Raw genomic sequence first — 57,671 nt, 5'->3', positions numbered from 1 at the left:
CGCTCATAAGTTCTTTCTATGCTAGCTCTGGCTTCGGAAGGCACTGGTTTATTTTGTGACTTTAGATAATGTTTGGAGCAGCCGATTGCGGCTTCAACAATCACTTGTAAGCTACGCTCTGACGCACTGCGTTCGTTAAAGGTAAGTGGTCTCTGTGCAACAAGATCGCTTAGTTCGTCTAAACCTGCTAGATGCTGTTCAACTTGCTCTGTTAGAGCCAGTATATAAGGTTCATAGTTACTTTCGGTTTCTTTCATGTTCATTTCGAAAAGCTTCCCATAAAGACCAAATCCGATGTTGTTCTGAATGTAAACGTAGAGGATATCGACAATAAATCACTTTACCATCAGTAATGGCGCTGTATGCCAGTGGAATGGGTACATTGTTTATGTCGATCATGGAAATTTTTTCTGTGGTTGCTTTTGACCATTGATATGACAATTCGTCACAATAAAATGCACGCTTAGCGATCAACTTCTGATCATAGGCAATGGCAAGATCGTAGTCGCTGTTAGCAGCAGCGTTACCTTTTGCTTGTGAGCCATACAACCAAACCACTTCGATAGCACTATTTGCTGCAGCCAACTCTTGTAAAGTAGCGATTGTTTTTTGTTGGTTCAAGGATAACCTTTTTAGTTGGGTGTTTGCTGTTGAAATATACGTTTTATATTGAGGGTGTCAATGGTGACTATTCTGTAGGACGTTATGAATAAAGTGTAATGTGCCAGTTAATGACGTTGGTTATGAATGTCAGATTACGCCTCGTGCCTCGTCTCATCTGACCTTGTATCCTCCCCCTTCAAAAACGCAAGGGGGAAGGGGCCGTGACAAAAGTCAATGGAAGATATCTTCTATTTTATCTGCGAAGAGGAGTCGTTCAGACCATTTCAGTAGAGTTTCAGCATCGGCTTTTTCAACCTGCTCACGGTAAGTGGCAGCTACGTCAACACCGTATTTGCTTGCCATCAGTAGCAGTATTATAGTCGCTTCACCCTGCTGCATTCCTTTCTCAATTCCAAAACGCTCTGCACTGGTTACGTAAGGCATTTTTTTAGACTCCTCTAGTTGATATACCGACTCTAAGAACTGACGCTCCAAAGCGTCTGGTAAACGTATCATCCAATCAATAACTCGGAACAATTCCAGTATAACATCACGCTCATAGCCACGCTCGTACATTAATTGCACAAGCTGAAACTTCCATGCTTGACGTTCTTCGGCTCTTTTACTGCTTTTGGCACGAAGTTGCGCCATCACCACCAAGGCAAACACATTGCCACTGCTTTCTAACTGTGCCCAGTGATCTTGCCAATCCAACAATTTTACACAGGGAAAACGAAAGTTTAACTCACAGCCCCAGCGTTTCCAATGATAGCTATTGGGCCGAAAGTTTCGATTTGTATCGGCGAGCACACCTAAACTGACCACATCCATCTGATATCGATCAAACAGTCTGTAGTGATACACGTACATACGTTCAGCAAAATCCCGCTCTGCACCTTTACATAAACCAACACCGTAGGCCGGATGAATCGAGGAACGAAGATGTAATCCGGCACAAACCCACATAACACAAACCCAACGCCGGATAACGCCTCGTACCTCGTCTCATCCGGCCTACAGACCTATCCAAAAACTCCCGCCCTTGATGCCAATCCACCTGCTCGTAAACATCAGGAAACAGCAAGGCTAAAAACTCTGGAAAACGATGCTCCAATGCCTCTTTCCATGGGCTATCATGATCATCCATTGATCTTGTATTCATTTAAAATTCCTTTTTTATTTACGCAAGCTCATCCTGAGATCGCTTTGTATTACCGCTTTAATACTACATAGATGACACAAAAACACCAATACTGCTTTGGTTTTCAAGTTTGAAAATTGTTTGTAAGGTGGGCATTTTTGAGCATAAGGATATGTTGGTTATGATCATTCGTCAGATCACGCCTCGTGCCTCGGCCCATCTTACCTACAAGTGAGCGGGGGAAGGAGCCGTTAGGTTGATGCCAGTGTGGATTGTGGTTTACCCTTGTTGCTTCTTAAAGACGATACATAAGGATTTGTATGTTAAATATTAAGCATCACGGTGCTGTGCAGGGTGTTACCGGGTCTTGTCATGAGTTGTTTGTTGATTCTGATCAATCTGTGTTGGTGGATATTGGATTGTTTCAGGGGGCGGAGACGTCTGGGTCTGGGGCAGATTCAAATAGTTTAGAAATAGATTTTGATATTTCTGCTGTTCAGGCCTTGGTGATTACTCACGTTCATATAGACCATGTTGGGCGTTTGCCTTATTTGTTGGCCGCTGGATTTACTGGGCCGATTTATTGCTCTAAACCCAGCGCCGCTCTGTTACCTCTGGTTATTGAAGATGCGTTAAAAGTCGGTGTGACTCGTAACGCCAATATTATTAAGGCCTGCCTAGACAGGCTGGCTTCTCAGTTAGTTCCGCTGGATTATAAAACCTGGACTGACGTTCCTTTAACTTCAAACAATACCACCAAAGTACAAGTGCGATTGTGTCGTGCGGGTCATATTTTGGGGTCGGCTTATGTGATTTTTCGGGTTGAAGGGGGTGACCTTTGTCGGCCTAAAGGCACGACCTACAAAAAATATTGGGATGTGGTGTTTTCTGGGGATTTGGGCGCGCCCTATTCACCTTTATTGCCTGCACCACAATCACCTTATCGAGCAGATCAGTTGGTTATCGAAAGCACTTACGGTGATCGTAACCATGAGAATCGATCTACTCGGCGTCAACATTTACAGCACAGTTTAGAACACGCATTAAGTGATTCTGGCACGGTGCTCATTCCTGCTTTTAGCATTGGCCGCACCCAGGAGCTTTTGTATGAGTTGGAACATATTATTCATCAAAATAAACACAAAGCCGTGAGTCAAACTCGTTCTGGTGTTTCGTTAAATTGGAAAGATATCGATATTATTATCGATTCACCTTTGGCGAGCCGTTTTACTAAGGTGTATCGTTCTTTGGCAAGCTATTGGGATGATGAAGCAAAACGCCGCGTAAGTTCGGGCCGTCATCCATTGGATTTTGAGCAAGTTACGACAATTGATGATCACGCCACCCATTTACAAACCGTCGCCTACCTACAACGCCAAACTCGCCCCGCTATTGTTATCGCCGCCTCCGGCATGTGTGCTGGCGGCCGCATTGTGAATTATTTAAAGGCATTATTAGGTGACGAACGTAACGATGTGCTGTTTGTGGGCTATCAGGCAGCAGGTACGCCAGGACGGGATATTTTGCGTTACCACGACAAGCCAAATGGCTATGTTGTATTCGACGGGGAGCGTTACGCCATTAATGCCAAGGTACAGCAAATCAGCGGATATTCCGCCCATGCGGGGCAACGGGATTTGTTAAATTTCATTAAGCGTATGCGCGTAAGGCCGAAGAAGGTGCATTTGGTGCACGGGGACGATAACGCCAAACGGACGTTAAAGGGGTTGATTGAAATGGCCCATCCAGAGTGTGAGGTTGTGGTGCCGTAAGGCACATGAACAGAGCGTGATGTGTCGTTGAGTGGTGTTGGTGATTTCGTGACGGTTTTCGTAGGTCGGATGAGGGAGGCACGACCGTGATCCGACGCTTGATGATTGATGTGGTTGGTAATTTCGTGACGGTTTTCGTAGGCCGGATGAGGGAGGCACAACCGTTATCCGGCGTTTGATGATTGGTGTTGAATGACTTATGGTGTTTTCGTGACGGTTTTCGTAGGCCGGATGAGGGAGGCACGACCGTGATTCGGCGAGGGAGGGGCTAGATGGTTACGAACGCCACTTTTTTCAAGTAAGCATCTTCGTTCCTCGATTCATCCGGCCTACGGGTTGGGTTATAGATTGGCTTACGAGTTATTCCCAATTTTTCGTCCATATTGCGCTATGTGCGTCAGCATTTCTTCAGATTTTATGGCATGTAAATCTAGGATATCAAAGAAATAAGGGAAAGTAGTTTCTTCATTAAGCTGATTAGATAATCGGGTAACCACTGAGTGGTCTACTTTCTTTCCAGAGATGACGATGTCTACATCAGACCCAGATTTGAAGGTGCCTTTGGCTCTTGAGCCAAAAATCATAGCCGATTCAATCTCTTGAAAACTTTGAATAATGCTATCTAGCTCTTCAAGCTCTGCTGAAGTTAAACCAAAGTCAGCTTCTATCATTTAATCAGCCGCTCTTTAAAACTTTGATGAAAATCATTCAAAATCGGGTAATAAGTCGACTTTATTTTTAGCTCGACGAGTTGCGCTGTTTCCTCTTGGTATGTGTGTACTGTTAAGTTTCTATCACCAAGTGCTTCCAGCCATTCTTTTCCGTTATTAATCAGCTGATATTGAAATGCCGTTTTTATTGCATCACGTGGGCTGCTTATCGAAAAACCCTCTTCTTCTTGAAAGTCTTTCAGCACTTTCCAAGCGAGTTCAAAGGATATTTCGAAAAATTGAATCATTCCAGCACGTTCAATAACCGATAATTTTTCCAGCTCAACAGTGGTTTTGAGTAACATAAAACTTCTGGAAAAGTTTTGAAATCGCTGTTTCCAGCGCGCTTCTTGGTAATTCATATGTTTATCCTAAATACTCTACCGCAGCCAAAGCAATACTAACAAAATACAACGATGTTAACCATGATCAGTTCGTAGGCAGGATGAGGGAGGTACGACCGTTATCCGGCGTTTGATGATTGGTATTGTGTGATGTGGTTGGTGAGTTCGCGACGGATTTTCGTAGGCCGGATGAGGGTGGTACGTCCGTTATCCGGCGATTGATGATTGGTATGGTGTGATGTGGTTGGTGATGTCGCGACGGATTTTCGTAAGCCGGATGAGGGAGGTACGACCGTTATCCGACGTTTGATGATTGGTATAGTGTGATGTGGTTGGTGATTTCGCGACGGATTATCGTAAGCCGGATGAGGGAGGCACGACCGTTATCCGACGTTTGATGATAGGTATTGTGTGATGTGGTTGGTGATTTCGCGACGGATTTTCGTAAGCCGGATGAGGGAGGCACGACCGTTATCCGACGTTTGATGATTGGTATTGTGTGATGTGGTTGGTGATTTCGCGACGGATTTTCGTAAGCCGGATGAGGGAGGCACGACCGTTATCCGACGTTTGATGATTGGTATTGTGTGATGTGGTTGGTGATTTCGCGACGGATTTTCGTAGGCCGGATGAGGGAGGTACGACCGTTATCCGGCGGAGGATGGTTATGAGCGCCGGATAACGCCTCGTACCTCGGCTCATCCGGCCTACGGGTGGGTTAGTCTTTTTTAGTGAAGGCGAAGCGGATAAGTACGATACCCATGCCGAGCATGCCGCCGAGTAGTACAGCGAGTACGCAGATTAAGGCACGTTTGGGCCCGGCTTTTTCTTCTGGTACGACGGCTGGGTCGATGGTCTTAAAGGCGAATTCGTCTTGTACTTGTGCCAACATGAGGTTTTTGGTTTGCTCTTCTATCAGTTGATAAAAGACGGATTGCATGTCTGATATGCTGGTTTTTTGGATTTGTTCTTCTAGGTAGCCGATGTTACGGCGTGTTTCATCCAGTGATTCTTTTTTCACCCAAGCATTTAGATCTGTCACCAGCCAATCTACCCATTGTTTGGCGATGGTGGGTGATAAATGTGTAATAGACAGGGTCACTAGGCCGTTGTCTTTGCTTTCAGATACGGCGATCAGTTTTTTGAACTCTTTGTAAGCTTCCCAATCTGTCGGTATTGGTGATTTCCCTGGTTCAACTTCACGCACCCATGTTTTGCTTTGTGCATCATATAGCTCAGGATTCAACTGCAAGGTATCTGTAGATTCACTCCATTTCTCCCCTGCCATTAAGGGAGCCATTAGGTCGTATTTATTGATGAAGGCATTAATAAATTGACGAGACTGAAGTACTGCTAGCGCCATGGCTTTGCTGTCTGTACCACCGCCACCTAGGTTGATACCAGCCAAAGACGCCAAGCCACCAAATTGTGCGGCCATGCCAGCCAAACCGCCGGATTTATTATCATTGGCCGAAGCCAACACCGCTTCAGCTTTGTAGGTGTTGGGTTGAGATAGTGCGTACAACACGCCGCCTACGGCAAACACGAAGGTGGTAAATATGATGATCCATTTACCCCTCCAAAGCGCCATAAACAACTCTTTTAGGTCTATTTCATCATCGTGGTTCGGATATGGTTGGGAAGGAAAGTTGTACTTATCGTTCATTGTCATTCTTCGCTTTATAGTGTGCACTGCATATAAAATGGGCTGGTTTATAGGGTATAAAGTTATGCCAGTCAGTTAATAATATGCTTAGCTGACTGGCATTTGGACGACGCCCTTTTTTATCCCTTATGATGGTGTATCAGATCAATCTTTGATCGCACTCCACGCTACACCAATCTGGTACAGTATCTGAGTCGCTGTAGATAAGGTACTTAAACCGTCTAGGTAGTCGGTATTGATCGGCACTATGATGGTATCGCCAGGCTCTAGCGGATCATAGTCACGACTAAACCAGAAGGAGTTATTCGGCAGCTCTACAGAGCCATTCGCTTTCACTATGTAAATACGATCGGTATCTGCTTGGCGTTTAGTGCCACCAGCAGACGCTATATAGTCTTCTACAGTCAAGTTGGGGTTAAAAGTGTGGTTCGATGAAAATTGCACTTCACCAACAACGCTTATGACAGGGTTCAATGCTGGCACAAAAAGCTTGTCGCCTTTTTCTAACATTAAGTTAGCCAGCTTATCGCCTTTCACAGCATAACTGAGATCCACCACCAAACGGCCTACTGGCTCAGCATTATCAAGTTGATCCACTATCGCGATAGCCTGAGCAGGGTCGGCAACCGATGATGACCCTTGACGGCGCAAAGACATCGCACTGATTTCTTGTTTTAGCTGTGCGTTTAGGAATTTTAGTCTTTCTGCTTCCTGACGCTTTAAGCGCTCACGGCTAAATACAGCACCAGAAGGATAAGCAAATTCGGTAAAACCACCAGCACGCTCAATCACGTCTTTTAAGGTTTCACCGCGTTTAAAGGTATAAGTTCCAGGAAAAACAAATTCCCCTTGCAGCTCAACCACCATACCTTCTTCCCAACCTGGTTGCGTTTTAACAATCAGGTGATCTTGTGCACTCAATGCGACAGGGTACTTGCCACTAATCGCGTCTTTTAGTGAAAAATTCATCCGGTCGAATGTTGAACGATTCTCTTTTATCACTCGACGCGACAATTCTGCTGACCCTAAATAAGCGTCTTGTGTCAAACCTCCAGCTGCAGCCAGCAAGGAAGCCACATTGGCATTTTTAGCTTGAGGATAAAGCCCTGGAAACTTTACCGCACCAGATACTTCGATTACTTTTGCAGGGCTTCCATAGCTAGCCTGTTCTTTTAAGCGTTCCATTATAGGTTTAAGCAATGCTTCTCGGCTGGCTTTGCGAAGTTCTGCCGCATCAGACACTTCCTCAGTACCAGCAATATTTAATGTTGTGTCTTCTTCTTTTGTAACCACAGCACCCGTTTCAACATCTAACGCTTCGCGTGCTTTACCTGACCCACTGGCCGATTTTACTTTGCTGTTTGCATATGAGCCAAACCAGTAGTCTTGCGCCAGACCATTATCAAATACAAAGATTTGGTCTTTTTCTTGCAGCGTTAGGTTTGCTGCAGAGTCTTGATAAGTCAACGCATCCAATAAGCTAAATTGATAAACTTCGATGTCTTGGTTGGCGTTAACTTCTCGCACTAATAGAGCGTAATTCAAATCGGCCGTTTGCTTTAAGCCGTCATCGATAGAACCTATAGCATCACTTACTTTCATACCTGGTTTAAAATTAAGGGCGCCTTGTCTAACCACTTCGCCACGTACGGCTACTGCGTTTTTAAGCGACATAGAAACAGCGGATAGGTTTATTTTATCGCCATTTCTTAATTTGAAACCTCGCCCCATTGGAGAAGAAAGGTCTAATGTAAATTGCTGTAAGCCGTTTGAGCTGGTTCGACGCACACTCACTCTGGAAAGATAAGCTTGTGGTTTTGCTCCGCCTGCCAGCGACAAAAGCTGATCAACCGTTGTGTCATCTTTGGTTTCATAAACCGCAGGGCGTGCTACTTGGCCCTCTATAGCAATGCGATTTTTACGTACTGGAATAAATAACGTGTCACCAGAAGACAAACGAACATCTTTCGAAGTATCACCTTTGATTAACAAATCATAAAGATCAAAATCAGACACCACTTTGCCTTTACGCATTAACTGAATATGGCGCAAGCTCCCAGATTTCTTTACACCACCGCTAGCGATCAATGCTTGGGTAATGGTGGTTAAGCCATTTACATTGTAGGCGCCGGGCTGCATGGCCTCCCCGACGATATAGACCTGCATGGTACGCATGGCGCCCATAGTGACAGATACATCTACGCCGATGGTTTTGTTTTTAATTACGTCATTGAGCTGTTTACGCAGCTGCGCGAATGTTTGCCCTGCTACGGCGATAGGCCCAATATCAGGTAAATTAATAGAGCCATCTCTATCTATAGTTAAGGATAAGTTTTGATTAGTTTTACCAAAGGTTTGCACACTAATTACGTCACCTGGGCCCATTTGATAATCGAGCGGCACAGGCAAATTATCCACTATGGTTAAACCTAGACTATTATTACCAAATACATCGTAGCCAAACTGAGTCAAGCTACCATCGCTGTCTGCTGCCGCTTGAACGGTAGGTGCCGGTTTTGCTTCGCTCACGACAGGTTCCAATACTGGTGTCTGTTGCACAGGGGCCGACTCGGTATTGGCCGCACCTCCGGTCAAAGCCCCAAGATCCACACCATATTGACGGGCTAGCGCCTCCTGTTGTGCTTTAGGCAAACTTTGAAACTGGCTAATTTGCGCAGCTGTCGGAGTGAAAGCCAACAAACTCCCTGCTAGAGTCATCATCAACACTGATAAAAGTAGTTTTTTAAGTCGCATACTATGTGGTCTATTTAGGTTCTATAAAAATTTTAGATTAGCTATTTTTAATATTAGCTATTCAAGTGCTGGATTTATGAGTTTTACTTAAAAACGAAATTCATAGCCTGCCCATATATTCGTTTGACTATCACTATTCTGTACTTGCTGGCGACTCGCCCCTACACGCACCATTCCCGCTAAAGCGGGTAAATTATACGTTAATTGACTGGTCTTAATTTTTTCATCATCAAGTGTTGAGTTCTGATAACTTATACCGATTTGATGATCGTTTTTAAGCTGTAAATACAAGGCAACTGAAACACTGTCGTCCAGCATATAAGTTGTATTAGCTACACCATCGGTTACAGAAGGATAATTTCCTGATTCCCATTGGGTTGTATCATGAGCATCGGTAGATTGTTGAGATTCCAATACAATTCGAGCAATGTTTTCCCCTAGCGGAAAACTCCCTGTCCAACCCATCAACCAAGCGCCCAACTCGGTTTGGTTAGAAGTAGAAGCCGCTTCCGCATAAACACTGTGATACAAACTTGCAATACTAGGTAACGTTAGTTTTGCATCAAGTGCTAATTGTTTGTCGTTTTGAATGGAATCCTCACCTGCAAACCATGTTTGATAAGTAACACCGTACTCAAAAAGGGAAAAAGGTTTTGATACTAAGCGCGTTGCGCTGTGGTAGTCGTAATCGGAACGAGCGGGTTGAGCCAATATACTTTCAACACTCCAAACGCCCAAAATATTGTTCTCGCCAATATAGCTAACACTTACATCTGGCGCCGCTTTAGCGTACGAGCCTAAAATTAGATTGTGCTGCCAACCTTGCCCCCACCAGCGATCAACATTCCCAATAGACCAAAGCCAAGCACCAGAACTATAAGCAAGGTAGCTATTGTCTAGGTTTAAAGTGGTATCGTCTTGGTATTCGCTGTAACCAGCCGTTAAACGGTAAGAAAATGAATTTCCTAAATGCTCAACACTGGTATAAACGCCCTTTTCATCTTCGTTAAACTGACCAAAGCCCGAAGGTACTGCTGGATTAGAACCATTTAGCACCTTGAACAATCTATTACCGCGATTCAATTTGGCTGAGTTCAACGTATAAAGCAGTTCTTGATTAGCTAATAATACAGTATCAATTTCTCGGTCTGTGTAGGTTAAATCGTCACCAAATAAAGACCAACGCATGGGGTAATGATTAACAGGTGAAGAAATCTGACCAGAATCAGACAATAGCAATAAGGACGAGCGCAAAAATGGATCATTGGCTTCCAGCCAAGGCGACGCGGCTACAATAGCAGAAGTGCAACCTAGAAACGGCACCAATAAAACGTTATGAACCAGTTTATTAGAGCAACAGCAACTAAGAAAACTGAGTTTTGGAAAATATAGAATCGGTTTTTTTTTTACGTTAGAAGAGAACATTAATAGGTCACAGTTCCTTGTATTGATAGAGATAACGCTTTCATGAGCATGCTTCCTATCTGACTATTATTAAGATTCCGCACATAATGTCCCAAAACACAGCAAAAATAAAGGCTGCTTACTCAATGCTTTCACAAAGCGCGGCATTTTTTAAACATTGTTCATTATTGGTATTTGTCCGCTTAGCGTACATTTCGCCAGCACTTAAAGTCGGACTTAATGGTAAAAAGGTTAGAATTGATCAAAAAATTAACGAATAGCCTGCTCATAGCGCTTACATTGTCATAAATCTTGATCTAAAATCATCTGTGAAGTGTATTCTTCAAACATCGATGTTTAATGATAAGGAAATATTATGAAACTTGTTACTTTGGCTACAATCGTAGCACTTGGCCTAGCTAGCCAAGCATATGGCGAAGCGGCTGGTAGTGCTGGTGCGACTGGTGCTGGTGCTGGTGGTGCGGGCGCAGGAGCTGGTGCGGCAGGTGCAGGCGCTGGTGCGGCTGGTGCAGGTGCAGCCGCTGCTGGTGCAGGCGTTGCAGCTAGTGCTGCAGTTGGTGGCTTAGCTGCTGCTTCTATTGCGGCTGCAGCTGTTGCTGTTGGCGTTGCTGTTGGTGTTGCTGCAAGCGACAACAACTCTTCAGTTAGTGTTAGCACAACTACAGTCACTCAGTAATCAATAAAACTGAAATCGCCTGATTGAATCTCTCATCAGGCGATTTTTTTACATTCTACTATTATTTGGTCAGCTAATGCTTCGCGCTTTTTCATTTTCTATTCTACTCTGTGTCTTTTTTTTATCTGGCTGCTCCGGACATTTCAAAAGCATCATGGACTCTGCACAAATCTATATGGATGCTAAAAAAGGGAACGAAATTACTGCAGAATATATAACCGCTCTCCCGTACGCTAGTTCACTAGTCACCATAAATGATGCAAAACCACTCCTGCTGATCTTAGCGTTAGCAGAAAAAAACACCATAAATGGTAGTTATCGGCTCACATGGGTCACGGAAGATAAAGGGGCTATCGTTACTGAAAATGGTCGTATTATTCATACAGTAGGCTTCCTCACTAACAATCTAGAAGAGTTACTTGCCGTTAACAACAATTTGCCTTATCCAGGTAAGACAAATTCTTGGCAAGCTATTTATGATTGGTCTCCAGACTATAGATATAACTTTAGCGCTAACGTTGAGAGCTTATCTTTTGGTACTGAAACCATATCAACTCAGCGGTGGGAGCAAGAGACAGAGCACATTCAAGAGAAAGTCAGTTTTACATCGTTAAATAGCGAGTTAATAAACGATTTCTGGATGGCTCCAGCAACCAGTACGACAAAACCATTTGTCGTCAAAAGCATTCAATATTTAGGGCCCAAAATGGATAGAGTTGAAATGCTGATGGTGAAACCTTTTATCGAGCCTCTTCCAAATAGCAGCCTATCTTCAAACACTAAGGATTCGGAGTCATGACACGGTTGTTACAAACAATTATTATCAGCTGTTACGTTTTAATCAGTTTCATATCATCTAATGCGATGGCCGAAGCCACTAACATTGTTCTTTTACAAAAACAGAAAATGCTATCGTATCCGCAACCTGTAACACTATCATACCCTCAAGAAATACGCTTATCGCAGGTATTAACAGACGCCTATGCACAATTAGACTATCAACCTTATTCTCTTGGCATTGCATTAATAGATCCAAACAAGCAGCGACAAATAGATGAAAAAAAACACGCGATACTAAAACAACTGCGGGATATTAATACACCAGCATCTAATTATGTTGCTAAGCAATTAAGTTCATTACATTTTGTATATCGGGAAAAGATAGAAACAGACCTTACCAAGGTTCAAGTAACCCCCAAGTACAACCCCATGGTGAAGGGTACTTATCAGCTACTTTTACCCAAGCGTCCACGACATGTGTTCCTGATTAATGCAGATGATCAAAACTTTCTAACACTTCAGCTAACAGCAAATAGTAATCTGAAAGATTACTTAGCCGAGCAGTTCGAAGCTTATCGCTATACTTATGATAATGCTTGGATCATTCAGGCCAATCAGGATGTATATCAAGCTACCGATATTCAATGGAAAGGGAAACTCTACTTCCTAAGCCCTGGCTCTATGGTGTTTATCGGTTTAACCGGCCTTTCTGAAAAATATCGCGATTTAAATGCAGATATCGCCCACCTACTTGCCTTACGTTTGGAGCCATAATGCCGTTTAAACGCTCTTCTTTTTCATCTCTAATTGTTTGCTCAAACCTCATATTGATCGCACCTACCTACGCAGAAGAAGCTGGTTACTTTGCGGCACCATTTCAAGGCCCTCAATTCAAACCGTCTCAAGGTGACCTTGGTGGTGTTGGTCTAATGCAAATGCCTTCTGGCCGCATGGCGGAAGACGGTGCATTTAGTTTTGGTTACAGTCAGAGTAGTGAATACAATTTCTACACTGTATCATTACAACTAATGCCTTGGTTAGAAACCACCATTCGCTACACCCAAGTAGAAGACCTGCTATATAGCAATGATGAAAACTTTAGTGGTGATACAAAACTAGCCGACAAAGGCGTAGATGCCAAACTAAGGTTACTAGAAGAAAGCCATTGGCTGCCTGAAGTTTCCGTTGGTCTAAGAGATCTTGGTGGTACAGGACTGTTTGATGGTGAGTTTATTGCGGCAACAAAACGCCTTTCAACCGATGGTTATGGTCAATTTGATTTCACCTTAGGTTTAGGCTGGGGTTATTTCGGAACACGAGGCAATATTAGCAATCCTCTTTGTAGTGCCGCTAATCGTTTCTGTGACCGTATTTCAGACACCCAAGGTAACGGCGGCTCTGTCGATTATCAACGATGGTTTACAGGCCCATCCTCAATATTTGGTGGTATTGAATATCAAACACCTTATGAGCCATTACGCTTAAAAATTGAATACGATGGCAATAACTATAGCCAAGATCGCCCTGTTACCAGCGGGAGTGTAGACATGACACCTAAAACACCGTGGAACGTGGGTGCCGTTTATGCCATAAACGATGGTTTCGATATCCGCTTAAGTTACGAACGTGGCACGACTGCGGTTCTTGGTTTTACTTTTACCACCAACTTTGACACTATCAAAACACCTTGGATTGACGACCCTATTCCAGCACTAGGAACAAATCAAGCTTTAAGCCTTGATAAAGTTGATTGGAAACAACTAGATACAGAACTAAACGACGTTGCTGGGTATCAATCTGAAATGATATATCAGCAAGGTGATACAATTGCTATTGTTTCAAAACAAAACAGTAAATATCGTGATCGCGATGTTGCCGCAGAACGAGCAGCTGCCGTATTAGTAAACCATCTACCAACCGACGTCCAGTCTTACAAAATCATCGAAGAGTCAAAAAACCTTCCGGTTAAATCGACAGAAATTTCCGCTCAAGGCTATAGAGACATAGCAAACGTCGAATATTTAAACCCTTCCATTAAAGATGCTCTTATCGATCTACCTCCAGAGAAAATTGCTGGCGATCCTTTGTATGAAAATTTTGAGCCTTTAGATTATGGTTTTAATCCGCACCTAACTCAATCTTTTGGTGGCCCTGAAAACTTTTACATATACAGCTTAAGTGTAGATGGTGGTGCCTCTTATTGGCTTACTGACAATCTGCAATTATCAGGTGCCGTTTCAATGAACTTAGTCGATAACTACGACAAGTTGAATTTCGATGTCGCTTCTGATGACACTTCTAACTATCGTGTACGAACACTAGTTCGTGCCTATGTTAGTAACAATGATGCAAATATGAGCAACCTGCAACTGACTTGGTTCCAGAAATATGGCCAAAACTGGTACCAGCAAATTTATGGTGGTTACCTTGAAACCATGTTTGCAGGTTTTGGTACTGAAGTACTGTATCGCCAACCGAACTCGAACTGGGCAATTGGTGCGGATGTAAATGCCATTGCACAACGCGACCCGGACTCTGTATTTGGCATATTCCAGAATGATAACGACTATGGTAGCGATGCAAAGGTACTTGCCAGAGGAACTACGGGGCATGTATCACTTTACTACCAACCACAATGGTCTTTTTTAGAAGACACTATGTTCCGTGTAGACATGGGTAAGTTCTTGGCTGCGGATGTTGGCGCAAGATTGGATTTTTCAAAACAATATAAGAGCGGCATAATTGTGGGCGCTTACGCCAGCCGAACCAACATGTCAGCAGAAGAGTTTGGTGAAGGTAGTTTTACCAAAGGATTTTATTTGTCTATCCCGTTTGACGCATTATCTTATAAACCTACCACTAGCCGAGGTAACTTCAATTGGCAGCCTATTACTAGGGATGGCGGTCAAATGCTAGGAAAGCGGAACAGTTTATATGACATTACGGATATGGTGTCGCCTTGGTATCAACGCCCTAACCAGAATTGATAATTTATATGTTTTGTAGGTCGTGATTCACGATTTGTGTAGGTCGTGCTTTAGCGCGTCAAGGAAGTTTTGTAAAGGCTGGATGCTTTTTGAAGGCCTAAAGGCCGACCTACGGGTGAGTTAGTGTTATTGTTTTTTGTAGGTCGTGCTTTAGCGCGTCAAGGAAGTTTTGTAAAGGCTGGATGCTTTTTGACGGCCTAAAGGCCGACCTACGGGTGATTTAGTGTTATTGTTTTTTGTAGGTCGTGCTTTAGCGCGTCAAGGAAGTTTTGTAAGGGCAGGATGCTTTTTGACGGCCTAAAGGCCGACCTACGGGTGATTTAGTGTTATTGTTTTTTGTAGTTCGTGCTGTAGCGCGTCAAGGAAGTTTTGTAAGGGCAGGATGCTGTTTGACGGCCTAAAGGCCGACCTACAGAGGATTGGTTTTTTGTAGGTCGTGCTTTAGCGCGTCAAGGAAGTTTTGTAAGGGCAGGATGCTTTTTGACGGCCTAAAGGCCGACCTACAGAGGATTGGTTTTTTGTAGGTCGTGCTTTAGCGCGTCAAGGAAGTTTTGTAAAGGCTGGATGCTTTTTGACGGCCTAAAGGCCGACCTACAGAGGATTGGTTTTTTGTAGGTCGTGCTTTAGCGCGTCAAGGAAGTTTTGTAAAGGCTGGATGCTTTTTGACGGCCTAAAGGCCGACCTACAGAGGATTGGTTTTTTGTAGGTCGTGCTTTAGCGCGTCAAGGAAGTTTTGTAAAGGCTGGATGCTTTTTGACGGCCTAAAGGCCGACCTACAGAGGATTGGTTTTTTGTAGGTCGTGCTTTAGCGCGTCAAGGAAGTTTTGTAAAGGCTGGATGCTTTTTGACGGCCTAAAGGCCGACCTACAGAGGATTGGTTTTTTGTAGGTCGTGCTTTAGCGCGTCAAGGAAGTTTTGTAAAGGCTGGATGCTTTTTGACGGCCTAAAGGCCGACCTACAGAGGATTGGTTTTTTGTAGGTCGTGCTTTAGCGCGTCAAGGAAGTTTTGTAAAGGCTGGATGCTTTTTGACGGCCTAAAGGCCGACCTACAGAGGATTGGTTTTTTGTAGGTCGTGCTTTAGCGCGTCAAGGAAGTTTTGTAAAGGCTGGATGCTTTTTGACGGCCTAAAGGCCGACCTACAGAGGATTGGTTTTTTGTAGGTCGTGCTTTAGCGCGTCAAGGAAGTTTTGTAAAGGCTGGATGCTTTTTGACGGCCTAAAGGCCGACCTACATTTGGGTGGGCTTGGGGTGATTCGTTTTTTGACGGCCTAAAGGCCGACCTACAGGTGATTTGGTTTGGTGTGATCGGGCTTTTGACGACCTAGGTTTTGGTTCGCTCCGGGGCCATGGTTATTCCATTCTACAAATCTCGCGTCTTTATCTGGTTCAAAACTGCGTTTTGAACCATCTGGCGCTAGGCCTTGCATGCTGTCCCAGCCGTAGATATGGTCATCAAGGTAGCATTCGATAAAAACGGCTTTGCCGATGGCATTTGGATCGGCGTAACGTCCGTCGGGAAACTGTGTGGTTGGGTGCCAAGGACGACCTAGAGCGTAGCTGTGTTTTGGCACTTGGTCGTTTTCTCGGATTACGCGACAACGCAGAAATGTAAGCCCATCATCTTGATCAATCGAGGTGCTGGGCGCCGCGATATAGCCCCACACTGGTGTTTGGCTCGGCCAAGCGCGACAGACAATATCGCAATCCTCTAGTAAAGCATTCCCACAACCAAATACAAAATCGACATTGCCCATGATTTTGCAGTGTTTTAGGTGACTTCGACCACCTTGGGTGCAAAAGGTATCTTGGTAACTTTCTAAGTGCACATGTTCTAATCGAACATTGTCGCTATTGCTATTAAGCAGTAGAGCTACCGCTTGTTTATGCTGAAGTCTTGTGGGGTCGTCAGTTGGTTTGTTGGCGTTTTTTATATAATCCCATTGGTTGATGATAGATAAGTGCTTTAGTGTCACATTGGTAGCATCTACTTCAACCACTCGACTGTTTAGGGTACTAATTAGTTGCCCGCTATTTTCCAACATGCTCGCACATACTTCTGCACAAATAAGGGTGTTTTCTGCTCCATCACCAAAAATTTCGATATTTGCACGTTGGATACAAATGCGTTCTTGATAACATCCTTGATCAATATAAATTCGATAGGTCGAGCTGTCCGCAGGCGCGGCATCAATAGCGGCTTGAATGCTTTCGAAGTCAGCAAAAGGGTTATTCAATGAAACTATGGCGTGATATTGATCGTAGTTTTGCATAGGAAATTATCGCGACTCAGCGGAAATGAAAAAGGAGAATGCCATCACGACATTCTCCTTTTAAATAGTAACTAGGTTACATTCAAGTAAACAACAGACAGAAAACTACAGCAAAGAACGCACGTACGCTTCGATCTCTGGATTCTGGCAATTATCAAAGAAGCATTGTTGGAAGCGCTCACCAGTTACGGCAGTTTTAACCAGCTCTTGGTCCATGGCTTTTAAACCATCCAAGTAGTTGTCTTTCATAGTGGCCGCTTTTACTAGGTTCAAGATGCCAGCGTTTTTAACTTGCGGCTCTTTACGCTCAACTGGATAGCCTTCGCCGCGTGGGCCAGTGAAAGCTTTTTCAAAAATGTAACGTGCATTTAGCTCTGCTGCCCAACCAAAGCCTTTGGCAAACGCCATAGCAATAGCATTACCGTTATTGATTTGGTTGAACAAAAAAGCATCCGAAGGCTCTAAGCAGTAACCACAAACCACTCCTGGATGAGCGTTTAAAGACATCATTGCGCCCTGGCCGGTACCACAACCAGAAACCACAAAGTCTACCGCTTTGGAGTTCAGCAAAAGGCTCGCCATAATACCTAGGTGGATATAAGTCAAGTGATGATCTTTTTCATCACTCATGCCGACGTTAAACACATCGTGATTTAATGGGCCAGCAACCGCATTTAGTTGTTCTAAAATTACGGCGTTTTTACCTGCTTGGCTGTTTTCCATCATCAATGCAATTTTCATAACTTTCTCCTGAATTCGTTTAAATCGTTCGATGTCGCAAGACGTTATTTATAAGAAGTCTTTTCGTACTGGTGTGAAATTATCTAGCAAGACGCCAGGCTCTAAACAGCGGCAGCCATGCATCACATTTGGCTCTTTATAAAGTGTATCGCCAGGGCCAACAATTTTGGTTTCATTCCCTATGGTGAACTCAAACTTACCAGACAGTACGTAGGTTAATTGTTCATGGGGATGATTATGCAGTGGGCCGATGGCATCTTTTTCAAAATGCACTTCTACTGCCATAATGTTATCTGAATAGGCCATGATTTTGCGTGAAACACCCGCACCAAGATCTTCCAGAGGGACTTCGTTATTGTAAACAAACATAGGACAACTCTTTGTATTCTTGTTTTAGACATGTCTACTATAGCAGCGATAAAACATTATTCAATCTTTTGTGAAAAGCTGTTTCATTTATTTTTATGCCTGATGAAGCAATAAGGTGTAAGGTGGTCTATTCGAGTGAACTAAGGCTGGGTTTGTGGAGAAAGAATAACGGCAGGACTTGTCGATAGGAAATAAAAAAGACAAAACCGGAACGATTGCGCTCCGGCTTTTGATATTTCAGATGGCTAATCTAATAATGACTACTTAGCGTAACCTAATTTTTCAGATACCTTCGCTGCCGCTTCTTGCAGTAAACCAACGTATTTTTCAAATTTTTCAGGCGTGTAACGTAGTGTTGGAAAAGACAAACTCAATCCAGCAATAACGTTACCTAATCGGTCATAAATAGGCGCTGCGATACAGCGCAAGCCTTCTTCCTGCTCTTCGTTATCAATACCGTAGCCCAAGTCTTTCACTTCTTTTAGTTCCACTAAAAGAGAGTCTATGGAACGATGGGTTTTCGCTGTAGAAGGCAAGAATTCGGTATCTTTCAGAATATCACGCACATAGCTCTCTGGACGCTCTGCAAGCAGTACTTTACCGATTGCGGTAGAGTAAAGTGGATTACGGCGGCCAATACGAGATTGCATGCGTAAGTTGTATTGCGCATCAACTTTGTATATATAAATAATACCGTCGCCATCACGAATACCAAGGTGAAGTGCTTCTTTAGTCTGCTCACCAATACGAGACATGTAAGGTTCAGTCAGTTCGACCAAATCAACATGTTCCAAGGCTCTTGCACTGACTTCAAAGAGTTTCAAGGTAAGTGAGTAACGGTCATCATCGCCTTCTTGCGATACAAAGCCTAACATCTTCATGGTTTGCAAAAAGCGATATACGGTACTTTTTGATGTCATGACGATTTGAGAAAGCTCTGTAACACCTAAAGATTTGTGCTCTGCTAACGCATTTAGAATAGCAAACACCTTCATCACCGAGGATACGGGCTCGATTTGCTGGTTATTTTCTTCGTTTGTCATATAAGTTTCATTTTTTTTGAAATGTGTTTTTGCGATTGTAGAGTAATTCTGCATATAGATACATCCCAACGTTACAAAATGAAACCTAATTTGCAATCAAAAGACTAGATCGGCCACTAAAAGTGCTATTACAGCAAGGTGCGGAAGCATTGTTTCCAGAAAAATACTTCGCACGCACCTGTGCAGCTCGTCGCTTCTTTTGATTAAAGAGAAAAACAAAAAAGAACTAACGAGCCAACCAACCACCATCTACCGCAATGGTGTAACCATTTACGTATCTAGATGCTTCTGATGCCAAGAATACAATCGGCCCAGCCATGTCACCAGGCGTTCCCCAACGGCCAGCTGGAATGCGGCTTAAAATTTCACTGGAACGATCTTCATCGGCACGCAACGCTGCCGTGTTATCTGTCGCCATATAACCCGGAGCAATCGCATTCACGTTAATACCATGCTTCGCCCATTCGTTAGCCAATAGACGAGTTACGCCCATCACACCACTTTTTGATGCTGTGTAAGAAGGCACGCGAATACCGCCTTGGTAAGACAGCATAGAAGCAATGTTAATAATATTGCCCGGTGTTCCTTGGACGATAACTTGCTTTGCAAAGCCTTGAGACATAAAAAAGACCGCTTTAATATTCAGGTCCATTACATCGTCCCAATCTTTTTCGGTAAAATCTATCGCGTCATTGCGACGAATAATACCTGCGTTATTCACTAGAATATCGATTTTACCAAAAGCAGATACCGCTTCTTTCACTACGCGGTCAACACTGTCCATTTTGCTCATGTCAGCAATAACACTATGAAATTGACGACCTGTTTTTGCCATCAATTCAATCGTTTCTGTTGGGTCATCTCTATTTACGCCAACAACATCTGCACCAGCGTTTGCTAGAGCTAAAGCCATTCCCTGACCAAGACCCGTATTACATCCCGTCACAATAGCCACTTTACCCGTCAGATCGAACATATTTTATTCCCCTTGTTTATAATAATTGGACAAACAACCTTTCATTTTGCTGTCCGCTCTCGCTGCGCGGGGCATTGAGAATTTCAACGTTATTTGTGTCATATAAACCCTCCTTTCCTGAAGGCTACTACCGAGGTAGAAGTTAAGGCGCGCTTGGCGCGCCTTATACAATACCTAGCTCAAAAGCCATTTAGACACTCATTTAAGGCGTTTTATTTAATGGCTCTACGCAGTATACGATTACCCTGAGACATGAAGTCGTTCGCGGCTTCCTCAACAGTAATATCGCCTTGGTCCATTTTTTCAATCATCTCGTCAAAAAGCCCTAACAGCTTAGGGTTTTCAAAATGCGCAGATGTGATGATTTTCTTAGGCAAATCATCTATTTGCGCCAAACCAGCTACCGACAAGTCCGAGTCTTTGATGGTGCCATCTAAAGATAGCGCTCGACGGGCAGCCAAACTTAGTGGAACACCACGCGCTAGACCCATTGCGTTGTAACCAGCAGGTTCATTCAATAGGAAGTTAATTAGCTTAGCCGCGTCTTTTGGATTTTTGCTGTTTTTACCAATAGAAAGCATTAGCGCTGGTTTATAGAACAAGCCCGCATCATCCGAGCCCTTTTCCATAGGATAGAAACCTAGCTCTAAAGACATTGGTGGCTTCAAGTTGTCGTTATATTTATTAACTGCTGAGTTCCACATATAAAGACCAGCCCATTCACCATTGATCCAAGGCTTATGTTCATATAGGTTGGCCTTACCAAACCCTGCAATATATTTGCTACTTGGCGTAACATGATTTTTCACCATGTCTTCATACATTTTGAAGAACTCAAGCATCTGTGCATCGGAGTAAGCGAACTTTTTCCCAGCTTCGTCTATCATTGGAATGCCATATTTTTGAACCATAAATGAGCGGTTCATCGCAATAATGTCACGTCCTTCAAGCACTAATGGGAAATACTCGTCACCCAATTTTTCTTTAAAAACTGGCCCAGCTTTCATAAAGTCATCCCAAGTGACTGGGTATGCTAAACCGGCTTTTGCCCACGTATCTTTGTTGTAATAGAAAATACGAGCTGCCATGGAAACTGGGATACCATTTAGCTTTCCGTTATTTGTTCCGGCATCAAGGGCTGATTTATCAAACTGGGTAAGATCCAACACATCACTGTATTCACGAAGATCTTTAAAACCGTCACCACGGGCAGAGAAAATCGGCATCCAATTCCAGTTGGTTTGCATGACATCTGGTTCGGTATTACCCGCGATTTGAGTGGTCAAACGTTCTAAATGACCGCCCCAACCAGTATATTCTGATTTAACTGAAATCCCTGGGTGCGTTTTTTCAAATTCTTTTACAGCTTCAATCGTTGCTGAATGTCGAGAGTTTCCTCCCCACCATGACATACGCAAATCTTCTGCGCTTGCATTCACACTCACCATTGAACCAGCAGACGCCAATCCGACTAACAGAGCTATTGTTTTTATTTTCATGTCCTTTTTCCTCGTTAGTGACTACTCAATTTTTTGCACGACTATCACCCTTGCCTTATGTGGCTTAGCTGTCGTGCAAAAGCCTTACAAAGAGATATTTATCTCAGTTTTCTTATCAAAAATATGTGCGTTGCTCATTTCAAAATGGAACAACTGCTCTTTGCCGATTGAATCCGACAATTTAGCCTCCACCACGTCAGAAGGAACTCGCGTACAAAGTTCTCTGTCTTCTACAGTAAAGTGGACGTAAAACTCTGCTCCCATGTTTTCCATGCGAACAATCGTCCCCTTGATAATTTCATCCTGCGGCGAATTTTCATCCGCTAATTTGATGAACTCAGGTCGAATACCAAACACCACGTCTTCGGTGAAGTTGGTTAAGACTTTCTGCAGTTTTTCATCTGGCAAACCCAACATCTGAGACGACAAGGCCAAATGACATTTGCCTTCACCCGTGCGATCTAAACGCGTCTCAACCATGTTCATTTCTGGCGCACCGATAAACCCTGCGACAAAAAGATTTTTTGGATATTTATAAAGGTTGGCTGGCGTATCTACTTGCATGATGTGTCCGTCTTTCATCACACAAATACGGTCCCCCATGGTCATGGCTTCGGTCTGATCGTGGGTAACGTAAACACTGGTTGCCGAACGATTGGTCTTTTTCAGTGTTTTGTGCAAATCCGAAATACGCACGCGCATAGATGCTCGTAACTTGGCATCCAAGTTAGACAAGGGCTCATCAAACAAGAACACTTGAGGACGTTTAACAATGGCTCGACCAACTGCAACACGTTGCGCCTGACCGCCAGAAAGCTGACGTGGCAAACGATCTAGCAAAGGCGTAAGCTCAAGAAGTTCAGCCGCTTCATTAACTTGTTTCTCAATATCCGCCTTACTGACTTTTGCTAATTTCAGGCCAAAGCCCAAGTTTTCACGCACACTCATGTGGGGATAAAGCGCATAGTTTTGGAACACCATGGCAATGCCGCGATCTTTAGGTGGCAGGCCGTTTACGACCTTGCCACCGATACTAATAGAGCCACCAGTAACCGATTCCAAACCTGCCAACATACGCAAAGTTGTCGATTTCGCACAGCCAGAGGGCCCGATCACTACTAAGAACTCGCCGTCTTCAATTTCTAGGTTAATACCATGAACTGCTTTGAAGCCGTTCGAATACACTTTGGTCAAATTTTCAAATACAACTTTAGACATACTATTCACCTATCCCTTAACGCCACCGGACGAAATTCCTTCTACGAAGTAATTCTGTGCGATTAGGAAAACAACAATTGACGGAACAATGGCAATGGATGCCATCGCCAGAATTTCATTCCACTGAGTACCTTCGGTGACATCAATGGACAATTTAAGAGCCAATGCGATTGGGTATTTTTCTACGCTGGAAATATAAATAAGCGGACCCAAGAAATCGTTCACTGACCACATAAACTGGAACAGCGCGACAGAAATAATGGCAGGCTTCAACATGGGTACAACGATGTACCAAAGCAGCTGATAGGAGTTACAACCATCAATTTGTGCTGCTTCTTCCATATCCGTTGGCAGGCCACGTAAGAACTGAATCAACATGAAGACAAAGAAACCTTGGGTCGCAAATGCCATTGGCAAATACAAAGGCAAATAGCTGTCTAGCATGCCCATTTCGCGGAACATCAAGTATTGAGGAATCAACAACACAGACGTTGGCAGCAAAATAGTGGCTACTAAAGTAACGAACCAAAACTTCTTAAATGGAATCTCAAAGCGAGCAAAACCATAAGCCACGATGACCGACGAAATCACCGTCAAAATCACTTTTGGCACCACGTAATACAAGGTGTTTATAAAGAACCTTCCGAAGGTATATTCCGTGCCGGTATTCCAGCCATTGATAAAACCATCTAGCGAAAAATTCTTAGGCCAAAGACTCAAAGAGCTGAAAATCTCATGGTTTGGTTTAAAGGCTGCTGAGAACATCCAAAATAGCGGATATAGCATTACCAATCCAAAAAACAGCAGAATAATGTAACGAATAGAAGCGCCCACTCGTTGCTTACGAATTTCAGCTCTTAGCATTGGATTGTTTTTTAAGTCAGCAGACAAGGCTGCTTTATTTGGGAATACTTTATTCATAATTACTTACCACCCTTATCACCTGAGTAGAACACCCAGTACTTCGATGATTTGAATGAAATCGCTGTAAAAATCGCCACAGCAACAAACAACACCCAAGCAAGCGCACTGCCATAGCCAAGATCGAAATACTTGAATGCCGTCTCATAGATATAAAGCGAGAACAAATACGTCGATTTAGCAGGACCACCACCAGTAATAACATACGGCGCGGTAAACTCTTGGAACGCCTGAGTCGTCTGCATGATGAAGTTGAAGAAGATAACGGGGGTAATAAGAGGCACAGTAATCTTGGTAAACATCTGCCATTTAGACGCACCATCAATCATTGCTGCTTCGTACTGAGATTGCGGCACGCTTTGCAGTGCAGCCAAGAAGATCACCATAGCCGAACCAAATTGCCAAACACGCAACAAGGTGACAGAGAACATGGCAAAAACAGGTTCACCCAACCAAGAAATCGCTTCGACCCCAAAGATCCCCAAAAAGCTATTTAGCAAGCCATCAAGAGAGAATATCGCGCGCCACAATACAGCTATCGCCACACTACTTCCGAGAATGGAAGGAATGTAATAAGCGGTGCGGAAGAACTTAATACCGCGAAGCTTGAAGTTCAGCACGAAGGCAATAAAGAGTGCGAAGGCAAGTTTTAGCGGAATGGTCAGAAACACATACGCAAACGTAACCCCCATAGATTGGTAGAAAGTATCGTCATCCATCATATAACGATAATTATCTAAGCCAATGTACTCTGGCGGATTGATCAAATCATAGTCAGTAAAGCTAATGATCAAGGATGAGAGGAAGGGAAACGCTGTAAATACAAGAAGCCCTATTATGTAAGGACTAATGTACAGCAACCCTAAACGCTTATTTTCATACATAGTTTTTAACTCTGAATGTTATTTTTATTTGACGTTGTGAAAACATACTAGAAGAACAATAAAAAAATAACAATACATAATTAATTTTTTTAAAACACTTTTTCATTTTTATTGGTGAATAAATATAAAATAGGTGTTAACCTGCTCTCATTAAGTGTTTAGACAAGTAAAAATCTGGCAAGCAAACGCTCGTCTTACTCAGAAATCTAAAGACAGGAAAAGAGCACAAGCTCAGCAGAAACGAGAAAAAACAAGAATAAGAGAGGAAATCATGTCACTTGGTACCACTACATCTTTGGCATTTAAACGTACAACTGATGAAAAGACAGGGTCTATCGTTACTCAGCTAACGCCTGATAGCGGAGTATGTCATCGAAATTATTTCTATCAAAAATGCTTCACAGAAGATGGGAATAAACTGCTTATCTCTGCCAATTTCGATTCAAACAGAAACTACCATCTTTTAGATTTACAAAATGAAACGGCCATACAGCTGACTGAAGGCAAAGGCGATAATGTGTTTGGTGGCTTTCTTACTACACAAGATGACGCGCTGATTTTTGTAAAAAACAACAAACAGCTCATTCGTGTTGATATAAAAAACCAAGAACACAGTGTTTTATATGAAGTGGCTAAAGGCTGGGTGGGCTATGGCACTTGGGTGCCAAATTCAGATTGTACAAAAGTGGTTGCGATAGAAATCAAAGATACGGATTACATGGACTTAGATAGCTGGGAAAAATTTGCTCAGTTCTATCATCAAAAACCACGTTGTCGCTTAATCTCAATCGATCTTAAAACAGGTCAGCGCACCACCATCTTTGAAGAAAATATCTGGCTTGGCCATCCTCTGTATCGCCCAAATGACGATAACACCATCGCTTTTTGTCACGAAGGCCCACACGATTTAGTCGAAACACGTATGTGGATGATTGATGAAAACGGCGACAACATGCGCAAGGTCTACGAGCAAAGCGAAGAAGAATCTTGTACCCACGAATTTTTCGTTCCTGATGGTTCAAAAATGATGTTTGTGTCTTATCGACCCAATACAGACAAGCGCCAGCTTTGCTCTGTAGATGCAACAAGCCTGGCATTTAAAGTAGAAGCAGAAATGCCTGCGTGCAGTCATTTGATGAGCAACTACGACGGTACTTTAGTGGTGGGCGATGGTTCAGGTACACCGGTTGACGTGTCAAATCATGATGGGCATAAGATAGAAAACGATCCTAACTTATATTTGATCGATCTGTCTGATGCCAGCATTCGACCTATTACAGAACACAATACAAGCTGGGAAGTTTTAAACGGTGATCGCCAGATCAACCACCCTCACCCATCTTTCACACCAGACAATAAGTCAGTGCTTTACAGCTCGGACGTAAATGGCACACCAGCTATTTACCTAGCCACCCTGTAATGTAAGCACTGACTTTTTAAAAGCGTTACTCTCAGCACTGTTTTGCCTAGCTATGTTTCGTTCATGTTCCATAGCTAGGCTTTTTTATTTCTAATTATTCCACAGTAACGGATTTTGCTAAGTTACGAGGTTGATCAACATCGGTGCCTTTTACAACAGCAACATGGTAAGACAGCAACTGCAGAGGGATTGTGTGAACAATCGGTTCTAGGATGCTGTCTACTTTTGGCACTTCGGTGAAAATGATATTGTCTTCGTTATGAAGATCTGTGTCTTTATCTGCAAAAACGTACAATTCACCACCCCGAGCCGCCACTTCTTGTAGATTAGACTTTAGCTTGTCTAACATATCGTTATGTGGAACCAGTGCGATAATTGGCATATTTTCATCAACCAAGGCCAATGGGCCGTGCTTTAGTTCACCCGCTGGATAAGCTTCCGCATGAATATAGGAAATTTCTTTTAGCTTCAGCGAACCTTCTAGCGCAATTGGAAACATGGTGCCACGCCCCAAAAATAGCGCATTGGTTTTATTAGCAAACCGATCAGCAACCGTCTTAATGTGAGCATCTTCTAAAAGCGCAACATTAACATAAGCAGGTAAAGAACGCATAGCTTGTACAAGCTCCTTTTCTCTTTCTGCTGACAGGCCGTTTTCTACTGCAATCGCCACACTGGTAATCAATAATGCAGTTAGCTGAGTAGTGAAAGCTTTGGTAGATGCCACACCAATTTCTGGGCCCGCGTTCGTTAACAAAGTAAGTGCTGACTCACGTACCAGCGTGCTAGATGGCACGTTACAGATAGCTAGGGTGGTTAAATAACCCAGCTCTTTTGCCATACGTAATGCCGCTAATGTATCAGCTGTTTCACCAGATTGTGACAAGGTCAAAAACAAGGTTTTCTTCGGCACAGCCACTTTGCGATAACGATATTCACTGGCTACTTCAACACTACATGGCAAACCAGCTAAGTCTTCAATCCAGTATTTTGCTACCATGCCAGCATGGTAGCTGGTGCCACAAGCAACGATGTGGACATTTTCAACTTCTTTTAGGAAATCAGAATCTGCACCAAAGCAGCTAGTTAATACTTTATTTTCACTGATACGACCTTCTAGACAAGCGCTAATCACTTTAGGCTGCTCGTAGATTTCTTTCATCATGTAATGGCGAAATTCACCTTTATCAGTGGCATCTACGTTGTGGTTAAACACGCTAATTGGGCGATCCTGTAGTTCACCTTTAGCATCGTAAATTGACACTTGATCACGACTTACTTCAACAACATCACCTTCTTCTAAGAAGATAAATTGATCAGTAACATGCAATAACGCAAGCTGGTCGGACGCAACAAAGTTTTCTTCAATACCAACGCCAACCACAAGCGGACTGCCTTTTCGAGCGGCAATAAAACGATCATTATCGTCTTTTTGAACAACACCAATAGCGAACGCGCCATGCAACTTTGCTAACGTCGCTTGTACGGCTTTCAATAAATCTGGCTGTGTTTTCAGGGCATCATGAATAAGGTGAACAATTACTTCGGTATCCGTTTCAGATTTGAATTCATAGCCTTTGGCTTTTAATTCACGACGTAATGGTTCGTGGTTTTCAATAATACCGTTATGCACCAAAGCAAGATCATCACCTGAAAAGTGTGGATGGGCATTGGCTTCTGTTGGTTTGCCATGGGTCGCCCAACGAGTGTGAGCAATGCCCATTTTGCCATCTAATGGCTCTGCCTCGAATTTGTCTTTTAATGCTTGAACTTTGCCAACGGCACGGTGTGAAAACACACCTTCTTCGTTGTTAATTGCAATACCGGAAGAATCATAACCACGGTATTCAAGACGGCTTAGGCCTTCAATTAAAATCTTTGATACGTTACGACGAGCAATGGCGCCAACTATTCCGCACATGTGAGAATCCTTTTTTGAGTCTACTAAAGGGGTCAGATCCCTTAAAAAATAAAGCTTCATTCAGCTCGAAAAAATTCGTTAAAGGGATCTGACCCCTTTGCAGTAACGGCGACCCGTTACTTTTTGGTTGGTCGAGGCCAGTTGTCTTTGTTAGTTTGTCGCGCTCTAGCGAAAGCTAATTGCTTCTCGCCCACTTGTTTGGTGATGGTCGAGCCCGCCGCGATAGTGGCGCCTTCCGCTACTTGCACAGGTGCGACTAACGAGGTGTTAGAACCGATAAAAACATTATCGGCCACTTGCGTTAGATGTTTATTCACGCCATCGTAATTACAAGTAATAGTGCCCGCACCAACGTTCACGTTCGCCCCCATTTCTGTATCACCGATATAGCTCAAATGATTAACCTTGCTGCCTTCACCGATGCGGGCTTTTTTGGTTTCGACAAAGTTACCGATTTTCGCTTTATTGGCAAGCTGGGTGCCAGGGCGCAAACGAGCAAATGGCCCGATATCGCAGTCTTCACCAACTTCGCTCTCTTCGATTAGCGTGTTGCTTTTAATAATAGTATTGTCACCAACGGTGCAATTTTTAAGATGGCAATTTGCTCCAACTTCAACGCCAGTCCCCAGCACTACCTTACCTTCAAATATGCAATTAACGTCGATAATGACATCTTGGCCGGTAATCAATTCACCGCGAATATCAATGCGAGAAGGATCTAACAAGGTTGCCCCATTTTGCATAAGGCTGATGGCCTGCTGACTTTGTAACTCGCGCTCTAACGCTGCAAGTTGGACACGATCATTAACACCAGCCACTTCAGCTTCGTTTTCTGGATTCACTGTGACAATATCCACACCATCACGAGCCGCCATGGCGATTATATCAGTCAAATAATATTCGCCTTGGGCGTTATTATTCGTTAAGGCAGCAAGCCAACCTTGTAGATGATTATTCGGTGCCAACAGAATCCCCGTGTTCACTTCCTTAATTGCAAGCTGGCTTTCTGAGGCATCTTTTTGCTCGACGATCGCTATCACTTTTCCTTGTTCGTTACGAACAATCCGACCATATCCAGTTGGGTTATCAAGGGATATCGTCAATAAAACTAAGGTATTAGAAGTCGACAGAGACGTCATTTTTTCTAATGTGCTGGCACGAATAAGCGGAACATCGCCATAAAGAGTTAATGTCGCACCATCAGCTTGAAGAAAAGGCGCGACGCGACGCAATGCATCACCGGTTCCTTGAGGGTCATTTTGCCAAACAATATTGGCTGAAAAATCCTGACAATTTGCCTCGACCTGTTCGCCTTGGTGACCAACAACAAGGTGCAATTTAGAATCTGCTAAAGTATTTGCCGTCGCCAGTACTCGCCTAACCATAGCGACGCCACCAACTTTGTGTAATACCTTAGAGAGAGCGGATTTCATTCGGCTACCTTTTCCAGCAGCGAGAATTACGATGTCCTGAGTCATGAGGCTTCCTTGTGTCGATGTCTATAAATAATGAATAAATTAAGGATGGCAGCTATTAGACCTTTTTGCTAAAAACACCACAACCCAAATTGTCACAAAAAAAATGACAATTTTTATAAAAAATTATAAATCGATGATTTTAAAAGCTTCTAGGCAAGGTAAAAGCAAAGATTGTCAGGAAACAATCAATATGATGTTGGCGCGTTACATTACAACATTAGCAGTATAAAATACCCGCCTAATATTAATAACAAGCATTCTCAGATGATTTTCACATCACAAGAAATCAAGGATTAACATGGGCCAAATCTGCCAACCGAAGCAACTTGATGAGCTTTATAACGAGGCTCATCCTTTAGCATTGAAAAAAGAAATTGATGAACTAGAAAAACACTCAATCGCCTTCATAGAGCACTGCCCTTTTATTATCATGTCGACAAAGGATAAAAATGGCTTTGCAGACGTGTCACCTCGTGGGGGAGATGCTGGATTTGTTAAAGTGCTGGACTCGAAGACCATAGCATTTGCAGACACAGCGGGTAACAATCGCTTAGATAGTTTGAGAAATATTGTAGAAAGACCTGAAGCAGGCCTGCTTTTTATGATTCCAGGTATCGGCGAGGTTGTGCGCATAAAAGGCAGAGCAAGCCTACATACTGACAACGACACATTAAATTTGTTTGCTGAAAATAATAAACCACCAAAACTGGTGATTAAAATAAGTGTGCACAAATTACTTTTTCATTGCCCCAAAGCCATTGCTGTTGCAAAACTATGGAGCGATGAAAATAAGGTAGAACGTGCATTCCTACCATCACTTTTGAGCATCATTCAAGATCAAACCAAAGAGTAAAATTAGGATTGATCTAGGACTGGGAAGGAATAGATGAACGTCTTGGGCAAGCATTACATTCAGCCTGAAGGAGTTCCACTAGAAGTCTCGTAGCAGGGCCGGTTCGCTCACCTTTGCCAAAGATGGCATACATATGAAAATTGCGCTCACTACCAGAGATCAATTTCAGCTTTTTGAGCTTACCGCTTTGCAAGGCGTATTCTAAATCGGCCTTTGGTAGCCACGCGAAGCCTATGCCGCTAGTCACAATTTCTAAAGCGGATTGCACACTCGATACCGTCCAACGTCGATCAGTACCAAGCCAACCAGCATCAATAGAGGTTTCAGATGCCGAGTCTCGAATAACAATTTGTAATTCTCGGCTCAAGCGCTCGTTATTAATAGGGTCTGCTTCTTGATGCAAAGGGTGACTCGTCGCCGCTACCGCGATCATTTCCACTTCAACAATAGGGTCCGCCAAATAACCTTTTGGGACGATAGAACTTAGCACCAAATCTGGACTACCTTTTCGCAGTGCCTCTTCACCGCCACTTAATACCGCTTCTTTAAGCTGAACTTGCGTTCCTTGGCTTTGTGGCTCGAAAGCTTGTAAGGCGCGAAGCAAGGCCGGTGTTGGAAAGGCTTGATCGACCACTAGCTCCAATTCAGGCTCCCAACCTTGTCCCAGTGTGTGAGCCAGCTCTTCAAGATCAACGGCTTCTTTTAACAAATGCCTTGAGCGACGTAACAAAACTTCGCCGCGCTCTGTTAGCTTGGCTTTTCGCCCTTCAATAATTAGCAACGGATAACCTAGCTGCTCTTGAAGCTTCGCTACTGTGTAGCTGACAGAAGATTGGCTTTTATGAAGCGCTTCTGCGGCTTGGGCAAAACCACCTTTATCGACAACAGATTGCAGTACTCGCCATTGCTCTAGGGTTACTCTCGGGGCTTTCAAGAAAATTCTCTTATATAAAGTATATGAAAGATAAATATATCGTATTTTTCGATCAATATCTCCAAAAAATGTCACTTTTTAATCGAATAATTTGGTTATAAGATGGCTTTATTATCAAGTGACGAGCCATCTTGGCTCACTTAAGATTACCGAGGAGAAATTATTACAATGGCTACTTTATTACGTATCGACTCTAGCGCTTCTGGCGAAAACTCTAAATCACGTCAACTAGCAAACGAATTTGTTGCAAAATGGTTAGCGAAAAATCCTGAAGGCAAAGTCGTTGCTCGTGATGTGACAGCAAATCCACTACCGCATTTCACTGGCGAGACATTAGGCGCTTTGTTTACTCCTGAAGCTGATCGCTCTGCTGAACAACAAGCGATTGCTGCGATTGGTGATGAACTAATTACTGAGCTAGAAGCTGCTGATGTGGTTATCGTTTCAGCTCCTATGTACAACTTCGGCATTCCTTCTACATTGAAGTCTTACTTTGACTATATTGCTCGTGCAGGCCGTACATTTAAATACACTGAAACAGGTCCTGTTGGTCTGGTAAACAAAGATGCTTATATTTTTGCAGCAAGCGGCAGCCTACTAGCTGGCACTCCAGTTGACCACCAAGTACCACATATTCAAACATTCCTAGGCTTCATAGGCCTAAATGTAAAAGAAACTTTCATTGCTGGCGGTCAAGCACTTGGCGAACCAGGCGAAGAATCTTTCAACCAAGCAAAAGCGCAAATCGCCGTTGCTGTTTAAGGTTAACTTTTATCCCTTTTAAGTTAGTTTTACTGGTTACACTCCAAAACCGATTAGAATTTTCTAATCGGTTTTTTTAGGTCCTTTCAATTAAAGCCCATTGGCTTTCAGAGCAATACGCTTGCGCTGCACGTCCACTTCTAACACGGTGACATTGACCACTTGACCCACTCGTACTAAATCCCTTGGGTCTTTAACAAACCGATTTGCCAATTGCGAAATATGAATCAATCCATCTTGATGCACACCCAAATCAACAAAGGCACCAAATGCCGCCACATTAGTCACAACACCTTCTAACGTCATGCCTTCCTGCACATCTTCAAGTTTTTGTACGCTATGATCAAAAGACGCATAGCGGAACTCTGGCCGTGGGTCTCGCCCTGGCTTCACAAGCTCATTGAGAATATCCGTATAAGTAAAGTCTCCGGCTTGAGCAAAGCTTGGTGCCATTTGCTTGAGCTGCTGCAAGGCAGCGCTATTGTTAAGTAAGTCTTTCGCTTTTAGTTTCAAATGCGCAGCCATTTGCTGCACTAAAGGGTAGGATTCAGGATGTACACCGGACTGATCCAAGGCTTCTTTTCCATTTAATATTCTTAAAAAACCAGCACACTGCTCAAAGCATTTTTCACCGATGCCTTTTATCTTTAACAGCTCGCTTCTAGACTCGATTCGCCCTTTCTGCTGACGATAATCCACAATATTTTGGGCCAGCCGATTGGTTAAACCAGAAACGTAAGACAATAAAGAAACCGAGGCGAGGTTAATATCTACGCCAACACGGTTCACACAATCTTCAACCACATTGGCAAGGGATTTAGATAACTGAGATACTTTCACGTCATGTTGATATTGACCAACCCCTATTGCTTGCGGATCAATTTTTACCAATTCAGCAAGTGGATCTTGAAAACGACGGGCAATGGAAACCGCGCCTCGTATTGTGACATCCAAATCTGGAAATTCCTGTATTGCTATTGGCGAAGCAGAATACACAGAGGCGCCTGCTTCACTGACAACCACCGCGCGACAATCTAGATTCGATTCAGTAATAAGAGCTTTAACTAACGCCTCGGTCTCTCGTGAAGCGGTACCATTACCTATCGCCACCCAACCGATACGATGCTGATGAATTAACTTAGATAATATTGCATTCGCTTCTTGTGTACGATTCTGAGGTCCATGGGGATAAATAACACCGTGATCTAACAATGAGCCTTGCTCATCGATCACAGCCAGTTTCACACCATTACGAAAGCCTGGATCGACACCTAATACTCGATAAGCGCCTGCTGGGGCAGCCATTAATAAATCTTGAAGATTATCAGCAAAAACCTGAATAGCCCCCTCTTCCGCTCGGTCTTTCAATTGTGCAAGAACATCTGTTTCTAATTTGGGTAAAAGCTTATTTTCCCAAGCCGTATTTAAATACTTACGCTGTACAGGCGTCACTCTATGAGACGCCGATTCGTTAGTATCAAGCAATTGATTAAAATGAGGAAATATTAATATGCTAGGAAAGTTTTCTTCATTTTTTAAGGAGACACTCAACTTTAGTATGGACTCTTTTTTCCCTCTAAAGAGAGCAAGCAAACGATGAGGAGGCACCTTATTAATTGCTTCTTGATAATCAAAATAATCTCTAAATTTCTCACCTTGTTCTTTTTTGCCTCGTAAAACCCGACTGGTTAAAAGACCGTCTTTAAGTAATACTTCGCGGCCTTTTTTTAGAACATCACTGTCATTTGCAATGGTTTCATTCAATATTTCAGTTACACCCTCTAATGCTGACGCCGCTGATAGCACAATGTTATTTTGCTTACACCATGCCTCAACTGCAGATATGGTGTCTGAACGCTGACCAGTCCATATCTGTGCTGCAAAAGGCTCTAGCCCATGCTCTTTTGCTTCATCCGCTTTGGTCTTACGGGTTTTCTTAAACGGCGAGTACAGATCCTCTAGCTCATTTTTAGAAATGGCATTTTGTATTTTTCTTCTTATGGAATCCGATACATTCTGGTCTTCTGCTAATAACGAAAGAATACTTTCTTTACGTTTTTTTAATTCTACTAAATACTGCCACCTATCAAAAAAAGAGCGTAAATCCATATCGCTCATACCACCCGTATTTTCTTTTCTGTACCGAGCAATGAATGGCACAGTTGCGCCATCTTCAAATAATTGAATAATATTATCGCTGTACTTTTTTAATATAGAAAACTCTAAGCTTAAGTTATCTGATATGGAATTCATTTATTACCCTATTATTTACACTTTTCTAACAGTTTAAACACGTTATTTGATTAGCATCTTAAGTTATTTTTTATTAAAATCCACACTCAAACTTGAAATAGTATAAAATTACATCACAATGTACTGACAGCAATTCAATGTTTTTTACAGGCATGAATTAATATTGAGTTTGCAATACAAGATAAACATTCATTTTCTTCTTTGGTTTAGATTCGCAGTCTGACTGAAAAGAGATTTTCTCTATCTTAGAAGACTTTAGATTTATTGATTTTAACACGCTACTGGGTGTAAAAGACGGATCTATTTTTCAGTACAGGACCAACCAGTTATATAAGAGACAACCAGTTCTTAACAGATAAATAGGGGACACCAATGAGTTTATTACTAGAATTAGCAGGCAACAAAGCGAAAGCACGTGCTGCTGCTAAAGAGTTGACCGTTGCTCAACTTGAAAACCTAATTGCAGGCTTCAACAATGCGCTTGAAAAAGCAAAAGAAGAAGAAGCTGCTCGTGATGCAGAACAAGCTCTTAAATCTGCTCGTGCAGAAGAAATTGCTAGCCTAATCGCTAAAAGCGGTCTAACTATGGAAGAAGTTGCATTGCTAACTACTCCAAAAGCTGGCGCAACAAAAGGCAAAACAGTTGAACCTAAATACCGTCTAAAAGTAGATGGCGAAACTCACGAGTGGACTGGCCGTGGCCGCACACCAAAAGTATTCCAAGAATACTTTGATGCAGGCAACAGCCGTGAAAGTGTAGAAATTAAATAATTTCAGCTTTCTCTGAATAATAAAAAAGCGACTCATTGAGTCGCTTTTTTATTGGCTAAACACTAGGTCGCTTAGCTGCTTTGTTTCGTATAAATCAAATCCCAAACACCGTGACCCAAACGCTCACCGCGCTGTTCAAATTTAGTCAGAGGACGCCATTCTGGTCGAGGATGGTATAACCCCTTACCCGCTGCGTTCTGATAGCCTTCTTGGACTTCCATTACTTCCATCATATGTTCAGCATAAGGCTGCCAATCTGTTGCCATATGAAAATGTCCGCCATCTTTTAATACATTCGCTACTTGCTGAGCAAATAAAGGCTGAACAATACGACGCTTGTTGTGCTTCTTCTTATGCCAAGGATCAGGGAAGAACAACTGAAATGCACTGGCGGTTTTCTGCGGCAGACAATTCGCCATTACTTCAATCGCATCATCACAGTACACGCGTAAATTAGTGATACCTTCTTCTTTTGCTAGCATCATCAATTTAGCAACACCCGGTGGATGCACCTCAATACCGATAAAGTCTTTCTCTGGCGCATTCTTCGCCATTTCAACAAGGGAGGCGCCCATGCCAAAGCCCACTTCAAGCACCACGTCTGAGTCACGACCAAACACGGCTGTATAGTCAATTCGACCATCAGCAAGATCCAAACCATATACGGCCCAGTTCGCATCGTAGTTCTTTTGCTGACCTTCGGTCATGCGACCACCGCGTACTACAAAACTACGAATGGTGCGTTTTTTGATAGGTTCTTGATTGTCTGTATTGTGCTCTTGCATGGAGTAATATCGCTTAAGTGTGTTCTATTTTAATTAACCTGAACAAAACTCAATCCGCTCGGCTGAGGTCAATCATTAATTTGTGATGGTTGTTCGGTAAGACTAGCGGGGCGCTATCCTACCGAAAAAAACAGGTGATGTCCTGTTTTTGTTTGCCAGTTTATGAAGGTACGTCGTGCTATTAGATCACACTCTCATAGCTTGATCGCCATAGACGTAATACCAAAAGCCCCCAAGCAATTAAGTAACACAAACCACCCAGCGGAGTGATCGCACCTAATATGGTATAACCCGTTAAGGCCATAATATATAAGCTGCCGGCAAATAACACATTGCCAACAAGAAGAAGTATCAGAATACTTTTACTTGAGGATAAATAAGCTGACAAGGCAACCACCACCAAACCAGCTAAAGCATGATACATAAGGTATTGGCTAGCAGTATGCCACCAACCTAACGCTTTCGGATCTAACATGTCCGTTAATGCATGGGCTCCAAACGCGCCAGCGGCAACAGATATAAAGGCTTGGGCAGCGAAAAAAGCACCCCACTTAAAAAGCAGTCGTATTGATTCTTTTTTTACCTGTTCTTTTTTTATCTGCTCTTGCTTGGAAAGAGATGAAGCTGGTTCAACATCGTGATAAGACATGAATTATTCCAATACATTTAAATAACCATTACTACCAATGGCGTAGTAACGATTACCCGAACCAAAAGCCAACGCTAATACACTCGCGCCACTAGGTCGACTCTTAGGCGTAAAAATTTCCCATTCTTTTTGGACAACCCCGGTACTAACTTGAACCAAAGATACTCGACTACTCACCTCACCAATAAGGATGGATCTGTCATCTTTTGAAAAAACCGCTTGGCTAATAGTAACGTTGCGGTACTTCAGAGCGCCGGTATCAATTTTAGTGAGTTCTTTACCTGTGCTAGTGGACCAAATTTTTGCATTACCCAGCTGGGCAGCACCAAACGCATATTTGCCATCAGCGGACAAAGCCACACTGCCAATAACATTACTTAAAGGCCACTGAAATTTTTTCTCGCCAGTTTGCATATTCCACAAGATGACATTAGAAGAATCATCTCCGGTAATACCCAGCATGCCATCTGGTGTTATATCCACAGCACGAACGGTTGAACCTGTTCGCAAGGTTTGCTTAATACCACCACGTTTAATATCAAAAAACCGCGCAGTCTGATCATTTAAGCCGACTAATGCATAATCGCCGTTTTGAGTCAGTTTCAAAGATTGAATATCACCAGGAGTGGTCCAGAAGCCATCAGACTTACCGGTTGATGTATTCCAAAGAACTAAGGATCGCGCACCACCTGTTGCTGCGAATTGGCCGCTTGGATCAATATCAACACCAAGAAACGACGAATATTCGCCTTGTGCATGATTCCAACTGAAACGACGCTCATTAACAGCATTCACCCAGTAACTGCCGCCATGTTGAATAGAACCAATCAAAGCAGTGGTACCATCATCACTCAGCACAGCAGAATACAATCCCTGCACAGCATATTGAGCAGTTCGCACTGGCGCTTCTGCAGAGCAAGACAATAAAGCTACTGAACAGAAAGCAATTAAGCCAAGCTCAAGCGCTTTTTTCGCTGTGCGCTTCATGTAATTCCTTAATCAACTGATCTTCGTATTGAAACCGTTCAGCGATTACAACTGCCAAAGCCTGCAATGAAAAAGGCAACGCCTCAAGCTGAGCATTACAATGTTCTTTAGTATCATATTTGTCGTTAAATTCGATAGCGACTTCTGTCGAACTATCAATCAGAGGCAACAATTTACGCAACAAAACAACAGCACCATCGTCATGAAATTCTTTCGCTTCAAGAGCTAACTGTTCATAGACAGTGAAATGACCTGCAGAAACATAATCCACCAGCAATTCACAAAATGATTGAATTTTAGGTGTATCGGTCGGCGTAAATTCACCGCGCTCACGTAAATACACGCCCATTTCAACCAATTGTCGGCGCTGCTCTAACCAGCGATCGATAATTATGTGCACTCCGCCCCATCGCTCTTGGGCTGTTTTACAACCTTCTAACATATGCAGACTCCATCAGGCGTTAATTATTATTAAAAATCTTTGTCTCAAGCATATTCCGATACGTTACCCCCTGCAAGGCGATATCCAGGGGGATTTGTAACCTTTTTATAGACCTTTATAGGATTATTGTGCCTGACCACATTGGGTTAAATGCAAACTCAAATAAACACTTTTAGGCAACTATTTTTTTGTTCGCACGCAATGCAATAACAATGTTTACGATAGCCATGCCAACAAAAGCAACTAATGTCCAACCAGGAATACTTAGGCCAAATAGTGTCCAAACGACATCACCACATTCACCAGTCCCCATCACCATAGCTTGCATAATTTCTTGCCATGGAAAAACTTCAAACATATAGCTCAATCCTGGCAAACAAGCTGGAAGCTCGTCCATTGGCAGGCTTTGTAAGTACAAATGACGAATGGCTAACGCCGCCCCAGCAAAAGACAAAACAACCACGACCCAAGAAAATACTTTTCTCGCTTTTTCACTCGCGGTTAAGGCTGATACCAAAGACACCACACCAACACAGAAAAAAACAATGCGCTGCAACATACATAATGGACAAGGCTCTAAGCCCATTTGATATTCCATATAAAAAGCTACGGCTAAAAGAGCAAAAGCCGCAAACGCAACCAAACCATGAAAACGACGGGCAGACAAAAACGAGAACATAGATAAAGATTCCTAAACTTACTAAATGGATATTTTTAATGAATAACAAACCTTACGACAGCGGTAAATCAGTAAAGTGCGAAATTACTACTGACAGAAAGCTTTAATGACAGTTAGTATACTGTCTATTGGAACGAATACGAGAACCTAACATGTCATTGATGATGTCCTTATACCGTAAATCACGTCTATTTACTTTACTCTTACTTTGTAGCCTCACGGGGATGGCTGCGAACGCTGCAGAGGATGGTGCGCCAGCGGCGGCTTATATCGAATTACAACCTACTTTTGTCGTCAATCACCTTGGCAACGATGCTCGACTCAAATATATAAAAACCAGCATTAGCATTCGCACTGACGAGACTAAGAAAGACTTAATCGAAGCCAATATGCCTTTAGTCAGGGATGCATTAGTCATGTTTCTTAGCTCTCGCACGACAGAACAAGTCACCGGCGCGATAGCACGGGAGAAAACACGTGAAGAAGCAGCCATTGCAGTAAACGGCGCATTAAAAGAAGAAACAGGACTTGAGCCGGTGAAAGACATCTTATTCGCTAGCTTTGTCACTCAGTAAACAGTAAACGAAGCTTTGCTCGTTTAGCGCCCAATCTAAAAATCTAAGCTACAAAAATGCCCCTTGCTAAATAATTGGCAAGGGGCATTTTTGTAGCAAGCTTACTTAAAAAGATCTTTTTACAATGTCACAAGCAAATGTAAAAAAATCAATTAAAGTTCTTTAATATCATCTGGATCAACATATCCTGCAAGCTTATCTGTCGCTTCATTATTGAAAAACTTATCCATCTGCTCCATCACATATTTACGCGATTCAGGCTGCATCAAGTTCAACTGCTTTTCATTAATCATCATTGTTTGTAGCTGCTGCCATTCCTGCCAAGCTTGCTTAGAAACATTTTGCAATATCTCTTGGCCTTTTGCCCCAGGCAATGGCGCACGATCCAACGCCTCCATTTCTTTTTGGAACTTTTTACAAAAAACTGTATTCGACATAAGGGCCTCTCGCCGTCATCAATGTATAAAATGAATAATGGCGTTAACACGACAGAATTCAAGGTGCCGATTATTTATCGCCCTTTTAAATGCTGCAGTATTAATAACTCCGAACAAGTCCAACAACAATAAACACCATAATCAGGACAAAAATCGATGGGCGCTTATAGATCAACCAAGCTAATCCTAAGCCTACAATGATAACGTCCACCCAACCGAGCAGACTCGATGTGCCAATCGGATAATACAAGGCAGCTAACAAAATCCCGACTACAGCGGCATTTAAACTCGCCACGGCAGAACGAAACCGAACATGATGCGACAAGCGCTGCCATGCAGCTTGGGCACTTAACATCAGCAGTAATCCGGATGAAAATACCGCTAAGGTAGCCACACCAGCCCAAAGCCAAACATTGCCACCCTCTGGCGTCACCGAAGCACCCAAAAAGCTCGCCATGGTAAACATGGGCCCGGGAACAGCCTGAGCAGCCGCGTAACCCAGCAATAAATCAGATTCAGGGGTTGGGACAAAAGTCGACAACATTGGTAGTACCACATGCCCGCCGCCGAACACTAAAGCCCCTGCGTGATAAAAACCGGCGAACAGACCACTCAATCCGCTATCTAGAAAAAAACTGACAATAAAGCCTACAACAGCAACGGCAAAAAAACACCAAGCAAAACGAATTTTAGGTAAAGACTCAGAAGCAGTTGGAACAATAGAAGAAGTTGCTAAAAAGCCCAAAAGCACAGCAATGAGCAGAACTGCCAAACTAGCAAAACCAGAAGGTGACAAGATAATAAATGCCGCACTAAACAAGGCTAGGCCAGCCATGATTTTACTCTGACAAAACGACCGCCACATACTGATACAAGCGTCTGCGACCACAACAACCGCAAGTAGCTTTAAGGCGTGTACAACAGAATCAAAAAAAACGTTGCCCTGCCAGTGATTACCAAATTGCGCCAGTAATACCATGACAACAAAAGACGGCAAGGTAAAAGCAATAAAAGCAGCTATCGCACCAAGCAATCCAGCACGATGATAACCTAAAGCAAAACCAACTTGACTCGAACCTGGCCCAGGCACAATCTGGCTCAAAGCTACCCATTGAGCATACTGGGTTTCACTCGCCCACTGTTTGCGCTTAATAAAGGTCTGGTTGAAGTAACCAAGATGAGCAGTAGGCCCACCAAAACTGGTAAAGCCTAATAATAAGAAAGAAACAAAAACCTCTACGACGCGTTTAAAATATGAGAGGTTTTTATCTGTCATAGTACGAAGATTCCGAATTCATTAGTCAATTTTTTCCAAAATGCTTCTCACTGGTGCTGGCAACCCTTGCGCCATGGCATCTTGTTGGCTGAACCATTGGTACTTATCACCTTCCATTACCATTTTCATGTCGGTAATTTGAATTTGGCTTGGCGAAATATCCAAATGATAATGACTAAAAGTATGTCTAAAAGATGACAAAGGTGTGACAGCGGCGACCTGCGTAGCAAATCGTTGCTCAATATGCAGCACCACAGATTCTTCTGACGCCAGCTCTGGCAAACTCCAAAGCCCACCCCAAATTCCAGTAGACGGACGTTTTTCTAATAACCACTGCCCTTGTTGATTGGTTAACACCAACAGCTGAATACTCTTCTCTGGTTTGGCGGCTTTTTTCGGTTTACGAATAGGAAACTGTGTTGGATCTTGAGTAAGGCGAGCTTGGCAATCGCTTTGTAACGGACAAAGCAAACATTGTGGTTTTGAGCGTGTACACAGCGTCGCACCTAAATCCATCATGGCTTGCGTATAATCACCACAGCGTTCACTCGGCATATAGTGCTCTGCCAGATCCCACATGGCATTTTCAGTTTTTTTCTCACCTGGCCAAGTTGGCACCGCGTGAAAGCGTGCTAACACACGTTTTACATTGCCATCTAGTATTGCCGCTTGAACACCACGAGAAATCGATAGAATCGCTGCGGCAGTAGAACGTCCAATGCCAGGTAACTCACAAACGCCTTCGACCGTCGATGGAAACTCACTGTCGAATTCATCCACAAGCATTTTGGCCGCCTTATGCATATTGCGCGCACGAGCGTAATAGCCTAAGCCACTCCAATGCGCCAGCACTTCGTCTTGCTCAGCATTGGCCAAGGCTTCAACCGTTGGGAAAGACGACATAAATTTATGGTAATACGGAATCACTGTTGTCACTTGCGTTTGCTGCAACATGATTTCAGAAATCCACACACGATAAGGTGTTTTGTTCTCTTGCCAAGGCAAGCTTTTACGCCCGTACTCATCAAACCACGTTAAAATACGGGGCGCAAAATTTTCAACTGGCTGCATTTATTTCTCACGTAACAATATTCTAAACAATCCACGTCTTAATCGATCCGTGATTAGAACAAGTTCTTTAATTTGTCTTTCAGCTTATCTTTAAGCCTTTCTTCTTCCGCTTTACGTTTTTCTTCTAGTTTGGTTTTCACACGTGCTTTTTCTGCCTCAGCTTTTTCTTTTAGTCGCGCTTTTTCTGCGTCGGCCTTAAGTTTCAGCTCATCCTTTGCCAAGTCAGCAAATAAGTTCCCGAAGCCTTTTATATCAGGACGACATATACCAGCAGGGTCATCACTAAATTGTCCCTTACAGACAATAGGAAATGCCAACTTAGTCACTTTCTCATTAACATGACAGGCCTTATCTAATTCGCTGCCCGCGATACCCACATTCGCTTGGTAATCTAAAGACGAATTTGGCAGTGACACCACACCATCGCCCGTCACCTGAATACCCGCAGAGCTTATTTTTAAACCAGGAGTTGAAACTCGCCCATTCACAATATGAGCAGGAAAGCGCATGGTTTCAAATGGCGTATCAGGACCAAACTGTTGATCATCAATCTTATCTTTACGGATCGCTGCTATGCCTTCGCATACGGTTTTCGTTAGGTTGGTTCCCACCAAAGCGCCGTTTTTAATATCAATCAATAAATCGCCTTGCAATGATGACATTAGCGCATCGACTGTATTGCCTTTAGCACTTAACTCACCATTTAGATAAGTCGCACCCGCAATTTTATTCATGTCCATAAAATCGACTAATAAAGGCTGAATTTGCACACCATCAATAGCTGGTATCACATCTAGAACTGGAGTTTTACCTCGTACATCTAGATTCACCTTTGACGACACACTCCCCTTGTACAAGGAAGCACGAAGTGGAGAAACTTTTACCAGACCATGAGACTGAGTCGAGTCCAATTCAATTTTGTCTATCTTTAACTTCTTAACGATAAGATTCTCAAACACCACACCCACATGACCGTTTAAAGTGCGGATCAACTCCACAGGGATTAAATCCTCTGATGCTGCAGTCGTTGCCGTATCTGCAGTGACCGGCGGCACTTCTGCGGTATTTTCTTCACTTTTTTCGACTGGGGTTGGCAAATAACGATCAAGATTTAAGTTCTTACCAGCAACACTGACGTCCCAACGCAAAGGGGATAAATCCACCACCGCATTGGCTTCAATATTGGTATCATCCATGGCGATAGAAATCGGCTGCGCTGTAATCGAATCTAAATTCCCTTCTAAGGTTATGTTGGCACGCGCTTTGGTTAACGCTGTATCGTCAGACATATCTGGCAAAGGCAAATTTAAACGTGTCATTAAGTAACGAGGATTAAACTCTCCAACAGACAATACAGCTGAAAACTGAGGTTCACTTAACACTTGATAAGCTTGAATTTTTGCATCGACATTGACACCCAGCACACTTAATGCCAAGCCTTCCACTAAGACATTTTCTTGAGGTAAATCAAGATCAACATTGGTGGCGCTAAGTTTCGCGCTTATTGGGCTAGCCGGTAACAAATCGCTTTCAACTTCGCCAGACAAAACCAAAGAGTCTAGAGACAAGGATTCTCTTTCAGGAAAAACTGCAAGATTGGCGTTTAACGTCGCTTTCGCCTTAACCGGTGACTTTCCTTCTAAATCGCTTTGTGTCACGGCGATGTCCATCACCATAGGCCAAGCTTTATCCCATTGAACATCGTTTAACTGTACATTTAGGGTGGCGTTAATGAGCTGTTTAGCTTGCTCATCGCGATATTGCACTTGTGCATTTTCGATGCGTAGTTCATCTAGTTGTATGTCAGGTAATTTGATTTTCTCATCAGTATTATTGGGTGCTGTATTGGCCGTCACGTTGGCAGTATCAGCTGCGCCTGAGGCTTTTGGCGTATTAGCGGAATTGGCCGCTGGCGTGTTGTCAGGCAAGTCTAGCTGCCAATTGCCTTGGCCTTGGGCGTTTTTATTTAAACTAGCCTTTAGGTTAACCAGATTGACTTTGTTAACCTGAATTTTACGCTCAAGCAAAGGCAAGATAGCCAAACCAAACTCAGCGCGATCAAATTGTAAAATTTCAGGGTCAGAGCCGATAGCAACGCCTATGTCCTCCAAACCAAGACCAAGCCAAGGAAAAAATGACCAACTGATATCGCCATCCAAACGCAAGTTAACATTGGCTTTTTCTAAGGCAACACTTTTTAGCTCGTCTTTAAAATCATTTGGATTAACGAACAACATAACGTACGCCAACAAAAGAGCAATGATGACTAATAATCCAGCCACCAGCAGTGAAAGTCGCTTTATCCAAACCATGACAAACTCCTTAAAAAGTGTGGTACTACAAGTGCGCTCAACTTGGCTAGAAGCCTACCTAAGATTGCACTCAATATCGAATATATTGCCATATCATAGCATTCGAAGTAGGAGTTTATCGATGCAATAGAGACAACTCATCAAAAAACACACAGACAAAGCATAGAAGCTAAAGAGCCCACGTTCTATAATGGGGAACTTATGTCATGCTCTTGTATAAAAACGTGGCGACCATTCGTCACCATCACTGTGGAGAAACCAATCAATGTCCGATCGCATTGCCAGTGTCGAGCGTAATACGCTTGAAACTCAGATCAAGGTATCGATTAACTTAGACGGTACCGGTAAATTCAACTGCGTCACAGGCGTTCCTTTCCTTGACCATATGCTTGAGCAAGTAGCACGTCATGGTCTGATTGACTTAGACATCCATGCAGTTGGCGACCTTCACATTGACGCTCACCACACAGTCGAAGATTTAGGTATCACCTTAGGCCAAGCTTTTGACATTGCCGTTGGCGATAAAAAAGGCATTAAACGTTACGGCCACGCTTATGTTCCTTTAGACGAAGCCTTGTCTCGCGTAGTGATCGACTTTTCTGGTCGTCCTGGTTTAGAAATGCACGTACCTTTTACTCGCGGCTCTGTTGGCGGTTTTGATGTGGATTTGTTCTCTGAATTTTTCCACGGTTTTATCAACCACGCCAAGGTGACACTACACCTAGACAATCTTCGTGGTAAAAATACTCACCACCAAGCGGAAACCATCTTCAAAGCCTTTGGACGTGCATTACGCATGGCTTTAGAAGCTGACGAACGCATGGCTGGGCAAATGCCTTCCACTAAAGGTTCTTTGTAGGATTCTCTTAGTATGAGTAATAAGAGTACGGGTGACATGAAAAAATCCACAGTCGCAGTGATCGATTACGGCATGGGCAACCTTCACTCGGTTGCCAAAGCTCTTGAACACGTCGCTGACGAAAATACTTCTGTGATAGTTACAAGCGATCCTGCGGTGATTGATGCTGCAGATCGTGTTTTATTGCCAGGCGTTGGCGCGATTCGTGATTGTATCGGTGAAATGTACAATGCTGGACTGGTTCCTAGCATTCGTAAAGCCATGGCGGAAAAGCCATTTCTTGCTATTTGTGTCGGCATTCAATCTTTGATGTCTCATAGCGAAGAAAACGGCGGTGTAGATTGTTTGAACCATTTCCAAGGCAATGCTTTATTCTTTGGTGAGAAGCACACAGATCATGATGGCAGTAAACTTAAAGTGCCGCACATGGGCTGGAATCAGGTTAAACACACAATAAATCACCCTCTTTGGGCGGATATTCCTGACAACGCTCGCTTTTATTTTGTACACAGCTTTTATGTAGTACCTGAAAATAAAAGCGAAGTCGCTGGTACTTGTGACTACGGTTTGGAATTCTGTGTTGCGCTCGCTAGAGACAATGTTTTCGCCGTGCAATTCCACCCAGAAAAAAGTCATAAAGACGGTCTTCAGCTTTATAAAAACTTCCTTCACTGGGACGGCAAACCATAACAGTGAGCCATCGAGTTATAGAAGCATATTAGATTCTAGGAGCGCCATTTTATGGGCTTAGCAAAACGTATTATTCCTTGCCTTGATGTGGACAATGGCCGCGTTGTTAAAGGCGTTCAGTTCGTCGATATCCGTGACGCAGGCGACCCAGTTGAAGTAGCAAAGCGCTACAACGAGCAAGGCGCCGATGAGATTACTTTTCTCGACATCACCGCTAGTTCAGACGATCGTGAGACAACGGTTCATATGGTCGAAGCCATTGCCAGCCAAGTGTTCATTCCTTTGACTGTTGGTGGTGGCATTCGCACCTGCGAAGACATTCGTCGCATGCTAAACGCGGGGGCAGACAAAGTCGGCATTAATACCGCTGCGGTGTTTAACCCAGAATTTGTTCGTGAAGCCGCACAGCGCTTTGGCTCCCAATGTATCGTTGTTGCCATTGATGCGAAAAAAGTCAGTGCACAAGGCGAGCCAGATAAGTGGGAAATTTTCACTCATGGCGGTCGTAAACCAACTGGGTTAGATGCCGTTGAGTGGGCAAAGAAAATGGTTGAGTACGGTGCAGGAGAAATTCTGCTAACCAGTATGGACCGCGACGGCACTAAAAACGGTTTCGATCTGGGTGTCACTCGCGCCATCAGTGAAGCGGTTCATGTACCTGTTATTGCCTCCGGCGGTGTTGGTAATTTGGATCATCTGGTCGATGGTGTGATTGAAGGCAAAGCAGATGCCGTATTGGCAGCGAGTATTTTCCATTTTGGCGAATACAGCATTCAAGAAGCAAAGCAACGTATGACCGATGCTGGCATTGAGATGCGTCTTTAATCCACTCCTCTAATGACAATTGTCGGCCTAAAGACCGATCTACAGGTGATTTGATTTTTGTAGGTCGGTCTTTAATACGACAAATTTCTTTTATATATGTTGGGGAAGTCAGCATTTTTTGTGCATGGGAAATCTGTTGCTTGCTGCGAATCAACTCTGCCGAGTACAATCCGTAAAATTTAATTTTGCCTTATTCAATAGAAGGAAGACTTCTTGACCACCTTAACCGATGCTTTGCAAGCGCTGGCAACTCATTGCCAGCAAGCCGCGACGACTTCTGCACTCACCTTTCATCGTGGTGTAGAGCGAGAAGCGCTACGAGTTGACCGTACTGAAGGCCATATTTCGCATAAGCCTCACCCGAAAGCATTGGGCTCAGCACTGACTCACAGTTCTATCACTACAGATTATTCCGAATCTTTGATGGAGTTTATTACTGGTGTTCATCCAAGCGTTGAAGGTGTCATTAAAGAGTTAGAAGACATTCACAACCTAGTCAATCACGAACTTTATAAGCAAAATGAATGTTTATGGCCAGCCAGCATGCCTTGTTATTTAGCGGGTAACGAAGATGTTCCTATCGCGTATTATGGCGAATCAAACACAGGCAAGCTAAAACGAGTTTACCGCGAAGGTTTGTCTAATCGTTATGGTCGTATCATGCAGTGTATCGCGGGCATGCATTACAACTTCTCTTTTGATAAAGACTTCTGGTCTTTCTTGGAAAGCTACAAAGGCAAATCCAATCTTTCAAAAGCTGAAAAACAAGTCTTTCAATCAGATAGCTATTTCGCCTTGATCCGAAACTTTCGTCGTAGCTCTTGGATGTTGTCACTATTGTTCGGGGCGTCTCCAGCGATAGACGAGAGCTTTTTACCGAAAAAGCCTGATAGCCTAAATACTCTTGAGAAAAACACTTGGTTTGGCCCAAAAGCCACTTCGCTTCGCATGAGTGATCTTGGTTATCAAAACAAGGCTCAAGCGGATTTGTACGTGTGTTACAACGAAGTTGAAACTTACATCAGCACAGTAAAAAAAGCCTTGCAGACACCATATCAGCGCTACCAAGATATTGGAGTAAAAGTTGATGGGCATTATCGTCAGCTTAACAGTAATTTATTGCAGATCGAAAACGAATACTACAGCGACATTCGACCAAAACGCGTGACTCAACCTGGCGAACACCCAAGCGCAGCACTACACGCTAGAGGTGTTGAATACATTGAAGTGCGTATTATGGATCTAGATCCAAGCTCTTCTATCGGCATGCAATCTTCGACTTTGTATTTCATCGATGTATTCTTGCTTTACTGCATGTTGCGTGGCGATGAACGACTAGGCAGTGCTGAGTGCAGCCAACTTCGTAAGATGCAGCAAGAAATTGCATCTTACGGCCGCGACCTAGATATGGACTTTGATTTCGGCCAAGGCCCAACCAAACTTCGTACGAAAGCAGAAGACATGCTGAACTCACTCGCTGAAGTCGCGGAATTTTTGTCTAATAAAACAGGCAATCCGGCTTACAAACACGCAGTAGAAGTTCAACGAGAAAAATTAAGCAATGAAGCCTTGCTTCCTTCTGCTCAGCTATTAGAGCGCAGCAAGGCACAACAAGGCTATCAAAATGCCATGTTAATGCTATCAAAAGAACAGCAAACAGAATGGATGTCTCGCCCTTTATCCGATGAACTGACTCGTGAGTTTATGGAAAAAGCAGAACGCTCGTTACGAGATCAAGAAGCGATTGAGGCGGCAGATGAAGTGGACTTTGATACCTTCCTCGCGGCTTATTTGACACCGCAGTAAATCAAGTTTTTAGAACTGGTAGACATAAAAAAAGCCTCATTCGAGGCTTTTTTATTTTCTTCATATCATTATGCGTTTGGCGAAACTGGAATCTCTTCAAGATTATCAAGCACTAGCCATTCAGCGAGTTTGATACGCAAAACATCCACACCATCACCATTCAAAGAGGAGAAAGTCTGAGCTGAACCATCAACACCTAGGGTTTTAAGAACCTTCTGCACAGCCAACATAGTGGATTTAGCTGGTCCACGTTTTAGCTTGTCAGACTTGGTTAACAGCACATGAACTTTCATGCGATTTGATTTTGCCCAATCCAGCATCATTTCATCAAATTCTTTTAATGGATGACGAATGTCCATTACCAAGACAACACCTGCTAAAGAACGACGATTCATCAAGTAATCTTGCATATGTGCTTGCCAGACTTTTTTCATGGCAATTGGCACTTTAGCGAAGCCGTAACCTGGAAGGTCAATCAAACGACGATCATCAACATTCAAACCAAAGCAGTTAATCAACTGTGTACGGCCAGGTGTTTTTGAAGTACGAGCCAGTTTTCTTTGATTCGTAAGAGTATTTAATGCTGTAGATTTACCAGCATTCGAGCGACCTGCAAATGCGACCTCGACACCTTGGTCTAAAGGACACTGAGAAAGTTTCTCTGCACTCTTAATGAAGTGCGCGGATTGGAAAGTGGAGTCAAAAGGGGTCATAAGTTGATATTCGTCAATAGATTCGGATTTGCATTCAGGTTTATTTCAATTGCTGTATATAATGCCAGCAAACATGAAAATATGCCATGTTAAACTCAGTTAGCCGCCTCTATAACGGACAAATGAACACAATAGAGGCAAGGATTTACAAAACAAGACAAATAACGACCGAACAATTGATTTCAATAATGTAAGTTTTATGTAAACTTACTGGAAAATTAGAACCTTAAGTCTTTGATGGAATCGTATTCTGTTGTAATTCTGTGCATGATGTAAGAATACCTTTATAAGTTAACGAAACCATTAATTCGACTAGGAGTCCCCCATGATAAAGCTGTTTTCAGCACTAGTACTATCTCTTCTCATCCCACTGACAGCCGCTGCTGCTGAATACAGTGACGGTAACGGTTATACCACCATCAAAACGCCAGTTCGTACCAGCGACCCAAGCAAGATCGAAGTAACTGAGATATTTTGGTACGGATGCCCGCATTGCTACAAACTAGAACCTATTACTCAAGCTTGGAAAAAAGACCTACCAAGCGATGTTGATTTTAAATTCCTGCCAGCTGTGTTTGGACGTGGTTGGTTAGCGCACGCTAAGGCTTTCTATGTTGCTGATTTATTAGGTATAGAAGATAAAATTCGCGCAGATCTTTTTAACGCTATCCATGTTGAACGTCGTAACCTAAACTCAGAAGATGCGCTGGCCGCTTTCTTTGCTAACTATGGCGTCAGCGAAGACGAATTCCGTAAGCAATTTAATTCTTTTGCTGTAAATAGCCGTCTTAGCCAAGCCGATGCAAAAATACGTGCCTACGGCGCTCGTGGCGTACCAGGACTAATTGTGAACGGTAAATACTTGGTAAGCGCAGAAACTGCAAATGGTAATGAAAACATCTACAAAGTTGTTGATTTTCTTATAGAAAAAGAACGTCAAAAATAATAAAAGAATGAGGCGATATGACGGAATCATCGAGTGACAAACTGATAGAAGCGTTACGTAAAGCCGTTTCCAGAACAAGTATGTTAGCTGAAGGGAACGATCCAGAACTTGATTCCGTTGTTCGCCAAATTCGCCAAGCCATAACAAAGGGCGCGAACGCTCAAGAAATACAAGATGTACTCAATAATGCTGAGCCATTGCTAATTAAAAGTGACGAAGCCCAAATAAGCAGAGCGAAACAAGTTCGAAATACCTTACAAGAACTTATCGATCTACTTGAAAGACAAGATAATAAAAGAGTTCCCCAAAACGAGAAAAAGCAGCTTGAAGCTCAAATACGCTTACATTGGCAAGCATCTTCCCAATGGCCTCATCTCCTAAAAGGCTTTTTGTCATTAGCAGAAAAAACCTTAACTCAAACTGAGATAAGCCAACCAAAGAATTCATTGTTCAAACGTTTTTTTAATCGTGATATAGAAAATAAGTCACAGAAAAACGACCAAGAAATCATGATGCAAATTAGCCATACACTTGCAGGGTTAATGAATAACTTATCGCTACCAAGTCACTATGACGAAGATATTGTCGACTTAAAGAAAGCGCTATTAGGTAACAACAACCTCCAGCAACTGCCAGGTCTACTCGATGAAGTTATCAACTTAATCATGATTGCCATCGGCAAAACACAAGAAAGCCTGACCAATTATCTTAATCAGCTAAACAAACAGCTCGCCAGCATCAACGAATCCATTACCAGTAGCTACCGCTCACAAAAATCGTTATCGGAAAGTCGCGAAGGCTTTAGTAACAAGTTACAAGTGCAGGTCAGTGATACATCTCAGGCAGTACAAGATGCGAACGATTTAGACAGCCTCAAAACGCTTATTAGCGAAAGGCTATCAACTATTTCGAGCACCATGACAGAATACAAAACACAGATGGTAGAGCAGGAAAAACATGCGACTCAATCTATCACCTTGCTGAAAAATAAAGTAACGCGAATGGAAAAAGATACCGCCTCATTGCGTTCGCTATTACAAGAAAAGCTCGCTCAGGCAATGACAGACTCATTAACCGATTTACCAAATCGCACAGCGTATCAAGATGCAATTCTTCCTCTGTGCAAAATCATGCAAAAAACCAAAAAGCCTATTTGCTTAGCGGTCTGTGATATCGATCATTTCAAAAAAGTAAACGATACTTGGGGGCATCTTGCTGGTGATAAGGTATTGCGCCTAGTACCAAAACAAATACGCAGTGTTCTACAAAAAGAAGACCTGATGTTCCGTTACGGTGGCGAAGAGTTCGTTATTGCTTTTCCTGATACCACGCTAACACAAGCAGTTGAACGCGCCGAGGCTATTCGTCTTGCCGTAGCAAAAACACCATTTAACATGCAAGGTGAGCCCGTTTCTATTTCAGTTTCAATTGGCATCTCTGAACTTCAGACTCAAGAAGAACCAGAAGCCTTGTTCGCCAGAGCGGACAAACAACTCTATTTGGCCAAAGAAGCTGGACGAAATAGAGTCATGGCAAATAAATAGTTTAAGTAAAGCAGTACCAGAGCTTTGCTGTCGCGGTTACAATAACCACTTACATTGAACGCAACGCTGTCAAACATCGATAAAGCGATTAAATCAAGCTTTTCAATAAGGCTATTCAATAAAGATAATGGCGAGCGATGCCGCCACTAGGATGAAGTAGTTTATGCAAGACGATCAGAAAAAAACCACCGACTTTGGCTTCAAAGAAATCCCAACTGATGAGAAAGTAAAAGCCGTCGCGCAAGTTTTTCATTCCGTAGCCGCAAAATACGACATTATGAATGATTTGATGTCCGGTGGTATTCACCGTCTCTGGAAACGACACACTATTAGTCAATCCGGTGTTCGCGCAGGCAACAGCGTCCTAGATATCGCTGGCGGCACAGGTGATTTGACGGTTAAATTTTCTCGCCTTGTTGGTAGCGAAGGCCAAGTTATCCTTGCCGACATCAACGACTCCATGTTGAAAGTTGGCCGTGACAAGCTCGCCAATCAAGGCATTGTTGGTAACGTAAAATTCGTTCAAGCCAATGCTGAAGCACTTCCCTTCCCTGATGACACTTTCGACTGCATTACCATTGCATTTGGTTTGCGCAACGTCACTGACAAATCTAAAGCCCTTGCCTCTATGTATCGCGTATTGAAGCCCGGTGGTCGTCTATTAGTTTTGGAATTTTCTAAGCCAGAATCAGAGCTTTTATCTCAAGTTTATGATCAATACTCTTTCCGCCTACTACCTGCAATGGGCAAATTGATTGCAAATGACGCCGACAGCTACCGTTACCTTGCCGAATCTATCCGTATGCATCCTGACCAAGAAACCCTGAAAGGCATGATGGATGAAGTCGGATTTGAACGCACCAGCTACCAAAATTTAACAGGCGGCATTGTTGCGCTTCATAAAGGATTTAAATTCTAGCCATGTTGATCAGTACTTTCCGTTTACTGCGCATACTATATACAGTAATGCGTTTTCGTCTTGATGTGTTTATTCCATTCGCTATTTTGCCTTGGTATATTCGCTACACGCTTGGCCTTGTTTGCTCAATTGGTCGCAAGCGTGCCAGCAAAAATAAAGGCGAGCGCCTTCGCTTGGCATTAGAATCTCTTGGCCCTATTTTTGTTAAGTTTGGACAAATATTATCAACACGCCGAGATTTGCTAGACGATGATATCGCCGATGAACTGGCGAAGCTGCAAGACAAAGTGCCAGCCTTTCCAGGCCACATCGCTCAAGCTATTATCGAAAGAGATTTAAAAGCTCCGGTTTCTGAACTGTTCGCTGAATTTTCGGCAACACCTCTCGCCTCTGCGTCCATTGCACAAGTCCATACGGCTAAATTGCATTCTGGCGAAGACGTGGTTGTTAAAGTGATTCGTCCGAAAATTGAAAAAACCATCAGTAAAGATATAAGCCTGCTCTACACTTTGGCGCATCTTGTTGCCAATTTAAGCGCAGATGGCCGTCGCTTAAGACCGGTTGAAGTGGTAACAGATTACGAATACACCATTCTTGATGAATTGGATCTTGCCAAAGAGGCTGGCAACACAGGCTTGTTACAACGCAACTTTACCAATTCAGACTTGCTGTATGTGCCTCAAGTTTATTGGGATTACAGTCACCGTAACGTTATGGTTATGGAACGCATTTCTGGCATTCCGGTAGCCGACATTGCGGCACTTAACAAAGCAAATGTCGACATGAAATGCTTGGCAGAACGTGGCGTGGAGATCTTTTTCACTCAAGTTTTTTCGCACAGTTTTTTCCATGCGGACATGCACCCTGGCAATATTTTTGTCGATGTCACAAATCCACAGAAGCCTAAATATATCGCCATTGACTGCGCAATCATGGGCAGCCTAGATGACGCAGATAAAAGCTATTTGGCGCGTAATTTATTAGCGTTCTTCCAGCGAGATTATCGCATGGTGGCAGAACTTCATGTTGAAAGTGGCTGGGTACCTAAAGGCACGCCAGTACATGCTTTCGAATCTGCTATTCGTAGTGTTTGTGAACCTATGTTTGCCAAACCGCTGAAAGACATTTCTTTTGGGCAAGTACTGATTGGTTTATTCCAAACCGCACGACGATTTAATATGGAAGTGCAACCCCAGTTAGTTCTATTAGAAAAAACACTGCTAAATATTGAAGGCTTGGGTCGCCAGCTTTATCCAGACTTGGATCTATGGGTAACAGCTAAGCCCTTCCTAGAACGCTGGATGCGAGAACAAATGGGGCCAAAACGCGTGATGGAAGAAGTCCGCAAACAAGCACCACAATGGGCAGGTCAATTACCACAAATTCCGAATTTAGTATTTACTGCATTATCGCAAATGTCGCACCAAGAAGAGCGTATGCAAGCACAGACTGTGGCAATAGAAGAACTGGGCAAGGAACTGAAAAAAGGCCGACAAAATACGCCTTTCCGATTACTAGGAATATTAAGCTTAGGTGCTGCTTGGGTTATTACTGACCCTGCTTCTTTAACCCATATAAAAGACGCTGATTTAACCAGTTTAGGACTGTTTTTAGTAGGACTTTACCTGCTTGTCTTAAAACCGTAACCTTTGAGAGACTATAATGAAATCCGACGTATTGGCTGAATTAGCAGCCACACTAGAACAACGTAAAGCCGCCGCCGCAGACTCTTCTTATGTTGCTAGTCTGCATGCAAAAGGGTTAAATAAGATCCTAGAAAAAGTAGGCGAAGAAAGCATTGAAACCATTATTGCAGCAAAAGATGCTGCCATATCTGGTGATAAATCCGATTTGATTTATGAAACTGCAGACCTATGGTTTCACACACTTGTCATGTTATCTCATTTAGATATTGGCCCAGATGCTATACTCGATGAACTAGCACGTAGATTTAACTTGTCTGGCTTAGACGAAAAAGCCAGTCGAACCAAATAAGCAATAGGAGTAATTTATGTTAGGCGGAATCAGTATTTGGCAATTATTAATCGTTTTGGCCATTCTTGTACTAATTTTTGGTACCAAAAAACTCAAGAACCTCGGTTCTGATCTAGGTGGTGCAGTCAAAGGCTTTAAAGAAGCAGTAGATAAAGACAGCAGTACCGAAGAAGAAAAAACAGCCCAGCATAAAGTAATTGATGCTGACGTTAAAAAAGACGATAAGAGCGCCTAATCTGTGTTCGACATTGGCTTTTCTGAACTGCTTGTTGTTTTTGTCGTTGGTCTTTTGATTCTTGGCCCTGAACGCTTACCCCATGCCGCGAAAACGGCAGGACTATGGGTTCGTAAAATTCGTCGCAGTATCAGTTCAGTGCAAAGAGAAATTAATGCACAACTGGATCATGAAGAGCTGCAACAGAAAATTAACGAGACCAATCAGCGCCTTTTGAAAGAAGGCCAAGCGATTCAAAATACCATTACGCCCTACCCTGAAGGTTACGACACGAAAAGGGATGAATTAGAGTCCACGAAAACCACCGAGAAGCCGAAAGCAGAAAAAATAGCTCCAGCACCTATTGAAAAAGAAGCGCCACTATCCATGACGGATGAATCAGCAACAGCAGATAATGCGGACTCAGCTAAAGCCCAATTGACGGACGAAATCGAAAAAACGTCCGAAACGACGACTTCTCGAACCTAACTATTATTTAAACTACGCGCGGACATGTGACGCATTATGAGTACAGATTCTTCCAATCAAGCACCACTTGTCGCTCATCTTATCGAGCTAAGAAATCGTTTATTAAAGTGTGTTCTGGCGATACTTATCCTCTTCATCGGCTTATATTCTTTTGCCAATGATTTATATCTGATTGTCTCTGAACCACTACGACTGTTACTCCCGCCTGGTAGCTCCTTGATTGCAACAGAAGTAGCATCACCCTTTCTTGCGCCACTCAAGCTAACCTTTGCCGTCGCTGTACTAATATCGGTTCCTTATACTCTTTTTCAGGCTTGGTCCTTTATTGCACCAGCTCTGTATAAAAACGAAAAACAAATTGCGATTCCACTATTGGTTTCCAGTATTTTCCTTTTTTATGCTGGCGTTCTGTTTGCGTACTTCGTCGTTTTACCATTGATTTTTGGCTTTTTCACGACTGTCGGGCCTGGTGAAGTGACCGTTATGACAGACATTAATAACTACCTGAACTTTGTCTTAAAACTGTTCTTCGCTTTTGGCGTGACCTTTGAAATACCTGTTGCCACCTACTTACTTATTAAGGCGGGTGTCACCACAGTTGCGACGCTCTCGAAGAAACGCCCCTATATTTTTCTAGGTTGTTTCGTTGTCGGCATGCTCATAACGCCACCTGATATTTTTTCGCAAACCTTGCTGGCTATCCCAATGTGGCTGTTATTCGAACTTGGACTCATTGCTGGCCGAACTGTAAAGGTTGTGGTTGATGGTAGCGAAGAAAAAGAAGAAAGCGAGAGATCCAAAGCAAGCCAACAATAATACCTTCATTCACACGCTATACGTAAAACGCTTAAGACTAATCCCTTAAGCGTTTTTTATTGCCATAAAAAAACGAAAAACATCATAAAAATAAACAAAACACTGTTTCAATTATTTCCCTTCAGCTATATTCTTACCTTGAACAAAAAGTGATCTTTTACAAAAAGCAGTAAAAGCACCACAACACCCAATCAAGATAAGAATAAAAATGTGAGGGATAACAATGAAACACTCTATTGCAATAGGCATAGTCGCCACTGTCGGTGTACTACTACCATTTCAATCTCATGCAACTGGCTTATATCAAGCTGTCGTATCACCCACACCAAAAGCAGGTGAATACAGTAGCATCAAGGATGCTCTCAAAAACGCTCCCGAAGATGAAAGTACTTACAGCGTATATATCAAGCCTGGACTCTATAACGAACAAGTCATTATTGATCGCGATAACGTGCACTTTGTTGGTGCTGGACGAGATAAAACTATCATAGCCAAAGCCATTGCAGCGGGTATGAAAGATGATAATGGCAAGAACATAGGCACTTCAGGCAGTCGAGTCGTCGAAATCAACGGCAAAGATTTCGCGGCGCAATCCCTGACCATTCGCAACGACTTTGACTACCTCACAAACGACGCTAAAGCCAAAGACGATCCAAGTAGAATCAAGCAAACTCAAGCCGTCGCCTTATTGCTTGGTAAACAAAGTGATAGATCAACCTTCTATGACGTGTCTCTAGAAGGCTTTCAAGATACCTTTTACAGCAAAGGTGGCCGAAGTTATTTCAATAACTCTCGCATTAGCGGCACTGTCGATTTTATTTTCGGCAACGGCTTGGTGGTTTTTGATAATAGCGACATAGTCGCACGTTATCGCCCAAACAAAGAGCTTCCTTTAGGTTATTTAACAGCACCAAGCACTAATGACAAACAAGCTTTTGGTTTAGTCTTCATCAACAGCCGCTTGATCAAAGAAGACGGCCGCGTTCCAGCAGCTAGCTACGCTCTTGGTCGCCCTTGGCACCCAACCACTACTTTCCAAGATGGTCGTTATGCCGACCCGTTTGCTATGGGCTCGAGCACCTTTATCAACACAGAAATGGATGATCACATCTATGGCTGGGATAAAATGCATGGCAAGGACATCAATGGACAATCTATTTGGTTTACACCTGAAGACGGTGCGCGTTTTAGTGAATATAAAAGCTATGGAGCAGGCGCGTCAAAACAAGGCTATCGCCCTCAACTGAGTGATAAAGAAGCCGCTGAGTTTACCATTGATAACATGCTTGATGGCTGGCAGCCGATTTTTCTGGCCACCCAAAACACGACTATCAAAGGCATTGTAAGCGCCCATCTAATGAAATTTCCAGCCCAAATAACCTTGAGCGATCAATATGGTAAAAAGGCATCAACCACTACAGATAGACATGGAGCTTATCAACTTAAAATAAAAGACTTCATCCCGCCTTT

At 43.1% G+C, this 57,671-nt stretch carries 54 protein-coding genes (2 of these 54 only partly in view); 23 read left to right on the top strand and 31 right to left on the bottom strand.

What is annotated here, in order from left to right; translation table 11 throughout:
• The 3 genes from hepT to KPL72_RS08605 all read right to left on the bottom strand — a co-directional run.
• Nucleotides 1-263 carry the 5' portion of a type VII toxin-antitoxin system HepT family RNase toxin gene (gene hepT / locus KPL72_RS08615; protein WP_219702468.1) on the bottom strand. Its footprint begins 178 nt before the window's first position, so the window shows 263 of its 441 coding nt (coding positions 1-263); it begins with the start codon at nucleotides 261-263; the stop codon falls past the left edge of the window.
• Nucleotides 238-621: a type VII toxin-antitoxin system MntA family adenylyltransferase antitoxin gene (gene mntA, locus KPL72_RS08610; protein WP_212917676.1), complete on the bottom strand. Its 384-nt coding sequence runs from the start codon at nucleotides 619-621 to the stop codon at nucleotides 238-240. Before mntA ends, hepT begins: the two co-directional genes overlap by 26 nt.
• A 213-nt stretch (nucleotides 622-834) precedes the next feature.
• On the bottom strand, nucleotides 835-1,569 hold the full coding sequence (locus KPL72_RS08605) for an RpnC/YadD family protein (protein WP_219702467.1): 735 nt from the start codon (nucleotides 1,567-1,569) through the stop codon (nucleotides 835-837).
• A gap of 495 nt (nucleotides 1,570-2,064) precedes the next feature.
• Here KPL72_RS08605 and KPL72_RS08600 point away from each other — a divergent pair, with 495 nt between their 5' ends.
• Nucleotides 2,065-3,516 (top strand): MBL fold metallo-hydrolase RNA specificity domain-containing protein, encoded by a 1,452-nt coding sequence (locus KPL72_RS08600; RefSeq protein WP_219702466.1) that lies wholly within the window; start codon nucleotides 2,065-2,067, stop codon nucleotides 3,514-3,516.
• A 353-nt stretch (nucleotides 3,517-3,869) separates the two neighbouring features.
• Here the strand turns inward: KPL72_RS08600 and KPL72_RS08595 are convergent, their stop codons facing one another.
• The 5 genes from KPL72_RS08595 to KPL72_RS08575 all read right to left on the bottom strand — a co-directional run bounded on the left by KPL72_RS08595 (nucleotide 3,870) and on the right by KPL72_RS08575 (nucleotide 10,415).
• Nucleotides 3,870-4,187: a nucleotidyltransferase family protein gene (locus KPL72_RS08595; RefSeq protein WP_219702465.1), complete on the bottom strand. Its 318-nt coding sequence runs from the start codon at nucleotides 4,185-4,187 to the stop codon at nucleotides 3,870-3,872.
• Nucleotides 4,184-4,588, bottom strand: coding sequence for an HI0074 family nucleotidyltransferase substrate-binding subunit (locus KPL72_RS08590; RefSeq protein ID WP_219702464.1), 405 nt, complete (start codon nucleotides 4,586-4,588; stop codon nucleotides 4,184-4,186). The genes KPL72_RS08595 and KPL72_RS08590 overlap by 4 nt, the downstream gene beginning before the upstream one ends.
• Before the next feature lie 700 nt (nucleotides 4,589-5,288).
• On the bottom strand, nucleotides 5,289-6,236 hold the full coding sequence (locus tag KPL72_RS08585; protein WP_219702463.1) for a Wzz/FepE/Etk N-terminal domain-containing protein: 948 nt from the start codon (nucleotides 6,234-6,236) through the stop codon (nucleotides 5,289-5,291).
• Between the two features lie 144 nt (nucleotides 6,237-6,380).
• Nucleotides 6,381-8,990 carry an SLBB domain-containing protein gene (locus KPL72_RS08580; protein WP_219702462.1) on the bottom strand — a complete coding sequence of 870 codons (2,610 nt, stop codon included), beginning with the start codon at nucleotides 8,988-8,990 and terminating at the stop codon, nucleotides 6,381-6,383.
• Nucleotides 8,991-9,077: 87 nt separating this feature from the next.
• Nucleotides 9,078-10,415: a capsule assembly Wzi family protein gene (locus tag KPL72_RS08575; protein ID WP_219702461.1), complete on the bottom strand. Its 1,338-nt coding sequence runs from the start codon at nucleotides 10,413-10,415 to the stop codon at nucleotides 9,078-9,080.
• A 355-nt stretch (nucleotides 10,416-10,770) separates the two neighbouring features.
• On the opposite strand from KPL72_RS08575, the gene KPL72_RS08570 reads away from it, so the two are divergent.
• From KPL72_RS08570 to KPL72_RS08555, 4 genes are all read left to right on the top strand, one after another.
• Nucleotides 10,771-11,091 carry a hypothetical protein gene (locus tag KPL72_RS08570; protein ID WP_219702460.1) on the top strand — a complete coding sequence of 107 codons (321 nt, stop codon included), beginning with the start codon at nucleotides 10,771-10,773 and terminating at the stop codon, nucleotides 11,089-11,091.
• A 154-nt stretch (nucleotides 11,092-11,245) separates the two neighbouring features.
• A complete protein-coding gene (locus tag KPL72_RS08565; RefSeq protein ID WP_219702459.1) occupies nucleotides 11,246-11,890 on the top strand; it encodes a YjbF family lipoprotein in 645 nt (214 codons plus the stop codon).
• Nucleotides 11,887-12,645, top strand: a complete 759-nt coding sequence (locus tag KPL72_RS08560) for a capsule biosynthesis GfcC D2 domain-containing protein (RefSeq protein WP_219702458.1) — start codon at nucleotides 11,887-11,889, stop codon at nucleotides 12,643-12,645. The genes KPL72_RS08565 and KPL72_RS08560 overlap by 4 nt, the downstream gene beginning before the upstream one ends.
• On the top strand, nucleotides 12,645-14,858 hold the full coding sequence (locus KPL72_RS08555; protein WP_219702457.1) for a YjbH domain-containing protein: 2,214 nt from the start codon (nucleotides 12,645-12,647) through the stop codon (nucleotides 14,856-14,858). Before KPL72_RS08560 ends, KPL72_RS08555 begins: the two co-directional genes overlap by 1 nt.
• Before the next feature lie 1,281 nt (nucleotides 14,859-16,139).
• On the opposite strand, the gene KPL72_RS08550 is transcribed toward KPL72_RS08555, so the two are convergent.
• The 9 genes from KPL72_RS08550 to KPL72_RS08510 all read right to left on the bottom strand — a co-directional run bounded on the left by KPL72_RS08550 (nucleotide 16,140) and on the right by KPL72_RS08510 (nucleotide 24,780).
• The gene (locus KPL72_RS08550; RefSeq protein WP_219702456.1) at nucleotides 16,140-17,129 is read right to left on the bottom strand and encodes a pectinesterase family protein; all 990 of its coding nucleotides are present in this window, start codon (nucleotides 17,127-17,129) and stop codon (nucleotides 16,140-16,142) included.
• Between the two features lie 105 nt (nucleotides 17,130-17,234).
• Nucleotides 17,235-17,870 (bottom strand): RpiB/LacA/LacB family sugar-phosphate isomerase, encoded by a 636-nt coding sequence (locus KPL72_RS08545; protein ID WP_212917664.1) that lies wholly within the window; start codon nucleotides 17,868-17,870, stop codon nucleotides 17,235-17,237.
• Nucleotides 17,871-17,918: 48 nt separating this feature from the next.
• Nucleotides 17,919-18,239, bottom strand: coding sequence for a cupin domain-containing protein (locus KPL72_RS08540; protein ID WP_212917663.1), 321 nt, complete (start codon nucleotides 18,237-18,239; stop codon nucleotides 17,919-17,921).
• A 260-nt stretch (nucleotides 18,240-18,499) separates the two neighbouring features.
• Nucleotides 18,500-19,282 (bottom strand): DNA-binding transcriptional regulator KdgR, encoded by a 783-nt coding sequence (gene kdgR, locus KPL72_RS08535; protein WP_212917662.1) that lies wholly within the window; start codon nucleotides 19,280-19,282, stop codon nucleotides 18,500-18,502.
• Between the two features lie 226 nt (nucleotides 19,283-19,508).
• Entirely contained in the window at nucleotides 19,509-20,258 is a 750-nt protein-coding gene (gene kduD, locus KPL72_RS08530) for a 2-dehydro-3-deoxy-D-gluconate 5-dehydrogenase KduD (protein ID WP_219702455.1), read from the bottom strand.
• Between the two features lie 212 nt (nucleotides 20,259-20,470).
• A complete protein-coding gene (locus KPL72_RS08525) occupies nucleotides 20,471-21,757 on the bottom strand; it encodes an ABC transporter substrate-binding protein (RefSeq protein WP_219702454.1) in 1,287 nt (428 codons plus the stop codon).
• 84 nt (nucleotides 21,758-21,841) lie between these two features.
• Nucleotides 21,842-22,975 (bottom strand): ABC transporter ATP-binding protein, encoded by a 1,134-nt coding sequence (locus KPL72_RS08520; RefSeq protein ID WP_212917659.1) that lies wholly within the window; start codon nucleotides 22,973-22,975, stop codon nucleotides 21,842-21,844.
• Between the two features lie 9 nt (nucleotides 22,976-22,984).
• The gene (locus KPL72_RS08515) at nucleotides 22,985-23,896 is read right to left on the bottom strand and encodes a carbohydrate ABC transporter permease (RefSeq protein WP_219702453.1); all 912 of its coding nucleotides are present in this window, start codon (nucleotides 23,894-23,896) and stop codon (nucleotides 22,985-22,987) included.
• Between the two features lie 2 nt (nucleotides 23,897-23,898).
• A complete protein-coding gene (locus KPL72_RS08510; RefSeq protein WP_011978601.1) occupies nucleotides 23,899-24,780 on the bottom strand; it encodes a carbohydrate ABC transporter permease in 882 nt (293 codons plus the stop codon).
• A 271-nt stretch (nucleotides 24,781-25,051) separates the two neighbouring features.
• Between KPL72_RS08510 and KPL72_RS08505 the strand changes: the two genes are divergently transcribed.
• Nucleotides 25,052-26,200 (top strand): oligogalacturonate lyase family protein, encoded by a 1,149-nt coding sequence (locus KPL72_RS08505; RefSeq protein WP_212917657.1) that lies wholly within the window; start codon nucleotides 25,052-25,054, stop codon nucleotides 26,198-26,200.
• 94 nt (nucleotides 26,201-26,294) lie between these two features.
• On the opposite strand, the gene glmS is transcribed toward KPL72_RS08505, so the two are convergent.
• Nucleotides 26,295-28,121 carry a glutamine--fructose-6-phosphate transaminase (isomerizing) gene (gene glmS / locus KPL72_RS08500; protein WP_219702452.1) on the bottom strand — a complete coding sequence of 609 codons (1,827 nt, stop codon included), beginning with the start codon at nucleotides 28,119-28,121 and terminating at the stop codon, nucleotides 26,295-26,297.
• A 116-nt stretch (nucleotides 28,122-28,237) separates the two neighbouring features.
• Nucleotides 28,238-29,599 carry a bifunctional UDP-N-acetylglucosamine diphosphorylase/glucosamine-1-phosphate N-acetyltransferase GlmU gene (glmU, locus tag KPL72_RS08495; RefSeq protein WP_219702451.1) on the bottom strand — a complete coding sequence of 454 codons (1,362 nt, stop codon included), beginning with the start codon at nucleotides 29,597-29,599 and terminating at the stop codon, nucleotides 28,238-28,240.
• A gap of 298 nt (nucleotides 29,600-29,897) precedes the next feature.
• Here glmU and KPL72_RS08490 point away from each other — a divergent pair, with 298 nt between their 5' ends.
• On the top strand, nucleotides 29,898-30,452 hold the full coding sequence (locus KPL72_RS08490) for an MSMEG_1061 family FMN-dependent PPOX-type flavoprotein (protein ID WP_212917654.1): 555 nt from the start codon (nucleotides 29,898-29,900) through the stop codon (nucleotides 30,450-30,452).
• A gap of 13 nt (nucleotides 30,453-30,465) precedes the next feature.
• On the opposite strand, the gene KPL72_RS08485 is transcribed toward KPL72_RS08490, so the two are convergent.
• Complete coding sequence (locus KPL72_RS08485; protein WP_219702450.1) at nucleotides 30,466-31,386, bottom strand: LysR family transcriptional regulator; 921 nt, start codon at nucleotides 31,384-31,386, stop codon at nucleotides 30,466-30,468.
• Nucleotides 31,387-31,554: 168 nt separating this feature from the next.
• On the opposite strand from KPL72_RS08485, the gene KPL72_RS08480 reads away from it, so the two are divergent.
• Nucleotides 31,555-32,148, top strand: coding sequence for an FMN-dependent NADH-azoreductase (locus KPL72_RS08480; RefSeq protein ID WP_212917652.1), 594 nt, complete (start codon nucleotides 31,555-31,557; stop codon nucleotides 32,146-32,148).
• Between the two features lie 90 nt (nucleotides 32,149-32,238).
• Here KPL72_RS08480 and KPL72_RS08475 read toward each other — a convergent pair whose 3' ends face one another.
• Nucleotides 32,239-34,401: a Tex family protein gene (locus tag KPL72_RS08475; RefSeq protein ID WP_219702449.1), complete on the bottom strand. Its 2,163-nt coding sequence runs from the start codon at nucleotides 34,399-34,401 to the stop codon at nucleotides 32,239-32,241.
• A 372-nt stretch (nucleotides 34,402-34,773) separates the two neighbouring features.
• Here KPL72_RS08475 and KPL72_RS08470 point away from each other — a divergent pair, with 372 nt between their 5' ends.
• Nucleotides 34,774-35,172 (top strand): H-NS histone family protein, encoded by a 399-nt coding sequence (locus tag KPL72_RS08470; RefSeq protein ID WP_212917650.1) that lies wholly within the window; start codon nucleotides 34,774-34,776, stop codon nucleotides 35,170-35,172.
• Between the two features lie 71 nt (nucleotides 35,173-35,243).
• On the opposite strand, the gene trmB is transcribed toward KPL72_RS08470, so the two are convergent.
• The 5 genes from trmB to KPL72_RS08445 form a co-directional block, all read right to left on the bottom strand.
• Nucleotides 35,244-35,957, bottom strand: a complete 714-nt coding sequence (gene trmB, locus KPL72_RS08465) for a tRNA (guanosine(46)-N7)-methyltransferase TrmB (RefSeq protein WP_212917649.1) — start codon at nucleotides 35,955-35,957, stop codon at nucleotides 35,244-35,246.
• 181 nt (nucleotides 35,958-36,138) lie between these two features.
• Nucleotides 36,139-36,606, bottom strand: coding sequence for a DUF423 domain-containing protein (locus KPL72_RS08460; RefSeq protein ID WP_212917648.1), 468 nt, complete (start codon nucleotides 36,604-36,606; stop codon nucleotides 36,139-36,141).
• Nucleotides 36,607-36,609: 3 nt separating this feature from the next.
• Nucleotides 36,610-37,593 carry a WD40 repeat domain-containing protein gene (locus KPL72_RS08455; protein ID WP_212917647.1) on the bottom strand — a complete coding sequence of 328 codons (984 nt, stop codon included), beginning with the start codon at nucleotides 37,591-37,593 and terminating at the stop codon, nucleotides 36,610-36,612.
• Nucleotides 37,565-38,035 (bottom strand): sigma D regulator, encoded by a 471-nt coding sequence (rsd, locus tag KPL72_RS08450; RefSeq protein ID WP_212917646.1) that lies wholly within the window; start codon nucleotides 38,033-38,035, stop codon nucleotides 37,565-37,567. Before rsd ends, KPL72_RS08455 begins: the two co-directional genes overlap by 29 nt.
• 172 nt (nucleotides 38,036-38,207) lie before the next feature.
• The gene (locus KPL72_RS08445; RefSeq protein WP_212917645.1) at nucleotides 38,208-38,714 is read right to left on the bottom strand and encodes a disulfide bond formation protein B; all 507 of its coding nucleotides are present in this window, start codon (nucleotides 38,712-38,714) and stop codon (nucleotides 38,208-38,210) included.
• Nucleotides 38,715-38,866: 152 nt separating this feature from the next.
• Between KPL72_RS08445 and KPL72_RS08440 the strand changes: the two genes are divergently transcribed.
• The gene (locus tag KPL72_RS08440; protein ID WP_212917644.1) at nucleotides 38,867-39,289 is read left to right on the top strand and encodes a flagellar basal body-associated FliL family protein; all 423 of its coding nucleotides are present in this window, start codon (nucleotides 38,867-38,869) and stop codon (nucleotides 39,287-39,289) included.
• Nucleotides 39,290-39,441: 152 nt separating this feature from the next.
• Here the strand turns inward: KPL72_RS08440 and KPL72_RS08435 are convergent, their stop codons facing one another.
• The 4 genes from KPL72_RS08435 to KPL72_RS08420 all read right to left on the bottom strand — a co-directional run bounded on the left by KPL72_RS08435 (nucleotide 39,442) and on the right by KPL72_RS08420 (nucleotide 44,385).
• Entirely contained in the window at nucleotides 39,442-39,726 is a 285-nt protein-coding gene (locus KPL72_RS08435) for an oxidative damage protection protein (RefSeq protein ID WP_212917643.1), read from the bottom strand.
• Between the two features lie 100 nt (nucleotides 39,727-39,826).
• The gene (gene chrA, locus KPL72_RS08430) at nucleotides 39,827-41,002 is read right to left on the bottom strand and encodes a chromate efflux transporter (RefSeq protein WP_219702448.1); all 1,176 of its coding nucleotides are present in this window, start codon (nucleotides 41,000-41,002) and stop codon (nucleotides 39,827-39,829) included.
• Nucleotides 41,003-41,023: 21 nt separating this feature from the next.
• Nucleotides 41,024-42,073 carry an A/G-specific adenine glycosylase gene (gene mutY, locus KPL72_RS08425; protein ID WP_212917641.1) on the bottom strand — a complete coding sequence of 350 codons (1,050 nt, stop codon included), beginning with the start codon at nucleotides 42,071-42,073 and terminating at the stop codon, nucleotides 41,024-41,026.
• Between the two features lie 53 nt (nucleotides 42,074-42,126).
• Complete coding sequence (locus tag KPL72_RS08420; RefSeq protein WP_219702447.1) at nucleotides 42,127-44,385, bottom strand: AsmA family protein; 2,259 nt, start codon at nucleotides 44,383-44,385, stop codon at nucleotides 42,127-42,129.
• Between the two features lie 265 nt (nucleotides 44,386-44,650).
• Here KPL72_RS08420 and hisB point away from each other — a divergent pair, with 265 nt between their 5' ends.
• The 4 genes from hisB (at nucleotide 44,651) to gshA (ending at nucleotide 48,565) form a co-directional block, all read left to right on the top strand.
• Complete coding sequence (gene hisB, locus KPL72_RS08415; protein WP_072838962.1) at nucleotides 44,651-45,244, top strand: imidazoleglycerol-phosphate dehydratase HisB; 594 nt, start codon at nucleotides 44,651-44,653, stop codon at nucleotides 45,242-45,244.
• Between the two features lie 12 nt (nucleotides 45,245-45,256).
• Nucleotides 45,257-45,934 (top strand): imidazole glycerol phosphate synthase subunit HisH, encoded by a 678-nt coding sequence (hisH, locus tag KPL72_RS08410; protein ID WP_212917639.1) that lies wholly within the window; start codon nucleotides 45,257-45,259, stop codon nucleotides 45,932-45,934.
• Between the two features lie 51 nt (nucleotides 45,935-45,985).
• On the top strand, nucleotides 45,986-46,759 hold the full coding sequence (gene hisF, locus KPL72_RS08405; protein ID WP_212653523.1) for an imidazole glycerol phosphate synthase subunit HisF: 774 nt from the start codon (nucleotides 45,986-45,988) through the stop codon (nucleotides 46,757-46,759).
• A gap of 213 nt (nucleotides 46,760-46,972) precedes the next feature.
• Nucleotides 46,973-48,565 carry a glutamate--cysteine ligase gene (gene gshA, locus KPL72_RS08400; protein ID WP_219702446.1) on the top strand — a complete coding sequence of 531 codons (1,593 nt, stop codon included), beginning with the start codon at nucleotides 46,973-46,975 and terminating at the stop codon, nucleotides 48,563-48,565.
• Between the two features lie 68 nt (nucleotides 48,566-48,633).
• Here gshA and yihA read toward each other — a convergent pair whose 3' ends face one another.
• The gene (gene yihA, locus KPL72_RS08395) at nucleotides 48,634-49,278 is read right to left on the bottom strand and encodes a ribosome biogenesis GTP-binding protein YihA/YsxC (RefSeq protein ID WP_219702445.1); all 645 of its coding nucleotides are present in this window, start codon (nucleotides 49,276-49,278) and stop codon (nucleotides 48,634-48,636) included.
• 325 nt (nucleotides 49,279-49,603) lie between these two features.
• Here yihA and KPL72_RS08390 point away from each other — a divergent pair, with 325 nt between their 5' ends.
• From KPL72_RS08390 to KPL72_RS08350, 9 genes are all read left to right on the top strand, one after another.
• Nucleotides 49,604-50,224 (top strand): thiol:disulfide interchange protein DsbA/DsbL, encoded by a 621-nt coding sequence (locus KPL72_RS08390; protein ID WP_212917636.1) that lies wholly within the window; start codon nucleotides 49,604-49,606, stop codon nucleotides 50,222-50,224.
• Nucleotides 50,225-50,241: 17 nt separating this feature from the next.
• The gene (locus tag KPL72_RS08385) at nucleotides 50,242-51,768 is read left to right on the top strand and encodes a GGDEF domain-containing protein (protein WP_219702444.1); all 1,527 of its coding nucleotides are present in this window, start codon (nucleotides 50,242-50,244) and stop codon (nucleotides 51,766-51,768) included.
• Nucleotides 51,769-51,931: 163 nt separating this feature from the next.
• Nucleotides 51,932-52,687, top strand: a complete 756-nt coding sequence (gene ubiE, locus KPL72_RS08380) for a bifunctional demethylmenaquinone methyltransferase/2-methoxy-6-polyprenyl-1,4-benzoquinol methylase UbiE (protein WP_212917634.1) — start codon at nucleotides 51,932-51,934, stop codon at nucleotides 52,685-52,687.
• Between the two features lie 2 nt (nucleotides 52,688-52,689).
• Nucleotides 52,690-54,333, top strand: a complete 1,644-nt coding sequence (gene ubiB / locus KPL72_RS08375) for a ubiquinone biosynthesis regulatory protein kinase UbiB (RefSeq protein ID WP_219702443.1) — start codon at nucleotides 52,690-52,692, stop codon at nucleotides 54,331-54,333.
• Nucleotides 54,334-54,349: 16 nt separating this feature from the next.
• The gene (locus tag KPL72_RS08370; RefSeq protein WP_219702442.1) at nucleotides 54,350-54,682 is read left to right on the top strand and encodes a phosphoribosyl-ATP diphosphatase; all 333 of its coding nucleotides are present in this window, start codon (nucleotides 54,350-54,352) and stop codon (nucleotides 54,680-54,682) included.
• Nucleotides 54,683-54,698: 16 nt separating this feature from the next.
• Complete coding sequence (gene tatA / locus KPL72_RS08365) at nucleotides 54,699-54,917, top strand: Sec-independent protein translocase subunit TatA (protein WP_219702441.1); 219 nt, start codon at nucleotides 54,699-54,701, stop codon at nucleotides 54,915-54,917.
• A gap of 3 nt (nucleotides 54,918-54,920) precedes the next feature.
• On the top strand, nucleotides 54,921-55,385 hold the full coding sequence (tatB, locus tag KPL72_RS21195) for a Sec-independent protein translocase protein TatB (protein WP_346729504.1): 465 nt from the start codon (nucleotides 54,921-54,923) through the stop codon (nucleotides 55,383-55,385).
• 36 nt (nucleotides 55,386-55,421) lie between these two features.
• Nucleotides 55,422-56,201 carry a twin-arginine translocase subunit TatC gene (gene tatC, locus KPL72_RS08355; protein WP_212917631.1) on the top strand — a complete coding sequence of 260 codons (780 nt, stop codon included), beginning with the start codon at nucleotides 55,422-55,424 and terminating at the stop codon, nucleotides 56,199-56,201.
• Nucleotides 56,202-56,424: 223 nt separating this feature from the next.
• On the top strand, nucleotides 56,425-57,671 hold the start of the coding sequence (locus KPL72_RS08350) for a pectinesterase family protein (RefSeq protein WP_219702440.1). It continues 1,351 nt past the right edge of the window; the window shows 1,247 of its 2,598 coding nt (coding positions 1-1,247); it begins with the start codon at nucleotides 56,425-56,427; the stop codon falls past the right edge of the window.

This window comes from Marinomonas lutimaris, assembly GCF_019426345.1.
GTDB classification, from domain to species: Bacteria; Pseudomonadota; Gammaproteobacteria; order Pseudomonadales; family Marinomonadaceae; genus Marinomonas; species Marinomonas lutimaris.
The sequence above is the reverse complement of the archived record's forward strand: the minus strand, read 5'-3'. Positions and strand labels throughout refer to the sequence as shown.

Excerpts from the sequence above, each read along its gene's own strand:
- ubiB (WP_219702443.1), top strand. The coding sequence starts at position 52,690 with ATGTTGATCAGTACTTTCCGTTTACTGCGCATACTATATACAGTAATG.
- KPL72_RS08580 (WP_219702462.1), bottom strand. The coding sequence starts at position 8,990 with ATGCGACTTAAAAAACTACTTTTATCAGTGTTGATGATGACTCTAGCA.
- chrA (WP_219702448.1), bottom strand. The coding sequence starts at position 41,002 with ATGACAGATAAAAACCTCTCATATTTTAAACGCGTCGTAGAGGTTTTT.
- KPL72_RS08525 (WP_219702454.1), bottom strand. The coding sequence starts at position 21,757 with ATGAAAATAAAAACAATAGCTCTGTTAGTCGGATTGGCGTCTGCTGGT.
- KPL72_RS08605 (WP_219702467.1), bottom strand. The coding sequence starts at position 1,569 with ATGTGGGTTTGTGCCGGATTACATCTTCGTTCCTCGATTCATCCGGCC.
- kdgR (WP_212917662.1), bottom strand. The coding sequence starts at position 19,282 with ATGACAAACGAAGAAAATAACCAGCAAATCGAGCCCGTATCCTCGGTG.
- KPL72_RS08435 (WP_212917643.1), bottom strand. The coding sequence starts at position 39,726 with ATGTCGAATACAGTTTTTTGTAAAAAGTTCCAAAAAGAAATGGAGGCG.
- KPL72_RS08595 (WP_219702465.1), bottom strand. The coding sequence starts at position 4,187 with ATGATAGAAGCTGACTTTGGTTTAACTTCAGCAGAGCTTGAAGAGCTA.
- KPL72_RS08575 (WP_219702461.1), bottom strand. The coding sequence starts at position 10,415 with ATGTTCTCTTCTAACGTAAAAAAAAAACCGATTCTATATTTTCCAAAA.
- rsd (WP_212917646.1), bottom strand. The coding sequence starts at position 38,035 with ATGTTAGAAGGTTGTAAAACAGCCCAAGAGCGATGGGGCGGAGTGCAC.
- KPL72_RS08480 (WP_212917652.1), top strand. The coding sequence starts at position 31,555 with ATGGCTACTTTATTACGTATCGACTCTAGCGCTTCTGGCGAAAACTCT.
- KPL72_RS08600 (WP_219702466.1), top strand. The coding sequence starts at position 2,065 with ATGTTAAATATTAAGCATCACGGTGCTGTGCAGGGTGTTACCGGGTCT.
- KPL72_RS08590 (WP_219702464.1), bottom strand. The coding sequence starts at position 4,588 with ATGAATTACCAAGAAGCGCGCTGGAAACAGCGATTTCAAAACTTTTCC.
- kduD (WP_219702455.1), bottom strand. The coding sequence starts at position 20,258 with ATGTTCGATCTGACGGGTAAAGTGGCTATTGTGACGGGATGTAATACG.
- KPL72_RS08470 (WP_212917650.1), top strand. The coding sequence starts at position 34,774 with ATGAGTTTATTACTAGAATTAGCAGGCAACAAAGCGAAAGCACGTGCT.
- KPL72_RS08370 (WP_219702442.1), top strand. The coding sequence starts at position 54,350 with ATGAAATCCGACGTATTGGCTGAATTAGCAGCCACACTAGAACAACGT.
- KPL72_RS08460 (WP_212917648.1), bottom strand. The coding sequence starts at position 36,606 with ATGTCTTATCACGATGTTGAACCAGCTTCATCTCTTTCCAAGCAAGAG.
- KPL72_RS08390 (WP_212917636.1), top strand. The coding sequence starts at position 49,604 with ATGATAAAGCTGTTTTCAGCACTAGTACTATCTCTTCTCATCCCACTG.
- tatA (WP_219702441.1), top strand. The coding sequence starts at position 54,699 with ATGTTAGGCGGAATCAGTATTTGGCAATTATTAATCGTTTTGGCCATT.
- KPL72_RS08560 (WP_219702458.1), top strand. The coding sequence starts at position 11,887 with ATGACACGGTTGTTACAAACAATTATTATCAGCTGTTACGTTTTAATC.
- yihA (WP_219702445.1), bottom strand. The coding sequence starts at position 49,278 with ATGACCCCTTTTGACTCCACTTTCCAATCCGCGCACTTCATTAAGAGT.
- KPL72_RS08510 (WP_011978601.1), bottom strand. The coding sequence starts at position 24,780 with ATGTATGAAAATAAGCGTTTAGGGTTGCTGTACATTAGTCCTTACATA.
- glmS (WP_219702452.1), bottom strand. The coding sequence starts at position 28,121 with ATGTGCGGAATAGTTGGCGCCATTGCTCGTCGTAACGTATCAAAGATT.
- KPL72_RS08455 (WP_212917647.1), bottom strand. The coding sequence starts at position 37,593 with ATGAAGCGCACAGCGAAAAAAGCGCTTGAGCTTGGCTTAATTGCTTTC.
- KPL72_RS08475 (WP_219702449.1), bottom strand. The coding sequence starts at position 34,401 with ATGAATTCCATATCAGATAACTTAAGCTTAGAGTTTTCTATATTAAAA.
- KPL72_RS08515 (WP_219702453.1), bottom strand. The coding sequence starts at position 23,896 with ATGAATAAAGTATTCCCAAATAAAGCAGCCTTGTCTGCTGACTTAAAA.
- KPL72_RS08505 (WP_212917657.1), top strand. The coding sequence starts at position 25,052 with ATGTCACTTGGTACCACTACATCTTTGGCATTTAAACGTACAACTGAT.
- KPL72_RS08445 (WP_212917645.1), bottom strand. The coding sequence starts at position 38,714 with ATGTTCTCGTTTTTGTCTGCCCGTCGTTTTCATGGTTTGGTTGCGTTT.
- KPL72_RS08520 (WP_212917659.1), bottom strand. The coding sequence starts at position 22,975 with ATGTCTAAAGTTGTATTTGAAAATTTGACCAAAGTGTATTCGAACGGC.
- KPL72_RS08570 (WP_219702460.1), top strand. The coding sequence starts at position 10,771 with ATGAAACTTGTTACTTTGGCTACAATCGTAGCACTTGGCCTAGCTAGC.
- KPL72_RS08385 (WP_219702444.1), top strand. The coding sequence starts at position 50,242 with ATGACGGAATCATCGAGTGACAAACTGATAGAAGCGTTACGTAAAGCC.
- hisF (WP_212653523.1), top strand. The coding sequence starts at position 45,986 with ATGGGCTTAGCAAAACGTATTATTCCTTGCCTTGATGTGGACAATGGC.
- hisB (WP_072838962.1), top strand. The coding sequence starts at position 44,651 with ATGTCCGATCGCATTGCCAGTGTCGAGCGTAATACGCTTGAAACTCAG.
- KPL72_RS08540 (WP_212917663.1), bottom strand. The coding sequence starts at position 18,239 with ATGTTTGTTTACAATAACGAAGTCCCTCTGGAAGATCTTGGTGCGGGT.
- KPL72_RS08490 (WP_212917654.1), top strand. The coding sequence starts at position 29,898 with ATGGGCCAAATCTGCCAACCGAAGCAACTTGATGAGCTTTATAACGAG.
- hisH (WP_212917639.1), top strand. The coding sequence starts at position 45,257 with ATGAGTAATAAGAGTACGGGTGACATGAAAAAATCCACAGTCGCAGTG.
- mutY (WP_212917641.1), bottom strand. The coding sequence starts at position 42,073 with ATGCAGCCAGTTGAAAATTTTGCGCCCCGTATTTTAACGTGGTTTGAT.
- trmB (WP_212917649.1), bottom strand. The coding sequence starts at position 35,957 with ATGCAAGAGCACAATACAGACAATCAAGAACCTATCAAAAAACGCACC.
- KPL72_RS08585 (WP_219702463.1), bottom strand. The coding sequence starts at position 6,236 with ATGAACGATAAGTACAACTTTCCTTCCCAACCATATCCGAACCACGAT.
- tatC (WP_212917631.1), top strand. The coding sequence starts at position 55,422 with ATGAGTACAGATTCTTCCAATCAAGCACCACTTGTCGCTCATCTTATC.
- ubiE (WP_212917634.1), top strand. The coding sequence starts at position 51,932 with ATGCAAGACGATCAGAAAAAAACCACCGACTTTGGCTTCAAAGAAATC.
- KPL72_RS08555 (WP_219702457.1), top strand. The coding sequence starts at position 12,645 with ATGCCGTTTAAACGCTCTTCTTTTTCATCTCTAATTGTTTGCTCAAAC.
- KPL72_RS08550 (WP_219702456.1), bottom strand. The coding sequence starts at position 17,129 with ATGCAAAACTACGATCAATATCACGCCATAGTTTCATTGAATAACCCT.
- glmU (WP_219702451.1), bottom strand. The coding sequence starts at position 29,599 with ATGACTCAGGACATCGTAATTCTCGCTGCTGGAAAAGGTAGCCGAATG.
- KPL72_RS08545 (WP_212917664.1), bottom strand. The coding sequence starts at position 17,870 with ATGAAAATTGCATTGATGATGGAAAACAGCCAAGCAGGTAAAAACGCC.
- KPL72_RS08565 (WP_219702459.1), top strand. The coding sequence starts at position 11,246 with ATGGACTCTGCACAAATCTATATGGATGCTAAAAAAGGGAACGAAATT.
- KPL72_RS08440 (WP_212917644.1), top strand. The coding sequence starts at position 38,867 with ATGTCATTGATGATGTCCTTATACCGTAAATCACGTCTATTTACTTTA.
- KPL72_RS08420 (WP_219702447.1), bottom strand. The coding sequence starts at position 44,385 with ATGGTTTGGATAAAGCGACTTTCACTGCTGGTGGCTGGATTATTAGTC.